Here is a 57,671-nt window from a genome sequence, read left to right on the forward strand (position 1 = left end):
TCTACACCGCGCTGAGCCAGCTCAACACCTCCGACGTGAAAATCATCACCGTCGAAGACCCGGTGGAATACCAGATCGAAGGCATCAACCAGATCCAGGCCAAGCCGCAGATCGGGCTGGATTTCGCCAATGCATTGCGCAGCATCGTGCGTCAGGACCCGGACATCATCATGATCGGCGAAATGCGCGATCTGGAAACCGCACGCATCGCGATCCAGTCCGCGCTCACCGGTCACCTGGTGCTGTCCACGCTGCACACCAACAACGCGGCCGGCGGCATCACCCGTCTGCTCGACATGGGGGTGGAGGATTATCTGCTCACCTCCACCATCAACGGCATTCTGGCGCAGCGGCTCGTACGCAAACTCGACCTGGCCAACGCCGAACGCTATGCCGCATCTCCGGAGGAGATCGAACGCTTCAACCTGCGCCGCCTGCAGCCCGATGGCGAGATATTCCTGTATCGGCCGCGTCCCTCGGCTGCCGCACCCACCGGCTATCTCGGCCGCACCACCATCGTCGAATTCCTGGTGATGAACGACGAATTGCGGCGCGCGGTGATGCGCCGCGCCGGCATGGGCGAGATCGAACAACTGGCCCGCCAGGCCGGCATGCGCACCATGTACGAGGATGGGTTGTCCAAGGCCTTGCGTGGGGAAACCACCATCGAAGAAGTCCTGCGCGTCACGGAGGATGCGTGATCGGTAGGGCCGCAGCAACGCGCGCAGCGCGCATCGGACCAACGACACGCCAGCACAGCAACCCGCTTGCTTCGCTGTGTGTGGACCTTGGCGCGTGCGCGGTGCGGGCATCGCGCTGCGATGTGCTGCTTCCGATTCCCGACTCCCGATTCCCGATTCCCGGCCTTCCAGCCTGATGCCCCTCTACCGCTACAAGGCCCTGGACGCCCACGGCGAAATGCTCGATGGCCAGATGGAAGCGGCCAGCGATGCCGAGGTGGCGCTGCGCCTGCAGGAACAGGGCCATCTGCCGGTAGAAACGCGGCTGGCCACTGGCGAAAACGATTCGCCGTCGCTGCGCATGCTGCTGCGCAAGAAGCCGTTCGACAACGCGGCGCTGGTGCAATTCACCCAACAGCTGGCCACCTTGATCGGGGCCGGGCAACCGCTGGATCGCGCGTTGTCGATCCTGATGGATCTGCCCGAAGACGAAAAAAGCCGGCGTGTCATCGGCGACATCCGCGACACCGTCCGCGGCGGTGCGCCGCTGTCGTCTGCGTTGGAGCGCCAGCACGGACTGTTTTCCAAGCTGTACATCAACATGGTGCGCGCGGGCGAAGCCGGCGGCAGCATGCAGGACACGCTGCAACGGCTTGCCGATTATCTGGAACGCAGCCGCGCGCTCAGGGGCAAGGTGATCAATGCGTTGATCTACCCGGCGATCCTGCTGGCGGTGGTGGGGTGTGCGTTGCTGTTTTTGCTCGGCTACGTGGTGCCGCAATTCGCGCAGATGTACGAAAGCCTGGATGTGGCACTGCCGTGGTTTACCCAGGCGGTGTTGAGCGTGGGCCTGCTGGTGCGCGATTGGTGGATCGTGCTGGTGGTAGTGCCGGGCGTGCTGGGCTTGTGGCTGGATCGCAAGCGACGCAATGCCGCGTTTCGTGCATCCCTGGACGAATGGCTGCTGCGTCAGAAAGTGGTCGGCAGCCTGATCGCGCGGCTGGAAACCGCACGGCTGACGCGCACCCTGGGCACCTTGTTGCGCAACGGCGTGCCGCTGCTGGCGGCGATCGGCATCGCGCGGAATGTGATGTCCAATCTGGCCTTGGTGGAAGATGTCGCCAATGCGGCCGACGACGTCAAGAACGGCCATGGCCTGTCGATGTCGCTGGCACGCGGCAAGCGCTTTCCGCGGCTGGCGCTGCAGATGATTCAGGTGGGCGAAGAATCCGGCGCCCTGGACACGATGCTGCTCAAGACCGCCGACACCTTCGAACTGGAAACCGCGCAGGCCATCGACCGCGCACTGGCCGCGCTGGTGCCGTTCATCACGCTGGTGCTGGCCTCGGTGGTGGGGCTTGTCATCATTTCGGTCCTGGTACCGCTGTACGACCTCACCAATGCAATCGGCTGAGAGCAGAGATCGACGCACCTGCACCGCGGTCCGGCGCGCGCAGCCAGCGCTCGGAATCGGCATGCACCGCCCGTACACTGCGCTTTCTACGCGCGCGCGGTGGCCAACTGCCAACCTCGTGCAACGCCGTGCCAGCCACGCTTTCGACCGGGTAGCGTCTTCACAATTACTTTCCGGTGACCGCACACCCCCCATGCGGGAACCATTGCAATGCCCGCCGTGTCAGCTATTGGCGGCAGCATCCTTCATCGACGTGCAAGGAAATCGTTCATGATCAAGCGTTCCATCACCCGCAGTCCGTCGCGCGCAGGCCAGGCCGGCATGAGCTTGCTGGAAATCATCATCGTCATCGTGCTGATCGGTGCGGTGCTCACGCTGGTGGGCAGTCGCGTGCTCGGCGGCGCCGATCGCGGCAAGGCCAATCTGGCCAAATCGCAGATCCAGACCCTGGCCGGCAAGATCGAGAATTTCCAGCTCGACACCGGCAAATTGCCGAGCAAGCTCGATGACCTGGTCACCCAGCCCGGCGAAAGCAGCGGTTGGCTGGGGCCGTACGCCAAGCCGGCCGAACTCAACGACCCGTGGGGCCACACCATCGAATACCGCGTGCCCGGCGATGGTCAGCCGTTCGAGTTGATGAGTCTGGGCAAGGACGGCAAGCCCGGTGGCAGCAGTTACGACGCGGACATCAAGTACCAATAAGTCCTCGCCATGCGCGTTGCGTGTCAGCCGTTGCGTCACCCGCGTGGAGTGGTCGGTCCTGGTCGGGCACGCACGCGTGGCACCTCGTTGCTGGAGATGCTGCTGGTCATCGCGTTGATCGCCATTGCCGGCGTGCTCGCCGCCGCGGCATTGAACGGCGGCATCGACGGCATGCGCCTGCGCACCGCCGGCAAGGCGATCGCCTCGCAGCTGCGCTATACGCGGACCCAGGCGATTGCCACCGGCACGCCGCAGCGGTTTTTGATCGACCCGCAGCAGCGTCGCTGGGAAGCACCCGGCGGCCATCACGGCGATCTGCCGCCTTCGCTGGAAGTGCGCTTCACCGGCGCGCGCCAAGTGCAATCGCGGCAGGACCAGGGGGCGATCCAGTTCTTTCCGGATGGCGCCTCCACCGGCGGGCGCATCGATCTGCAGGTCAAGGACGCCAGATGGCGTGTGGACGTAGGCTGGATCACCGGCGAGGTGCGTTCGGGCCCCTTGCGGACGCCACCGCCATGAGGCGCCAGCGCGGTTACACCTTGATCGAAGTGATCGTCGCCTTCGCGTTGCTGGCGTTGGCGCTGAGCCTGTTGCTGGGGTCGTTGTCCGGCGCCGCACGCCAGGTGCGCGCGGCAGACGAAAGCACGCGCGCCACGCTGCACGCGCAATCGCTGCTGGCCGTGCAAGGTATCGACAAGCCGCTGGAGCCCGACCAGCAGCAGGGTCGCTTCGAAGACGGCCACTTTCGCTGGTCGATGGATATCCGTCCGTACGACGAACCGCGGCGCAACCCGCAGGCGCCGATGTCGCCCGGCGCGCACCGCCTGCTGCAATTGACCCTGGTCGTGCGCTGGGGCGAGCAGCCCAATCAGGTGCTGCAATGGCGCACGTTACGACTGGTGGCCGCCAACAAGCAGGGTAGCCCGCCATGAACCGGTCGCGCAGCGCGGGCTTTACCCTGATCGAAGTGTTGCTGGCCACGATGTTGCTGGTCGGCGGGCTGGCATTGGCGTTCGCCACCTTGCGCTCGGCCAGTGCCGTGAGTCAGCGCGGCGAAGCGATCGCACAACGCAGCGAGCGTGTGCGTGCGGTGGAAGAATTCCTGCGGCGGCGCTTGGCCGCAGCGTTACCGATCACCATGGGCATCGATCAGCAAAGTCAGCAGCCGATCCTGTTCATCGGTGAGCCGCAGCGCCTGCGCTTTGCCGCGGACGTGCCGGATTACCTGGGCCGCGGCGGGCCCTATCTGCACGACCTGTCGGTGACCGGCGATGGCGATCAACGCAACCTGCTGATTGCGTTAACCATGCTGCAATCCGGCAAGTCGATCGAAGAGAGCAGCCCGCTGCCGCCGGAGACACTTGCCGCAGGCGTGCAGCAGGTGAGTTTTCGTTATCGCGGCATGGATCCGCAAAACGGCCGGCTGAGCGCGTGGCTGCCGCAGTGGGAATGGCACGACCGCCTGCCGTTGATGGTGCGGATCGAGATCCGCAGCGACGATGCTGCATGGCCGCCGATGGTGGTGGCATTGCCGCAATCCAGCAACCCCGGGGCAGGGCAATGAGCCGCTCGCGCGGCGCCGCGCTGGTGTTGGTGTTGTGGTTGATCGCGCTCCTCACCGCGATGATCGGCGCGTTTGCGCTGACCGCGCACGTGGAGGCCTTGCAGGGCAGCATGTTGCGCAACGGTGCGCAGGCGCAGGAATACGCGCGCGCTGGTCTGGAATACGCAGTATTTCGCCTGCAAGACGCCGACACCCAGGCACGCTGGCGCGCAGACGGCCGGCGCTATCGCTGGCAGATGGACGATGCCAGCGTGGAGATTCGTATCACCGATGAAAGCGGCAAGGTGGATCTGAACATGGCCGAGCCCACCCTGCTGGCCGGTCTGGTGCGGGCGGTGGGGGGCGAGCAGGCCAGTGCCGGGCGCATCGCCGGTGCCATCGTCGATTGGCGCGATGGCGATTCGTTGAGCCAGCCGGGCGGTGGCGCGGAAGATCGCGATTACGCCGATGCCGGGCTGCCGTATGGCGCAAAAGACAGCCCATTCGAAACGCTGGGCGAACTGCGCCTGGTGCTGGGTATCGATAGCGAGCTGTATCGCAAGCTGTTGCCCAATGTCACGCTGTATAGCGGTCGTTCGCGGCCTGAAGCGCGTTTTGCGCCCGCTCCGGTGCTCACCGCGATGGGGCTGGATGCGCAGCAATTGCTGGCCCAGCGTGACGCGCCGCTGGGTTTGCCGGGCAGCGAGGCGACGGTTGGTGGCTCGGGCACTTATAGTATCGAGAGCCGAGCGCGACTGAGTCAGGGACGCGAGGCTGTGTTGCGGGCGGTGGTGTCGACCAGCGCGTCTGCATTACCAGGGGCGGCCTATACCGTGTTGCGTTGGGAAGAGGGAGCAGCAGTGCAATGACCGCATGGCGGGATACCTTGGGTCGTATCGGCGTACGCGCCATGCCGGGAGCCGGAGGCTTCTGGCGTTGGTGGCAACAATCGCTGCTGGCCTGGCTGCCGCAGCGCTGGCAATGGCAGCTGGGTCTGTCGCAGGCACGCCTCTTGTTGCAACAGGACGGCGACACGCTGCAGTTGCTGCGCCAGCGCGATCACAGCTGCGACAACGTCGCCAGCCTGCCGTGGCCGGTGCATCCGCAGGAAGTGAATGGCCTGTTGCCGACCGCGCTGGAGGGCCTGCCGCGGCATTGGCTATTGCCGGCCGCGCACGCGCTGCGTCGGCCATTGCGGCTGCCTGCAGCGGCGGCGGCGCGCCTGCAGGATGTGGCGCGGTTCGAGATCGATCGGCAAACCCCGTTCACCGCCGACCAGGTGTATTTCGATGCGCGGGTGCTCGACGTGCGCGAAGACGGCCAGCTCGATGCCGAACTGGTGGTGGTGCCGCGACGCATGATCGATGGCGCCGTCGGCGTGCCGGACGCATGGAATAGCGTGCTGTCGGGCATCGATGTGGCCGACGCCAACGGCCTGCCGTTGGGCGTCAACCTGCTGCCGCCGGCGCGCCGCCTGCGCCGCAGCGACCCGATGCAGCGCTGGAATCTGTTGCTCACCGCCGCCGCGCTGGTGTTGCTGGCCGTGGCCGGCTGGCTGCTGCTCGATAATCGTCGGCAGGCCGCCGACGATCTGCGCGCCAAGGTGCAGGCCAATGCCGCGCGCGCGCGCCAGGTCGCTGCCGAACGCCAGCAATTGCTGGATCTGGTCGAAGGCGCGCGGTTCTTCCAGCAGCAACGCGCCACCCGCCCGACCTCGGTGGAGATCTGGGATGAGTTGAGCCGGCGTCTGCCCGGTGGCACCTATCTGGAAAAATTCTCGGTCGAAGGCGGGCAGCTGCAGTTGATCGGCTTGAGCAACGAAGCCTCCTCGCTGGTACGCCGTCTGGAAGGCTCGCCGCTGTGGCGCACGCCCTCGCTGACCGGCGTGCTGCAGAGCGATGCCGGCCGCAATGTCGACCGCTTCACCATCACCGCCGAGCTTGCCGGCCCCGACGCGAAGGAGGCGGCCGATGCCACGCAGCGTTAAGCGCGATCGCTGGATCGCTTTGGGTCTGCTGTTGCTGGTGATCGGCGTGGCCTATCTGGTGTTGGTGCACCCGTGGTTCACCCAACCGATGATCGCGGTGCAGGACGACCTGCAAGCGCTGCGCGAGCGCGAACTGCGCGTGCGCGTGCAATTGCAGCAGGCGCCGGAAGTCAGCAAACGGCTGCGGCAGGCGCGACAGACGCTGGAAAGCCGCCCGGGCTTCCTGCCGGAAACCTCGGCCGAACTCGCCTCTGCCGGCCTCGTGCAGCGGCTGGAGCGCGCGGTGGTGGAAGCCAGCCCCGGCAACCGCAGCTGCGCCATCAGCAACCGTTCGCCGTTGCAGCCGGAGAGCAAGAACCGCTTCACCCGCGTGGCGGTGCAGGTGCGCCTGCGCTGCGGCACGCCGGAGCTCGCCTCGGTGTTGTACAGCCTGGAAAACGGCACCCCGCGGCTGTTCGTGGACAACCTCAACGTGATGGCGCAGCGCTACCAGCTCTCGCCCACCGAGAGCGGCAACGGCCTGGATATCGCCTTCGAACTGGCCGGCTATCTGCGCCCGGGCGCCAGCGCCGCGCCGCTGAACACCGAGGCCGCACCTGCCGCCCCCAACGCCGCGGGGGCCAGCAATGCGCCTTGACATGATCGGCCTGCGCACCTGGTTGCTGGCCACCGTCGTCGGTTGGGCACTGCTGGTGTGCGTGCTGGCCATCGCCGGGTTGGGCAAGCGCGTCGAGCTGCTGCCCGACGACCCGGCGCTGGTGCAGCGCCTGCCCACATTGCCGGCACCGGCACCGGAGCGTCTGGGCGCGTTCGAAAAATATTCGGAAATTGCCGCGCATCCCGCATTTGCCGAAGACCGCCTGCCGCATCCGTTCTTCCTGTCCGGCAACGATGGCGGCAGCGCCGCTTCCACGGTGCGCCTGACCGGTGTGCTGCTGACCGATACCTTCAAGATGGCCACGCTGACCCTGGACCCGCAGGATTCGGTACGCGTGCAGCTGGGCGGCGACGCGGTCAAGGGCTGGCGCCTGCTCGCCTTGCAGCCGCGCAGCGCAACCATCGAAGGCCCCAGCGGCACGCAAACGCTGGAATTGCGCGTGTTCAACGGCCAGGGCGGGCAGCCGCCGACGGCCAATACCGCTGCGCGCGGTACGGCGGGCGCGCTCCCGTCAATGCCGTCGACCGATGCCGCGGCGGGCACGCAACCACAGCAACAGCAGCAACCTCAACCTCAACCGCAGCAACCGCAGCAACCACAAGTCGCCACGCCTGCGCAGCAATCCAGTGGACAAACCCCGCCGACGGTGGCACCGCAGCGCAGCGACGGCGCGCAGGAAGCCCCACGCCCCTCCGACGATCAGATGCGTGCCATCCGCGAACGCATCGAAGCCCGACGCCGCCAGCTGCAACAGCAGCGCCAGAGCGGCTCTACCCCCGGTCAGACCCAATGAGTGAACGCATGACGCCGCGCCTGTTCCCCGTTTCCCTGCTGATTGGCCTGCTGGCCGGTTGCGCCACCACTCCGCCACCGGACGTGCGCCGCGACGCGCGCCTGGATCCGCAAGTCGGCGCTGCCGGCGCCACCCAGACCACCGCCGAGCAACCCGCCGACGGCACTGCCAACGCCAAGCCCAGCCCGGTGATCCGCCGCGGCAGCGGCACCATGATCAACCAGAGCGCCGCGTCCGCGCCGGCGCCCACGCTAGGCATGGCCAGCAGCGGCAGCGCCACCTTCAACTTCGAAGGCGAATCGGTGCAGGCGGTGGTCAAGGCGATCCTGGGCGACATGCTCGGCCAGAACTACGTGATCGCGCCCGGCGTGCAGGGCACCGTGACCCTGGCCACGCCCAATCCGGTCTCGCCGGCGCAGGCCTTGAACCTGCTGGAAATGGTGCTGGGCTGGAACAACGCCCGCATGGTGTTCAGCGGTGGCCGCTACAACATCGTGCCGGCCGACCAGGCGCTGGCCGGCACCGTCGCGCCCAGCACGGCATCGCCGTCGGCTGCGCGTGGTTTCGAAGTGCGCGTGGTGCCCTTGAAGTACATCTCGGCCAGCGAGATGAAGAAGGTGCTCGAGCCCTACGCGCGCCCGAACGCTATCGTCGGCACCGACCCGGCGCGTAATGTCATCACCCTGGGCGGCACCCGTGCCGAGCTGGAAAACTACCTGCGCACCGTGCAGATCTTCGACGTGGACTGGTTGTCGGGCATGTCGGTGGGCGTGTTCCCGATCCAGTCCGGCAAGGCCGAAAAAGTCAGCGCGGACCTGGAAAAGGTGTTCGGCGAACAGAGCAAGACGCCCAGCGCCGGCATGTTCCGCTTCATGCCGCTGGAAAACGCCAACGCGGTGCTGGTGATCACCCCGCAGCCGCGCTATCTGGACCAGATCCAGCAGTGGCTGGACCGCATCGACAGCGCCGGCGGCGGCGTACGGCTGTTCTCGTACGAGTTGAAGTACATCAAGGCCAAGGACCTGGCTGACCGTCTTTCGGAAGTGTTCGGTGGCCGTAGCAACGGCGGCGATTCCAATGCCTCGCTGGCGCCGGGTTCGGAAACCACCGTGCTTGGGGGTACGATCGGCAATCGCGACAGCAGCATGGGCGGCAGCACCGGCATGACCGGCGGCAGCATCGGCGAAAGCGGCGATGGCAGTTCGTCGGGCAGCAGTTTCGGTGGCAGCAGTGGCAGCAGCAGTGGTGGCCTGGGGAATGGCAGCTTGCAACTGTCGCCGCGCAGCAATGGCAACGGCGCCGTGACGCTGGAAGTGGAAGGCGACAAGGTTGGCGTGTCGGCGGTGGCCGAAACCAACACCTTGCTGGTGCGTTCCACCCCGCAATCCTGGGCCTCGATCCGCGACGTCATCGAAAAGCTCGACGTGATGCCGATGCAGGTGCATATCGAGGCGCAGGTGGCTGAGGTGAATTTGACGGGCAAGCTGAGCTATGGTGTGAATTGGTATTTTGAGAATGCAGTAAATGCGGCTTCCGATTCGACCACCAATGGTTTCGGCGGCGCAGGGCTTCCCAGTGCAGCAGGGCGGAACATTTGGGGTGACATCGCTGGCAAAGTCGGCGAGGGCGGGCTTTCCTGGAGCTTCCTGGGCAAAAATGCAGCAGCCATCATCACCGCACTTGATGAAGTGACGAATGTTCGCTTGCTGCAGACTCCGTCTGTCTTCGTGCGAAACAATGCCGAAGCCACCTTGAATGTCGGCTCGCGCATCGCAATAAATTCCACGTCCATCAACACAGGCTTGGGAAGCGACAGCAGCTTCTCATCCGTGCAATACATCGATACCGGCGTGATCCTGAAAGTACGTCCACGCGTGACCAAGGACGGCATGGTGTTCTTGGATATCGTGCAGGAGGTCAGCAGTCCCGGCGACCGGCCGGCCGCATGTACATCGGCAACCGCAACGGTCAATGCCGCTGCATGTAACGTGGACATCAATACGCGTCGCGTCAAAACCGAAGCTGCTGTGCAAAGTGGCGACACCATCATGCTGGCCGGTCTGATCGACGACAACAGCAGCGATGGCAGTGCAGGCTTGCCATTTTTGAGCAAGTTGCCTGTCGTCGGCGCGCTCTTTGGCAGGAAAAGCCAAAACAACACCCGCCGCGAAGTCATCGTGCTGATCACTCCATCGATCGTGCGCAACCCGCAGGAAGCGCGCAATCTCACCGACGAATACGGCCAGAAGTTCAAGGCCATGGAGCCGCTGAAACCCACCCAGAAGCCGCAATGAGTTCAGCGCTGCCGGTCGTGCTGGTGCCGGTCGGCACCGACGACGAGGCGCTGGATGCGTGTCTGGGCGCGCTGGATGCCGCCACGCCGGCCGGCACGCGAGTGTGGCTGGCGGACGATGCGCAGGCTGGCCCGCGCGGGCAGGCGGTGATCGAACACTGGCTGGCGCGCACGCAGCTGCAGGCCCACCACACCCGCCGCCAGCGCATGCTCGGCGAGGTGGCGCATCTGGATGAAATGCTCAGCGCTTGCGGCGATGCGGACGTGGTGGTGCTGGGCGTGGATGCCTGCCCGTTGCCCGGGTGGTTGCGTCAACTCACCGCGTGTTTCGCGCGCGATGCCGCAATTGCCACCGCCACCCCATGGAGCAACGTGGGCGAAGCCTGTAGCTGGCCGCGGCTGGGCGAACTCAACCCGATGCCGGATGCACCCGAGCGGCTTGCGGCTGCCTGCGCCACCATGCCGCCGCTGCATCCGGAACTGCCATCGGCGATCGGGCATGCGGTGCTGTTGCGTGGTGTTGCGCGACGCAAGGCCGGTGGCCTGGATGCCAGCAGTTACGGCTCGTGGTACGCCGCGCTGGTGGATCTGAGCCTGCGCATGGGCGGCCTGGGCTGGCGCAATGTGTTGTGCGATACCGCCTTCGTCGCCTCCCCGCACGAGGGCCGGCCGGCCGGCGGCGACATGGATGCCTTGGCCACCCGCTGGCCGGCATGGCACGCGCGCCTGGCCAACTTCCTGATGCACGACCCGCTACGTGCGCAACGCGAACAATTGAGTCGGCTGCTGGCCGAACTGCCGCCACCCGATCCGCAACGCATGCTGTTCGACGCCTAGCCGACCGCAAACAGGCCGTCCACGCATGCCGGCGGTGGCGCAGCGACGTCGCGATGACGGAAGAAGATCCAAGGGCAAAACCATCGCGCAGTGGTCAACGCATGCTGCTGCTGCCCGTTACAGCAGACGGCGCAGCGATCCGCATTTGCGCCGCTCGCCGCGTGGTGTCAGCTGCAAGACCACAATGACCAAGACACATGCGACACCGCCGATAGCAGCGCATGCTTTTCCCGATTCCCGATTCCCGATTCCCGATTCCCGATTCCCGATTCCCGATTCCCGATTCCCGGCACTACTCCCCAGTGTGCGTCGGTGCCTCGGTCCGCACCACCACATCCAGTGCGTCGTGACGCCAGGATTCGATATCCAGTTCCACCGCGCGGCCGTCTTCGTCGAAGCTGATCCGCTGCAGCCGGAAACACGGCGTGCCGGGAGTGGACTGCAGCAGCATCGCCTGTGCCGCGTCCAAGCCGGCGGGATGCATCGAGAGTTGCGCACGACCGAGAAACAGGCCAAGCCGCTGGTTGAACATGCTCGACAGCGATCCGGCCAGATCGTGTTCGAGCAGGCCCGGCGCCCAGGCTGCGAGCACCACGTTGGTTTCCAGCAGCACGGCGCGGCGGTCGATCCAGCGCCGACGTTGCAGCACGAATACCTCGTCGTACGGGCTATCCAATCGCAATGCCGCAGCGTAGGCCGTGCCCGCGACCTGCCGGGTGGCGCTCAATAATTCGGTGCGCGGCTTGCGCCCTTGCGCTGCCACGTACTGCATGAAACCGGCGATGCTGGTGGGGTCGTAGCGCACGCGCGGTGCGCTGACGAACCAGCCGCGGCGGTTTTCGCGGTAGATGCGGCCTTCCGCTTCAAGCTGTTGCAACGCTTCGCGCAGCGTGATGCGGGTGCAGGCAAACCGCTCGGCCAGCGCGCGCTCCACTGGCAGGCGCTGGTCCGGGCCCCATTCGCCGGCGGCAATCTGTGCGGAGATCGCTTCGGTGATGGTGTGCTGGCGCGACACGCTCATGCGGCGAACCGTCGATGAAAGGCACAGGGTACAGGCAAGGCGATGAGGTGGAAGGCGCGCATGCTGCGATGGTAAAGAAGAACGCGCGCGCGAACTGCGCCTGGCTCAGCGTGCGCCAGCCAGGTTCGGGTCCTGTTGGGTTTTCCAGCTGTGCCAGCCGTACACCGCAAGCGCCACGAAGCCGGCGTAGAGCATGGCGGTGGGGTACAGGCCCTTGCTGATGAAGACGCCGACATAGATGCAGTCGAGCACGATCCACAACACCCAGTTTGCGATGCGCTTGCGCGCGGCCCACAGGGTGGCCACCAGGCTGAAACTGGCCAGCGCCGCATCCAGCCACGGCAGCGCCGCATCGGTGCGGTATTGCATGTAAGCGCCGAGTGCCGCAGCGAATGCCGCGCCGATGCACAGCGAGAGCCAGAGCTCCGCGGACGGCATCGGCAGCGGGCGGATGCGCGTGTCTGCAGCGAGTCCGCGCTGCCAGTGCCACCATCCGTACAGTTGAGTCAGGACATAGACGCCTTGCAACAGCATGTCCGAGTACAGCTTCCACTGATAGAACAGCAACGCGTATAACGCCACCGCCACGATGCCGACCGGCCAGCACCAGCGAATGCGCCGCGAAGTCAGCCACACGCCCAGCAGGTTGATCACGACAGCGATGGATTCGAGCAGCGACATGCGGTACCTGATGCGATGTGGATCAACGTGGAGGTGCGTAAGACACGTTAGGGCAGCCGGGATGCGCAGGGTGCAACGCAGCGTCGTCGACGGCGACACGCGGCTGGGCAGCACGTCCTGCGGGTAGGTTGGCTCTCGACGCCGCCAAGCACCGCATTCCGATTTCCTTCTGCTGCACTAGAGTGTGCGCACTGTCTGCCTGCAAGCAGGTTAGAAATCCACCTGCACGGTCAGCCGTGCTGTGCGTGGTGCGCCGGGGAATAGATACGCATCGCCCTGGTATTCGCCGGAATCGCGCCAGTCGCGTTTGTCGAACACGTTGTCTACGTTCAAACGCCAGGTGGTCGCCAGGCTGCCCAGCACAGTGGTGTAGCGCGCGCCCAGGTTCGCCACGGTGTAGGCCGGCACGCTGGCATTGCCGAGCCGGTCGGCGAACTTGCGCCCGCTGTATTGCACGCCTGCGAGCAGCGCCAAGCCATCGACGCCGGGTACGCGGTAGTCGGCCTGCACGCTGGCTCGCAGCTTTGGCACATTGATCGCCTGATGGCCTTCGTAGTCCGCAATGTCGGTGTCTTCGGCGTGCGCGCGGATGGCCACGACGCTGGCGAACAGGCGCAGTTGCCGTGTCGCTGCGCCGTCGGCAGACAGCTCCAGGCCACGATTGTGCAGGCGGCCCTGCTGCACATAGCGCAGGCCACCATCGGCCTGCGGTTGGGTGAACTGATAGGCCTGGCGGATGTCGAACAGTGCCGCCCCCAGGCGCACGCCCTGCAGGTCGATCTTTGCGCCGGTTTCCAGCTGGTACGCGTGGGTGGGCGGCAATATCTCGTCGGCGTTATCGGCAAACCACGGCGCAGTGCCGCCCGCCGCCAGACTCTTGGCGTAGCTGGCATACAGCGACACATTCTGCTGCGGCTTGAACAGCAGCGCGGCCTGCGGCAATACCGTGTCCTTGCGGGTGCGCCGTTCCAGCAAGCCGTCGCGGTCGAAGGCGCGCTCGTCCAGCCGCACGGCGCGTGCGCCCAGCGACAGTTCCCACCGTGCGCCCAGGCCGATGCGATCGGCCAGCACCAAGGCGCGTTGGCGGCTGTCCAGGCGGCGTTGCTTGGGGGCCAGTGCAACATCGGTCTGCGCGAAGACGTCCGGATCGCGATCGATGCTGCCGCTGCCGACGAATTCGTTGACCGAGCCAAAGCGGTCGATGGTGCGGCGCAGCCAGTCGCCACCGATGCTCAGGTGATGCTCCAGCGTGCCGGTGACCACATGGCCTTCGAGCATGGCGCGCAGTTGATCGTGCACGCGGATGTCGTCGGGGCTGCGGTAGTCGTAGACGTCGTACTCGCCCTGCGCGCTGAAGAAGTTCGGTGTGGCGATGTCGGCACAGCTTGCCGCGCCGTAGCAGCCCCAGGCGAACGCGGAGAAGTCGTTGATGGTCGAACGGCTGCGCGAGGCCTCGGCAGTGGCACGCCAATCGTCGTTGAACTGATAGGCATAACGCAGCTGGGCATTGAGCGAGTCCATTTCCACCGGCCGCGACCACGGCTGGTAGCCGAGCAGGCGGTGCACATCGATATCGCGCGGCACCTGCGTGCCACCGAGCAATTGGTAGCCGGGCACCGAGCGCTGTTGCCGATGCTGATATTCCACATCCAGCTCCAGCAGCGCCTGCGGGGTGATCTTCCAGTCGCCGGCCAGCGACAGGAAATTGCGGTAGCCGTTCGCGTGATCGACATAGCTGTTGATGTCTTCGCGCGCGGCATTCACCCGCAGGCCCAGCGTGCGTTCGGCACCGAACCAGTCGCCCAGGTCGGCGGCGGCATAACGCGAGCCTTGCTCATCGGTGCCCAGGGTCACGCTGCGCACGTGCTCGGGCCGCTTGGTGCGGTAGTCGATCAGCCCGGCGGGCTCGTTGACGCCCGATTGCAGCCCGGCCAGACCCTTGAGGAGTTGCACCTGCTGTTTGTTTTCCAGCGCGATCGATTGTTCGCCCACCGCGCTCATGCCATTGATGCGGTAGCTGTTGGCGGCATTGAGCGAATAGCCGCGCACCACGAAGTTTTCGTAATAGCCGATCGGCGCGTACGCATCGCCAGCGGAGGCATCGGCGCGCAATACCTCACTGAGCACGCGCGCCTGACGATCGAGCAATTGCTGACGATCGATGACCGCGATCGAGGCTGGCGTGTCCAGCAGCCGGGTTGCGCCGAATCCGCTCAATGCCGTGCTGGTCTCCATGCGCTCGCTACGCACGTTGACCGCATCCAGTTCGACTGCATCGGCGTCGGGTCGCTGCTGCGCCAGGGCAGGGCTGCAGCACAACGCCAGTGCGAGCGCGAGCGGACAGCGGGAGATCAAAGGGAAGGTCACAGGCATTGGCAAGACTCGACAAAAATTAAGAAAGGCGCTCACGGCAGCCGGCGCGCACGTGCGTGCAGATGCTCAAGCAGTTGCTGGCCGTCGGCGCTGGCAAACCAGTCCGCATGGCCGAGCAGATAGCGGTGATAGGCGATGTCGGCATTGGCAGACGACCGCGTGATGCCGGCGAAATATTCGATTTCGCTCAAGGCGAAGTCGGCATGCACGATCGGCAGCAGTGCGGCCAGGCGGTGCATGTCGTTGGCATCCAGTGGACGATGCTGCGCGTAGCCATCCAGCAGCGCGTCGAGCTGAGCCAGCTCGGCCTTGGCACGTGCGCCGGTATCCAGCCCCAGCCATGGGATGAGGTTGCGTTCGATGGCGGTTGCGAGGTCGAACAGCGCGCTGCTGCAATCGCTCAACCCGAAATCGAAGATGGCACTGACGCGGGTAGATCCGTCCTTGCTGTCCCACAGCAGGTTGGACGCGTGCCAGTCGCCATGCGTCCACAGCGGCCGCAGCGCGCCCGGTGCCGACAGCAGCGGCCACGCTTGCGCATGCCAGGGCAGCAGATGGGTGGCGAAATCGTGTTGCCAGGGGCGGTACTGCAGGGCTGCTGCCAGGTGCGGCCGCGTTGGCAAGGCAGCGCGCAACGCCTGCACGGGGTCTGCCTGCGCAAAGAGCCGCAGATTGGCAACCAGCAGGTTGGTGGAGCGCGCCGGCGCATCGAAGCCGTATGCTGCGCTGTGCAGTTGCGCCAACGCAGCGCCGGCAGCCTGTGCATGCGCAATGTCGGTGAATGGTGTCCACGACAATGCATCACGGTAGAGGTCGTCCCCGGCGCCGACACGCTGCACTTCGTACACCCAATCGTCGTGTGCCAGCGCGGTGCGGCCCTGCGCGTCGTGCAGCACCTCCACCACCGGCGCACCGGCCCAACGCAGGTGCGCCATGAAGCTATGTTCTTCGCGTAACGCGGCGACACTGCGCACGTTGCGGTGGTGGCGTTTGACGATGACCGGGCCGCTTGCCGTGTCCACACAGGCCGCCGCCGAGAACGGGCGCGCGCTATGCCAACGCACCGCAGCGAGGCGGCCCACGGCCGCAAACTGTTCCAGCACGCGTTGGATTTCATCGGCGGCCAGCACTGGCCAGTCCGGCAGCGCCAATTCCAGGCTCATGCCATGCACTTGGTGCGGCACGTTCATGGCCTGACTCCCGGCACGCGCAGGAGCCGTGCTGCGTCGATGAGTGGTATAGACCAGGAAATCGGGAGTGAGGCGGCGGATACGGCGCGCGCGCCGTCAAGGACAAGAACGGCGCTGCCAGGCCGTCGTCGCATCGCATCGGCCATCAGGCAGTCGCGATGCAGGTAATGAAAAGGCAGCGCGAAACCGCAAGGTCGCTAACCGTCATCTCAACAATCAGGTGTGGGAGTGCACCAAAAGCGACCGGCGAACGTCTGGCTGTCAGATGGACGCAGGCGGCGCGCGCTGTACCCGTGGTCCATGCATCGAGTACTGCCCGTGCTCGCCTGGTGGCTGCAGTCGTTTTGCTGGTCGCTCAAAAAGTAACAAACGGAGAACGCAGGGCGGCTCCGGGCCGGCAGTATGCGCTTTGCGACGATGGCTCGCCATGGCTGCAAGGCGCGTTTCGCGCGAGTGACTGCTGGCAAGTGGGGGGGCGTGGTGCAATTCCCACGCGGCGCGCGAACATCGAGGCAATGCAATCGCAACAGCGCCCGGCGTGCGGCGGCGAACCCGAGATGGCGCTGCGCCGCTCCGGCACCGGATAATGGCCGGATGACTCCCGTCCAGATCGCCGCCGTCGTCGTCACCTATCAGAGCAGCAGCACCATCGATGCGTGCCTGTCGCGATTGCGCGCGGCCGAGGGCATCAGCGAGATCCGGGTGGTCGACAACGCCTCCAGCGACGACACCCTGGAAGTGGTGCAACGCCATGCACTCGCCGATGTACGACTGCATTTCATCGCCAACCCCGATAACCCCGGTTTTGCCACCGCCTGCAATCAGGGCGCGCGCGACTCGCAGGCGCCCTGGCTGGTGTTCATCAACCCGGATCTGATGGTCGAACGCGACACCTTGCTGCAGCTGTGCGACCGCGCAGCGGGACATCCGGCGGTGCTGCTGGGAGTGGAACAGGTGGATGAGCAGGGGCGTCCGGATGCGGCAGTGCGCCGCCGCGACCCGGCATTTGCCGCGATGCTGCGCGCGCCGCGTGCCGCCGCCAATCTGGCGGTGCCGGCCGATCCGTCGCAGGCCTTGCAGCCGGTGGATGCCATCTCCGGGGCGTTGATGCTGATGCAGCGCAGCCTGTTCGACCGGCTGGACGGCTGGGACGGCAGTTACCGGCTGCATGCTGAAGACCTGGACCTGTGTCGGCGTGCCCGCCAGGCCGGCGCCCTGGTGGCGGTGGCCAACGACCTGCACGTGCTGCACGTGCGCGGCGTCTCCAGCCGCGCGCGGCCGTTCTTCGTGGAATGGCATAAACATCGCGGATTGTGGCGCTATTTTTGCAAGTTCGAGGCCGGCCAGCGTGGGCTGTTCACCCGGCTTGGTGTGTGGCTTGCGATCTGGGTCCACGCCGTTGCACAGGTGCCGCGTCTGTTGCAAAAGAAATGACCTCGCTTGCGTTAAATTTGTGATAAATCAGTGATGAGCCGCGGGCTGAAACTGTGATACGTTTTGCTCCGAAGTGTGATCAACCCTAGCTTCCTGTCCCTTCCGGGTCCCCCATCAGGAATCGTGCAATGTCTTTACAGAACGACCCGCAATCGCGGGTACGTCAGTCGTGCGCCAACCCGCTGCAGTCCAGCTTGGTTGGCTCGCCGTGTCACTCCGATCCAAGGCCACAGCGTGCGCCGTCCGTGCTCGCAGCGGCGCTTGCGCTGAGCTGCCTGCTGGCTGCGTTGCCGGGCACCGCCCTGGCCGGTGCCTGGACCCAGCCGCAGGGCGACACCTTGGTCATCGTCAAGGCGTTGCATAGCGATGGCCGTGGGTGGTTCGACGACAGTCATCACCGCACGACCTTTGGCGATGGCCAGCAGTTCGACGGCAACGGTCGCAGCCGTCAGGATCAGCTCAACGTATACGTCGAGCATGGTGTGACCGAGAAGCTCAGCTTCATCGGCAATTTCTATTTCAACGACGTGGGTTTCAGCAACCACGATGCGGTCAACGGCCGTCAGCAAACCACGACGACCGGTTTTGCCGATCAGGAAATTGGCTTGCGCTATGCGCTGCCGAGCGCGCAGAACGATGTGTGGCGCAGTTCAGTCCAGGCGCTGGTGAGCATCCCCGCGTATGGGCGTAGCAAGACCTACCACCCGAACAATCCTTCCGCCAATTCCGACCCTGCGCTCGGCCTCGGTGACTATGGTCTTGAGTTGCGCTACAGCCGCGGCCGCGGTTACACGCTGGGCGACCATAACGGTTACGTCGATCTGGGCGGGGCGGTCCGCCTGCGCGGCAGTGCGGCCTCGGACGAAGTGCGTGTGGACGCGTCTACAGGTCTGAGCCTGACCCCGAGTTGGTTGCTCTTGGGCGAACTGAACGTGATCCAAGGGTTGGGTAACGGGCGTGGCAACTTCGACGTTGCCGGTAGTGCTGGCGGCGTGGGCTTCGTCGCCACCGGCACCAACTACGACCTCACCAAGTTGCAGCTGTCCACGCTGTACACGGCGCCGGGTGGCAGCCAGTGGCAAGTGGGGTATCAGCAGCCGGTGATGGGCCGCAATACCGGTGCTGCGGGCGGGCCATTCGTGGCCGCCTGGTGGCGTTTCTGAGGACTCCCCCACATGACGGTCACCTGCGAAATGGAAGCGCTGGGACGCGCGCCGGACATCGGCCGCGAACGCGGTCTGCTGGGTCGTGCGCTGGTTTCGGCAGGCGTCATCACCGATGAACAGCTGCGCTCGGCGTTGGCCTTGCAGCAACGCTGGAACTCGCGCCTGGGGGATGTGATCCTGGCCCAGCGCGGCGTGCCGGCGCAGCGGTTCTACGCCATCGTTGCGGCGCACTTCGGGCTGCAATTCATCGATCTGATACAGCAGCCACCGGATCCCGCGTTGCTGACCCCCGGCGATCTGGATAGCTACGCGCAACGCCTGGTGTTGCCGTGGCGGGACGAGGGCGGCGTGCTGGTGCTGGCGGTGGCCGACCCGGATCCGGCGTTGTTCGCCTGGGCGCGGGCACATTACGGCGAAAACGTGCGCTTTGTCGGTACCGCCAAGTTCGACATCATCTGGAGCCTGCAGCGCTACGCCGAAGAGCAGCTCACCGACAATGCGCTGAACTTGCTTGCGGCACATGCGCCGACGTACTCGGCACGCCAGGTCGTCACGCGTGGGCAGAAGTACACGCTGTGGGCGATCGCCGCGCTGCTGCTGATTGCGCTGGTGCTGTTTCCGGTGCCGGCATTGATCGTCGTCAATGTGCTGGTGGCGCTGGGCTTTCTTGCCACCTTTGGGTTGAAGTTGCTGTTGGTGTGGTTCGGCTCGCGCCACCGCATCGACATCAAGGTCAACGAAGACGAAGTGGCTGCCTTGAACGACGACGACCTGCCGGTCTATACCGTGCTGGTGCCGATGTACAAGGAGCCGGAAGTCCTGCCGATCCTCGCCAATGCGCTGCGCAAGCTGGATTACCCGATCAGCAAGCTGGACGTAAAGCTGGTGCTGGAAGCCGACGACTTCGAAACCATCGAGGCGGCCAAGAAACTCGGCCTGGAAGCCTTCTTCGAAATCATCCGGGTGCCGCCGTCGCAGCCCAAGACCAAACCCAAGGCCTGCAATTACGCGTTGCACTTTGCGCGCGGCGAACTGCTCACCATCTACGACGCCGAAGACAAACCCGAGCCGGATCAGCTCAAGCGCGTGGTGGCGGCATTCCAGAAGGCCGAGAAGGATGTGGTGTGCATCCAGGCGCGGCTGAACTACTACAACGCCGACGAAAACTGGCTGACGCGGATGTTCACGCTGGAGTACACGCTCTGGTTCGACTTCTACCTGCCTGCGCTGGAATACCTGCGTATTCCCATTCCGTTGGGCGGCACCTCCAACCACTTCCGTCTGGATGTGTTGCGCCAGGTGCGCGCGTGGGACCCGTACAACGTCACCGAAGACGCCGACCTGGGCGTGCGGCTGATCCAGAACGGCTACCGCGTCAACGTGGTCAATTCCACCACATTCGAAGAAGCCAACGTCAGCGTTCCCAACTGGATCCGGCAGCGTTCGCGCTGGCTCAAGGGGTATATGCAGACCTGGCTGGTGCATATGCGCGACCCGGTGCATCTGTACCGCAGTACCGGGTTCAAGGGGTTCTGGGGTTTCCAGTTCTTCATCGGCGGCGGTTTCTTTACTGCACTGGGGGTGCCGGTGTTGTGGACGCTGTACGCCGTGTGGGCGCTCACCGGCACCGCGATGTTCGAACGCTTCTTCCCGCCGTGGCTTGCGGCGGTCTCGCTGGTCAATCTTCTGCTGGCCAATGGGTTCTTCATCTACATCACGTTGGTCGCGGCGTTCAAACGCGACTACTTCAAGCTGGCGCCGTACGCGCTGACGGTGCCGTTCTACTGGGCGTTGCAATCGATCGCCGCCTACAAGGGTCTCTGGCAGCTGATCCACAATCCGTTCTATTGGGAGAAGACCACGCATGGCATCAGCAAGCATTCGGAAAACGAGCGCCGCGCCGCACTCGAAGAGTGAGCCGGTTGCGCAGCGTCGCGAGAGCGGGCTATCGGCGTTCCTGGTGGCCGTGGTGGCGCTGTCGCTGCTGAGTCAGCCGTTGCTGGTGCAGTCGGTGGGCACGGGGGCGCCAGCGCTTGCGCCGGGTCTCGGGGTGCCGGCGGCCGGGTTGTTGGCGTGGGCAGTCGATCTTACCTTGCACAGCTGGAATCTGCCGGTCCAGGTCTGGCCGTGCGTGGCGGTGGCTGCGAATGCGCTGTTCCTGTCGCTGCTGTGGCGCGATCTGGCGGGTGTGTTCGGGCGTGGCTGGGCCAGCGGTCTGACGCTGCTGGTGGGCTGCAATCCGCTGTTTCTGCTGCCGATCGCTGCAGGCGGTAGCCAGGCGGTGGGGTTGCTGGCCTTCTACGGTCTGTGCCGCACCTTGCGCCGGCTGCAGGCGCCGGTGGAAGCCTTCACCTATCTGCGCATTGCCGGCTGGTTATGCATTCTGCTGTGCCTGGACCTGCAGACGCTGGCGCTGTCGACGATGGTCGCGCCGTGGCTGCTGCTGGTCATGCCGCCGCAGATGCTGCGCAAGGCGCCGTGTTCGTTTTACCTGGTGTGCTATCTGCCGGTCGTGTTCCTGGTCGGCATGTGGGCGTATGTGAATCTGGTCGTGTTCAATGCGCCGTGGCCGACGCTGTCCAGCGTTGCGCAGGTCTCACACCCGCTGCCGTTGCCGCTGGCCGCTCATGCCGAGGGCTGGTTGCCGGCGGTACGTTGGGGCGTCGCGGCAGTGGTGTGCTTCCCGATATTGGCGCTGGTGACGCGCGCGCGCAGCGGTGCGTTGACGCGTGGCGTGGTGGCCAGTGCCGGCACCGTGATCTGCGCGGCAGCGTTGTCGTTCGCGTTCGGCTGGGCCGGCTTCGATGCCCTGCTGCTGTTGTGGGTGCCGGCGGCGCTGTTGTTGCGCGCGTTACGCGCCGACCAACGCGGCCAGGCGGCCGGATTGTTGCTGCTGGGCCTGCTCGGCGCGGTCTGGATGCAGCCGCAGGGCTGGGGTGGCTGGATGCGTGCCGTAGCGACCGACGAACAATCCTCGATGCAAGACGGGGCCGTTGCCGTGACCTCGCCGGTGTCGCTGCCGGTGCGTGCATCGGTCGCGTCTGCTGCGCAGGATGCTGGTGGGGTGCAGCAGCCGGCGATGGCCGAGAACGGCGCCGTCGCGCCAACTGCCTCGGCGCCTGCCGACAGTGCCGAGGCGGTCAACCCGGCGGCCACGGTGGTGCCGTCTGACAAGAACAATGCATCCTTGCGTGCGAAGGCGTGCGCCCGACACGCGGTGCGGCCAACTGCCGAGGTGTCTGCTGCATGTTCAAGCGCGTTGTAGGCATCGCAGCATTGATCGGCGTGTGTCTGCTGGCAAATGGCTGCAATGTCGCCGCGCCCACCTGGATGGGCGCCAACGTCAAGGTGTCCGCGAACGCACCATGGGAAAGCCCGGCTGCAACGCAGTCGCTGGATGCATTAGCCAAGACCGGCGCCAGTAAGGCGCTGCTGGTCGCCTTCGTGTGGCAGGCCAACCCGCAGTCCAACGACCCGGTATTGGGCAGCGACAGCAGTGTGGAGGCCATGCGCGCTGGGTTGGCTGCAAGCCGCCAGGCCGGCTTGCAGCCGACGCTCAAGGTGCATCTCTGGATTCCGGGGCACTGGGCTGGCGATGCCGCGCCCACCGACCCGTCTGCCTGGTTCGCGGCGTACCAGACAGCATTGCTGCCGTTGGCCAAGTTGGCCCAGGACGAACACGCCGAAGCGCTGGTGATCGGTACCGAGTTACGCAAGTTGCAGGATGCGCCGCAATGGCCGGCACTGGTCGCGGCAGTGCGCAAGGTCTATACCGGCAAGCTCTTGTATGTGGCCGATGGCATGGAGCACGCAGAGAGTTTTCGCTACTGGTCGTTGTTCGACGCAGTGGGCACCAGTCTGTATCCGCGCCTGTCCGAAGCTGCCGATGCGCGTGCCGCCGAAATGACCGCTGCCGCGCAACGCCTGCAGCAACTGGGTCAGCGCGTGGGCAAGCCGGTGTGGGTGGCCGAGCTGGGACTGCGTTCGGCGCGTGGCAGTCTGGCGGCGCCGTGGGAAAGCCCGGAACAACGCACGGCCGCGGTCGATACGCGCCTGCAGCTGCAGGTGCTGCAGCAGTGGCGCAAGGTGCTGCAGGCGCACGGCGTGGAGGGTATCGCGCTGTGGTGCTGGTACACCGACCCCAAGGCCGGCGGCCCGGGCGACAGCGATTTCACCGTACAGGGCAAGCCGGCGGAGCAGGTGCTGGCCCGCTGATAGCGGCTAATGAAGTGACCGCGCTCGCCGCCACACTTAGGCGGGCGGTGCGCGGTATCGGCACGCATGACGCGCACATTGCGTTTGCCGGGCGCCGTCTCCATGCGCTGACGACTGCCCGCTACGGTGGTCCGCAACGTTAGATTCCGATGCACATCGCGCTGAGCTGAGCTGCGCGGCAGACGCGCAGCGGCGGCTGCGCGCTGGGATCGCACTGCACGCATCCCGTGTTGGATGCACCACTCGCAATTGTTGGAGCATCACTGGCGCCTCTGGCGAGCACCGCCGTTAGGCATCAGGCGTAACGGCGGTGCAGAGCGCTGTCACTTGGGTCATCAACAGTGCACGTGCGGTCATCGCTGCAGCGGGCATAATCGGGCGGCATGATCATCCATTCGCTGCTCGACACCGATCTGTACAAATTCACCATGATGCAGGCGGTGCTGCACCAGCATCCTGCAGCGCAGGTGGATTACCGCTTCAAATGCCGCACTCCCGGCGTGGACTTGGCGCAGTTCATCGATGAGATCTCACGCGAGATCGATGCGCTGTGCCTGTTGCGGCTGCGCGAAGACGAAGTGGATTACCTGCGTGGCCTGCGCTTCATCAAGCCGGATTTTGCTGACTTCCTGGCGCTGTTCCATCTGGATCGCAAGTATCTGAGCTTGACCGCATCGCAGACCCATCCCGGCGAGATCGAGCTGACCATCCGCGGCCCGTGGCTGCACACCATCCTGTTCGAGGTGCCGCTGCTGGCGATCATCAACGAGGTCTGGTTCCGCACTAACTCCGAACCGGATTTCGAAGAAGGCCGCAACCGCCTGCGCGAGAAGGTGCGCAGCCTGCGCAGCATGCCGGCCGGCTGCAAGATTGCCGATTACGGCACCCGGCGGCGTTACTCGCGGCAGTGGCATGGCGAGCTGCTGCCGCTGTTGCGCGATGGTCTGGGCGAGCAGTTCGTCGGCACCAGCAACGTGTATTTCGCCAAGCGGTATGGGCTGACCCCGCTGGGCACGATGGCGCACGAGTATCTGCAGGCGTTCCAGGCATTGGGGCCGCGGCTGCGCGATTCGCAGGTGGCTGCGCTGGAATCGTGGGCGCGCGAATACCGTGGCGACCTGGGCATTGCATTGTCGGACGTGGTCGGGCTGGATGCGTTCCTGCGCGACTTCGACCTGTATTTCTGCAAGCTGTTCGATGGCATGCGCCACGATTCGGGCGATCCGTTCGAATGGGGCGAGCGCGTTATCGCGCACCTGCAAGCGCACCGCATCGATCCACGCACCAAGGTGCTGGTGTTCAGCGACGGGCTCAATATCGACAAGGTGATGCGCCTGTACGCGCATTTCCACACCCGCTGCCGGCTGGCCTTCGGGGTGGGCACCAGCCTGACCAACGATCTGGGACCGACGCCGCTGCAGATCGTCATCAAGATGGTCCGCTGCAATGGCCAGCCGGTGGCCAAGCTCAGCGATTCGCCCGGCAAGAGCATGTGCGATGACAGTGGGTATCTGCGCTATCTGCGTGACGTGTTCGGGCTGCCGCCCGGTGCAGAGACGTAGCAGGACGGCGTCGTCACATGCGGCAGTTGTATGCAGTGGGGCGCGAGGCAGATGGCGGCATCGAGCATGGCGCTCTCGCGCTTATGGCTTGTGTTTTCTGAGGTGTTGCAACGCTGTATCGATCGGCTGGCATGCACTGAACAGCACGAGTACGGATAAACGAACGGCGCCTTTCGGCGCCGTTCGCATCACACCACGGCAGACATCACGGGTGTCGCTTACGGACGTACCTTGGTGGCGCAGACAAAGACCGCCGCCTGTTGCGCGCGGCTGATCACGCCCTGGCTCTGTAGCTCACGCACGTGCTCGTCCATGCAGGTCAGGTAACCCAGGCGGTTGCCGACGTTCTGCGTTTTGCACAGGCTGCTTTCGGCAGAGACGTTCGCACCCGGAATCAGGCCGCCGGTCTCCAGCGTCGGCACCTGCGTGCTGCAGCTGCCCAACTTGGCCGGCCCGCTGTTCAATGTCCACCCGATATCGGCAAACAGCGCCGGGGTGAGGTCGACGTTGACGTGCGCCTGCACTTCCGGTGTGTCGAACGGTTCCATCAACGCATTCGGCTGCAGATCGGTATCGAAGTGCGAGAACGTCGAGCCGCCGGCCACGACGCTGGGCGAATACAGCCGCGTGCGGCCGGCGCTGTCGGTGCCCTGTAGCAACTCCGGATCTTCGTACAGCGCTGCGACCACGGAGACGGTCTTCAGGCGGGCGCCATCGGCCTGCGAGACCATGATGGCGGGGATGGTGATGTCGGTGATCGGCGGTGCAGCATTGCCCATCGTCTGCACACCGGCCGCGTTGTTGGCGACGATCACGCCCACTGCGCCATTGAGCTGCGCGTTCTTCACCTTGATCGCGAACGCGCAGGTGCCGCGGTCGATCAGTGCGACCTTGCCAGCCACATCGGCAGCATTGACGAACGGTGTTTCGCAGCCATCGCTGGCCGATGCAGCTGCCACGCCATCGTTGACCGTCACCACCGCGCGTGCCGGGAAATTCGCTGCCGTGGCCAGCGGTCCGAAGCTGGCAAAGCCCACTTCGAATTTACCGGCAGCGCTGGCCGGTGCGGTCACGCGCAGCAGCGTGCGCGGATCCAGAATCAACGCCGCCTCGCGGTTCACGCGCGTCCCGGCCCATACCGTGCGACCGGGCGTGCGCATCGCTTCGGCGCGCAGGGCGTTGGTCATTGTCGGATCGTCGAAGCGCTTGTTCTGGACGTTGTCGTAGGCCTGCGAGGTGTAGACGTCGGTCAAGCCGCTGCCCGAACCCAGCACGCCGGTAGTCTTGTTGAGGAAGCCGGTCGCGCCCAGACCGTGGCCGAGCTCGTGCATCACCACGTTGAGGAAGTTGATCTGGCCTGCGGGCGTCTTGCCGTCCAGACCCAGATACCAGCCCGAACCGGCCAGGCAATCGTCCTTGCCCAGGTCGCCGTTGAACTGCGAAAACACGTCGGCCGGATCGGCCGGATCCGGCACCAGATCCTGCCCGGCGATCGCATCGCCCAGCGCGGACGGGTACAGCGTATTGGCCTTGGCGCCGGGGAAGTTGTTGACGATCCAGTTCGGGCCGGCCTGGCCCAGCGTGCCGCCGGTGGCGGTACAGGTGAGCCGTGCGAACGAGGCATAGACCTTGATCTCGACATTGCTCTGCAGCACCGCGCCCCACAGGTCCATGGCGTACTGGTACGCGATGCGGCGTTGCTCACCGATCGAGCGCCCCGGATTGCCGCCCAGCGGGGCAGCAGGGGTCGGGTCATTCAAACCGACCACAGTGCCGGCATCGCCATTGATCAGCGTGACAGTGGCCGCCGCTGCATGCAGCGGTGCCAATGCGGCGGCTAACGCCAGGGACAACAGCAACAAGGGCTTATTCATGCGGCAGCGCTCCGTGCTCGGCGTGGGCGGGTTGGGTGGCAGCGGCGTCATCGCTGTGTTCGATGACGATGCGTCCGTCGGCCTGGCGGGTTGCCGTCAGGGAACTCATCTGGGTGGCCGGCAGCTTGCGCGCCATGGTGCCGTTGGGCAGGCGACGCTCGGTAGCGCGTGCGGCCGCCTCGGTCTGCGGAACCGACGTGCGCGCGGCGCTGCTACGGGCTGCGGAGGTGGCCGCGGTGGCCTGCTGATCCAGCGCCGCGCTCTCGGCGTCGGTCAGCGGGCGCAACTTGCCGGTGGTGGGATCGATACCGACCTTGGAACTGCTGGCGGCTGTTTCCTGCGCTGCGGCGATCGCCGGCAGGCACACGAGACACAACACACCGGACAGCATCCATCCGGACTTGCGAAAGCTCATCATCGTTGGGGTTTCCTTGGGTCCAACAGGTAAAAAAACGCCGTGCTGCCACCGGCGCTCGGGAGAATCCTTGCATTTCAGTGTGTTCATGACTGAATCATGAATCCGTGACTGGCGTCAATCTTTTGGCACGGTTTTCGCCGAAGGCAAAACAGCACTTAAAAAGCGACCGATCGGCCTGTGGCCTGGGACTTTTTGGGAAGCAAGAGCGACACGTGACCTGGAGGCAGTCGGATTCTTGGCGCGGGAGAAGGTACAGACGCAGACACGTTCGTGGGCACTGTGCATTGCCGGCCGCACGCCTGCGCCGTTGCCGCGCGGAAAATCCAGGTCCTCGTAGAAGTAGGCTGCAACCCCATCTCCCGCTGGTAGATGGGGACTCGAAGGGGCGCATGAGCGACGCGCCGCCTCTCGAGGCGTGTGCGCCAGCCAGCTTTGCCGGGTGCCATCACCCACTCGCTAACGCACACATGCGCTCAGCGCTCGGCATACCGATATGCCTCTCCTACACTGGCCGCTCGGCGTTGTCGGACAGCAGTTGCCCGCAGCCCATCAACCATCAACCAACCCTGCGCCAGGCCACCCATGCACGCCGTCATCTACCACAATCCCGGCTGCGGAACCTCCCGCAACACCCTTGCGCTGATTCGCCACACCGGCGTCGAACCGCAGATTGTCGACTACCTGCAACACCCGCCAAGCCGCGAGACGCTGCAGTCGCTGATTGCCGCTGCCGGCATCACGGTTCGCGACGCCATTCGCCAGAAAGGCACGCCGTATCTGGAACTGGGACTCGACGATCCCACTCTGGACGACGCGGCATTGTTGAATGCAATGCTCGCGCATCCAATCCTGATCAACCGCCCATTCGTACAGACCCCGCGCGGCACGCGCTTGTGCCGCCCTTGCGAAGTGGTGCTCGACCTGTTGCCGCCAGCCACGCACGGCTTCGTCAAGGAAGACGGCGAGCGTCTGCTGGACGAGGCCGGTCAATGCATCCGCCGCTGACATGTTCAACCGGCGCGCAACACCGGCGTCGCGTGGCCACCTTGGCTGCAACGTTGACGATCAAACGCAGCACACTCATCCACAGTGTCACGATGAACAAGCTGCTGCACACGTACTCCGCTAAGCAACTTCAGGAGCGGTAACAGAACGACTGCGCTGATCGTCAGCCCGGGCGGTCGTGCCCGGTGCAGCACGTATCGCTGGTAAGCGACGGTTTCTGTGCTCCGCTCACACCAGTCGGAAGACAGCTCGCGAGCGGCTGTCAGCCGCTCTAAAATCCACGCCACGATCTTCAGGAGCACACGCATGATTCGAGACATTATCCGCATGGGCGACAAGCGCTTGTTGCGTGTGGCGCCGCCGGTCACCCACCTGGGCAGCGCCGAGTTGCACACGCTGGTGGCCGATATGTTCGACACCATGGACGATGCGCGTGGCGTCGGTCTGGCAGCGCCACAGATCGCGGTGGATCTGCAATTGATGGTGTTCGGTTTCGAAGCCAGCGAACGCTATCCGGAAGCACCCGCAGTCCCGCGTACGGCGTTGGCCAACGTGCAGATCGAACCGCTGTCGGAAGAGATGGAAAATGGCTGGGAAGGCTGCCTGTCGATCCCCGGCCTGCGCGCCGTCATTCCACGCTATCGCTACATTCGTTACCGCGGCGTTGCACCCGACGGCAGCCCGATCGAGCGCGAGGCCGAAGGCTTCCATGCACGCGTGGTGCAACACGAATACGATCACCTGGTCGGTCGCCTGTATCCCTCGCGCATCGAAAATTTCGACACATTCGGTTTCGAAGACGTGCTGTCTTACGATCTCTAGTACGTCGCCCACTCCATCGATTCGACGCGTTGCCGCCGCAATGGAAGGTGGCCGTCTGCCCGTGAGTCCGCTCCGTTTTCAAGACGACCAGCAGCAAGCTGCCTGATGCGGTGCCTTAGCCGATTGCGGGGTTGTTGGCTGCGTGGGGGCCGTCATCGAGCCCCCCACAAATGCGTGCGCCGCGTGCTCCGCGTGCGGCGAGGGCATCCGCGCCCTTGACCATGTGTCAGGCCGAAAACCTGTGTGGCTCGGCAGCAAATGCGACCGCCAGAGCGCCTTTGCCGACATTGACCATGCCGGTCAGGCTCATCACGCTTTCGAACACTTCCACGCCATGGGTTTGGCAGGCATTCTGCAGTGCGGCGTAGCCGGGCAGGGCATGCAGCTCGGCGATCTCGCCGCCGTAACCCACGCACACCGTCGGTGTCATCAGGCCTTCGCGGATCTTGCGCACGGTGAAGCCGAACAGCTTCTCCGCTGAGGACTCGAACCCCTTGAGCTTGGCCACCGGCTCGGTGACGCCGCGGTAGGCGCGCAGTACCGGTTTGATGTCCAGCGCGCTACCCAGCGCGGTGCCGATCAGGCCGACGCTGCGATCGCCCTTGGTGCGCGCGCGTGCGCGCAGGTAGTAGAGATCGCGTGGGATCATGTAGCCATAGGTATGCTCGGCCAGATGTTCCAGGCGCGTGCGGATGGCTGCCACGCCCTGGCCCTGATCGCGCAGGCGCACTGCTTCGACGGCGGTGATGCCCTGGCCGGCGAACAGGTTGAGCGTGTCGATCACCCGTAGCGCGAACGGCGAGGTGTGGCCTGCAGTCTGTCGGATCGGCTTGTAGTCGTTGAGGATCGCGAAGCTGGCCTGCATCGCGTTGTCGAAGATCTGGCTGCCCAAGGCGTTGGAGAGTCACTGCTTGAGCAGGTGATGCCGTGTCGGCATGCCAGGGCGGGGTCGATGCATGTGGCTGTGCACCATTTGCCGCCTGGACGCCCCGGAGTCTTGGTGCAAGACCTGTCGCTGCCCATCTATCCTGGTACCCAAGTGCTAGCCAGCGCACGCTCGGAGTGCAAGGCCGCTATAGCGCTTGGATGGCTAGGGCTGCCGGAATCGCTATAGCTCCCCGCGCAACGCTACTGCTAGGGTCCAACCCCGAGCGTCGCATCGCGAATCTCGACCCACAAGATGAAGGTGATCGTATGCGTGGCGCCTGCAGCGTCGGCGTCGCACATCGGATGAGGCTACGATGACCTCGGTGACCGGTCTGCAGGGATGGCCGCGTCTGCGCCCCGTCAGTGCGCAGACATCTGGTCGGTGACGCGCAGGCGCCATTGCGCCGGATGCGCAAGGTTCGTTCGCCCCCGCCTCGGCGTCATGCCGAGACCGGTCGGCGTGGTTGGTCCATCCATTTGCGGAGTACACACATGCACATGCACACCCGTTCCTCTTCGCTACTGTTTGCCCGTTGTGGTCGGTTGCCGCGCGCCGTTGCGCTGGCGTTGGTGCTGGTCGCTACCGGTGCCAGTGCCTACACCGGCCAGACCAAGGTCTATGGCACGCAGTACGCATTCAACAACAATTTCAACGACAGCAGTAACAACATCCAGGCCACCTTCGGCACCGGCCGCACGCCGAGCCTGACCATCTCCTACAACCTGCCTGGCGGCAACTTGTATGGCTACCCGGCGATCTGCCGCGGTTGGCATTACACGATGAATCCTGCCCCCGATAGTTACTTTCCACATCAGGTATCCAAGATCGCCCGCCTCGGCGGTGCGTTGGCATTCGCCACCAAGGGCAGCGGGCAGACTGGCGATTTTGCCTACGACCTGTTCTTTCGTAAGGACGCCAGCAAAGGCAACCCGCAGCTGGAAGTGATGATCTGGGGCGCCAACAATTCGTATCCGCTGGGTACCTTGGGCACCGCCAACGCCATCACCTCGGGCGGCGTCACCTACGATTTGTGGGAGGGCAATAATTCGGCTGCCGGCTACTACGTGTACACCTTCATTCCGCATGGCACTGCGGGCAATAGCAATGCGCTGCCGGCCAAGGGAAATGTCAATGTCGACCTCAAAGCTTTCTTGACCAGGTTGCAGGCGTTGCGCAGTGGCGATGGCCGCTACAGCAGCGATCTGTATCTGCAGGTGGTGGAGGGTGGCTTCGAAATCACAGGTGGTATGGGCACGGTGTCGCTGACCGGGTCGATCGCAGCCAATTGAGAGCGGCCTTGGTCATCTCGTCAGTGGCGAGCGGTCGTGTTGTCGGTCGCTGTTACAAGGCCACCAGCTGGATGCTATCGAACACGATTGCCGGGCTGAGGTAGCCGTTGTCCGGTGAGCCGGAGGCGATTCCGATCTCGATGCGGTTGTTGCCGGCCTGCAAGGCAGCGGCGGGAATGTCCACCTCGTACACGGTGTTGTTGCCGCGCGCGGTGCCCCGCGTCATGCCGCGTGTCTTCGGTTGCGTGGGAGCGGCAGGCACCGGGCCGTTCCAGCGCGCATTCACGCTGATCTGCGGGCGTGCGCTGCCCTGTGCTAACGGCACGAAGATGCGCAGGCGATAACCGCGTACCTCCTTGGGGGCCAGGCTGAAGTCGATCCGGCTTGGGGTGTTGATGCCGCGCCACTGCACTGCGGGAAAGCTGCTCAGGCTGCTCGACCCGACGGTGTAGGTCGTCGCAGACCAGCGCATGCGCGCATCGGAAGGGTGCGCATGCGGTAATAGATCCGCATATCCAAACCCAGCCGGCGTGCCGTCGGCAATGCCGATCTGCCACTTCAGCGTGCCCGGTAAGGAAGCCGCCTGCAGTGTGGCGTGCGCGGTGGCGTTGGCGGAAACCTCGATGTCGCGTTGTGCCACTTCCAGTTCGTTCTGGTAGAGCGTCATGCGATAGCGCCCCGGACGCACACCGGCAACCTGATAATCGCCGCTGCCGTCGGCGGCAGCCCAGTATTGCGCCTGCGCGTTGTGCAAACCGATGACGGCTGGCTGGCCGGGCAGTACGCCACTGACGTGCCCGCTCAGCTCGCCGCGCCCGCTCACCGGCAGATAGCCGCTCAGCCCCAGCGTGGCATCGACGAACTCGGTGTTGCATTGCGCACTGGACGGCGCGCCGCCATCGGTGAACAACAGCCCGTACACACCATGAAGGCCGCCGCGAAACGCTTCGGTCTGGGTGTGATCGGAATACATGTAGTTGTAGAGCTCATGCGTTTCGCGCGTCTTTTGCGTGGCGATGTCCTTGAAGAAGGGACCGCCCGCGCTGCGCTCGCGGTTGCCCATCAGCATGAACACTGCAACCCCGGAGCCGCTAACGCCATGCATCTGGTCGTCCATCATGCGACGGGCGGAATAGAACTTGGAACTGGTGCGCCCATCCGGCAGGAGAAATACATCCTTGCCTTCGATCGGCGTGCCGACATTGGAATCGGGCTCCTGCTGCGCATTCGGCAACCTGGACACATTCAAGCGGGCGACGAAGCGCAATTCGCCCACGGGTAGCAAGGTTGGCGCATAGGTGGCCATGTAGATCGCGTTGCGGCCCTTGCGCGCGATGTAGTACTGGATCAGATCGCCGGCCTTGGCCGACACCACGATCGTCTCATCCACGACGCGTGCATCCACGCTGGCGCTGCCTAGTCCCGAAGCGATGTGCGAGCCCTTCGATTCGGTGGTCTGCAGTTCGGTGTCGCGGTAGCGCATCGACACGATATCGCCGTTGTGTGCATCGACCGAAAACACCAGCTCGGCGCCACTGTCGACGATGACGCGGTCGCCGCTGCGGCTGACACCGAATTCGGCCAGCGCAGGTGCGCTGACGCCGGCATAGAGCAACAGCGCGCAGGCGAAGGTGGTCAGGCAATTGCGGGGCATGGTGGTTACCTTGCGGATGTAGAGCGCGATGCTAGGCGAGCGCCGGAGACGAAAGAACGTGCGCACGCTTCGTTATTCCAGCAATCAAGCTTGGAGTGGGTAATGCGAGGCATCGCAGACCGTCGGCACAGTGGGCAACTGCAATCGATAGTAATTGGCAGGAAGGGCGCGCGCATCCACACAGGCCAGCAAAACGTAGCGAGCCGTTATCAGGTGGGCGTGCACAGCGCATATCAACCGCAGTGCACGAGCGGTGCATGCCGCACCGATCACCGGCCGCTGCCTGCTGGCGGCGGGCGCAGTCGCGTTGCTAGCTGCTCTATGGCTGAGCGGCTTCATTGCAGGGGCTCAGCGCAACGCATCCCGTGTCGAGGCGATGTCGGCCATCCATTGTTCGCGCTTGCCGATCATGAAGCGATGTTCGTTTCCGTCGCTCGACCGTAGCGCCAGCGATGTGGGTGCGATCGGCAGCAGGCCGAACAGGCGCGTCCAGCAGGGCTGAATCGCCATGATTTTCCGAAGAGGCACGCTCAGCGACCGGGTCTGCACATTGAACGCATGCGGCTGGAACAGCAGCGCATCGGCGGTGAGAATCAGGGGCCCGCCCACCGCTTCCATCCCGCGTTGAAGATTGGCGGGTGCCTGACGCAACACGTCGCGCTCGATCGAACGCCAGCCGCCACCTTGGAAGAGCGTACTCACGGTCGTGCAGCGCCAATGCAGGCACGTGGCATCGGCCAGGGCGAAACGCCAAGGTTGCCGGGCATTTCCAGGAACGAAACCGAAAACATGCGATAGGCCTGATGGGCTGCATCACTGCAGCGAACGCCGCCGGCAAGACGCGGCAGCACGCTATGACAGCACATCGCCCTTATACGCCAGACCACCGCCGATCAAGTACATCGGCAGATCGTGCAGCGTGGCGATATGCCCAGCGTGATGTAGGCGGCGCTGCCAGGCCGCAGCCCCAGGCGATCGGCCAGGTGGATCGCCGCAGGCCTTCGATCAAGTACCCGGTACCGACGGCCAGCACGCAGGCTCAGCGTGGCGCGAGTGTAAGCATGCCACGCAGCCCGCAGTAGACCAGAATCACCGCCAGCACATCGCCCAGGCTGCCGCGCCGAAATGATCCACTTCGTTGAAGTGCGGCATGGTGTCGCTGTGCGTGTTCCACGTTGCCGCCCAGCCGCATCGGAGGTCAGCAGCCGGCTGGCGCCGAGGTCCTGAACCATCTTGCGGCTGGGCGAATCAGGAATTAGCTTGCCCTGCCGGTCGATTCATCCCGATTGGGCCAAGGCCGACAGCGGCAGCAACAGCAGAGATAACGCGAACAGCGATGCCAGCAAGGCACCTGTCCGGCGCGTGCGCCATCCTTGGCGAGCGCATTGCGCCTGCAGAGCAGCGGAGCGGTAAAGCAGTGCGCCGGCACACGCTGCCCCGACACACCGGTGTGAGCAAAGATGCTGCTCACGCAGCGCTTCAACGAAACACGGCGCGCTTACTTCAGATAGGCACGCGGCAGCGGGCCGGCCTGCTTGCATGTAGCGGTCGCGCAGCTCGCTCTGGCGTGATCGCATCGGCATATCGCGGCCGCCCAGCCAGACCTGCTCGGCATAGTGCGCAACATCCAGCGGGTCGCCTTCCCACAGCACCAAGTCGGCTTGCTTGCCCACCGCAATGCTGCCGATGCGATCGCCCACGCCAAAGATTTCCGCCGGCACCCGGGTCAGGCCGGCCAGGCCGGATTCCCATGGCAGGCCATTGGCGGGTCAGCTGGCGCAGCTTGCGTGCGTTATGCGAGGCGTCGCCGTTCTGGGTAAAGCTGACCTCCACACCGGCAGCGCGCAGCCGTGCGGCATTTTCCAGCGTCGCGCCGATCTGATCGAAGGTCGATGGCAGATCCGCCAATGCGTCCACCAGCACCGGTACCTTGGCCTGCGCCAGTTGCGGCGCGAGCTTCCATGCTTCGGCACCGCCGGCAATGGCAATGCGCACCTTCTCGCGCTGCGCCCAGCGCAACAGCTGGCGGATGTCGGCTGCCCGTTCTACCTGCACCACGATACGGCCCTGGCCGGCCAGATAGTTGGCCAGCACGCCGCGTCCAACCGGGGTCAGCAAGGCATGCGGCGAATCGGCCGGGATGCGTCCGCGCGCTTCGGCAACCAGTTGATCGAGCAACATCCATTGCGCCGCGCGCGAGCTGCCGGTGAGATCGGACGCCGCTGCACCAATCCGCAGAAACAGCGCATGTGGGCCTAGCGGATCCGGGCTGCCATCCAGCCGCACGATGCCGCCCTGGCCTGCGATGAAGGCGCCGCTGGTGGTCGCCCCCAACGCGGTGAAGCCGATGCCTTCCACGCGCGCGACCGGCACCAGCACCGAGTCCGGGTTATAGGCCAGGGTGACGTCGAATTCCGGGCGCATCGGCTGGTCGGCCAGCTTGACCCCGCTGTCCACCGTACTCTCTTCGCCGGACACTTCTTCGATGCCGATTTCGGTGATGCCGCCGAACAAGGCCGGCGTCAACGGCCGGCCTTTCGCCTCGACCACGCGGCCATCGCTAGGTGCCGCCAGATTGCGGCCGATGGCGCGGATCACGCCGCCCTGCACCAGCACGTCGGTGTTCTGCAGCGTGCCTTGCGCGGTGGCGGTGTGCACGGTGGCGCCGCGAATCAACACCTGCTGGGCGGCGGCCTGCAATGCAAGCATGGCCATGGCTAGCGCCGCGATCGCGCGCAAACACGGGCGCACCACGGTGGCGCGGCTCATCGTGCCACCTCCTGGCCAAGCATGAAGTCCGACACCGGCTGCAGGGCGCGGTTGTGCCGGTCGTAAACCTGCGCACCGTCGATGTACACCTGTTCTGCCAGCGCATACGAACTGAAAGGATTGCCGTTCCACACCACGACATCGCCCATCTTGCCCGGCTCCAATGCACCGGTCTGCTGCTCGATGCCGAGCGCTTTGGCGGCATTGCTGGTGAGCCAGCGGATGGCGCGTTCGGGCGGAATTTCCATGCCGCTGCGGCGTGCGTTGGCGATCACCTTGGCGGCCTCCTGGTTGAGCCGCTGAATGCCTTCTTCCGAATCCGAATGCACGATGGCGCAACTGTTGGCCGGGCGATCGACCAGTGCGATGTTTTCCTGGATGCCGTCGAAAGCCTCCATCTTGAAGCCCCACCAATCGGCCCATAGCGCGCCGCAGACGTTTTCCTGCGCCAGGCGGTCGGCCAGCTTGTAGGCCTCCACGCCGTGATGGAACGCGGCGATGTGGAAGCCGAATTCTTTTGACAGATCCAGCATGGTGGCCATTTCATCGGCGCGATAGCAGTGGATGTGCACGCGGATATCGCCGTTGATGGCGCCGGCCAGCGTGTCGAGCTTCAGGTCACGCTTGCCGCCGGCATCGCCGCTGCTGTCGTTGTCGCCGCCGCTGCTCCACCAATGGCGCTTCTTGGCTGTCTTCTTTTTGGTGCATTTTTCTGCAGGTACTCCGCGGCGTCGATGAACGCAGCGCGGTAACCGGCCACGTTGCCCATGCGTGTGCCGGGACCACCTTTCTGGCCGTACACGCGTTTTGGGTTTTCGCCACAGGCCATCTTCAGGCCCCAAGGCGCACCGGGAAACTTCATTCCCTGATAGGTGGTGGAGGCCACATTCTTGAGCGTGACGCCACGCCCGCCGATCAGGTTGGCCGAGCCCGGCAGAATCTGCAGCGAGGTGATGCCGCCAGCCAGCGCGGTGCCGAAGCCGGGGTCCTGCGGCCAGATCGAATGCTCGGCCCACACGTTGGGCGTGACCGGTGCGGTCATCTCGTTGCCATCGCTGTGCGCGCTGACCCCGGGGCTGGGATACACGCCCAGATGCGAGTGCACATCGATGATGCCGGGCGTGACCCACTTGCCGGTGCCGTCGATGCGGCGCGCATCTGCGGGCGCCTCGAGTGCCTTGCCCACCGCAGCCACCTTGCCGTCGCGCAGCAGTACGTCGGCATCGTCCAACCGCTGACCTGTGCCGGTGAGCACGGTGGCGTGCTGGATCAGGACCGGACCGGACGCAAGCGCTCGGTAGGTGCTGGGGTAGGGGTCTTGCACGAAACGCGATGCCGTCGATGCCGCAGATGCAGGCCCGCACAGCATCGCCGCGCCTAGCGCGGCGAACAGGACGGAACGCATGGATTTCCCCGATAAAACGAAAGCCTCAGCCGCAAACCTAGCCGTCGGCGGCGTGCTTGCCAAGTGCTGGCGGCCGGGAGCGGCGGCCTCATCACACGTGCCAGTGCATGCTATGCCGCATTCGTCAGGGGAGATGTCGGTGATTGCCAAGACAGAGCGCAACAAGCAGGCCGATGTGGTGTTGGCTTTTTGGGAACTGGCCGGCTCGCCCCGCTGGTTCACGCACAACGATGCGTTCGATGCCAATTTTCGCCAGCATTTCAGCGAGCAGCATTTCGCCGCCGCGCGTGGCGACTACACGCAGTGGAAGGCGCGCGCCGAAGATGCGCTGGCCTTGCTGATCCTGCTCGATCAATTTCCGCGCAATGCCTTTCGCGGCAGCGCGCATGCCTATGCCACCGACGGCTTGGCACTGCGGCACGCCAAGCAGGCGCTTGTCAGTGGATTCGATCAACAGGTGTCGGCGCAACTGCGCCTGTTTTTCTATTTGCCGTTCGGGCATGCCGAAGATGCCGATGAGCAGGCGCGTGCGGTGCAGCTGATCACTGCACTGGACGATGCGGAGAGTACCAATTCTGCGCTGGAGCATCAGCGCATCATTCAGCGCTTTGGCCGGTTCCCGCACCGTAATGCAGTGCTGGGACGTGAGACCACGGCAGAAGAACAGCTGTTTCTGGATGAAGGCGGGTTTGCTGGTTGATCTTGAGCATCAGTGAGCGGCATGACGCTGGTTGACCTCTGCCGTACAGCGGCTGCAACGCATGCGTCAGCGCTGAACTGATGCCGGTTTGCAGAGCGTGGAGGCATACCATGCGCGATGCCGCATCAGGCATCGCGCATGCAATAAGATCGATCAGCCGTCGCCCGGCAATGCCTCCGAACGCCACGTGGTGCCTTCGCCCGGCAGTCAATAGAGCCCGTAACTTTCGTAGCCGCTTTCCGACAGCACCAAATCGAGCGTGCCGTTGCCGTCGATATCGCCGAACTGCAGCAGATGCGTGCGCAGCGGCAAGTCTTCGCAATCGTCGCAGCCGCTGGCGGCCTGGCCCTTGCGGAACTGCCAGCGGCGGCCGTCATGTTCGAAGATCGCACGCAGAACGAGCACGCAGGTGGGGTTCTCCGCGTTGCCGGTGTTGATCGGGTGGTTGGAGGTCAACACGGCCACGCGCCGCTGCGGCTGTTGCGTATCGGTGACGATCTGCAGCGTCGCCAGATCCTGCGCGCGGTCGGTCTTGAACGCGGCCAGCGCCCGCAACAGGGCCGCCGGCGTGACGTGCTGGCGCAACTGCGCGGTCTCGCCCACCTGGCGAAACGGGTCGGCCTGTTCGCTGGCGGTCGCCGCCCGGCCGGCGAAGCGCTTGCCGGGGTTTATATCCATTGTCGACAGCAGCGGTGAATCGGACAGCGTGGGGTTGCCCTTGAGACACAGCTTCGCAGTGCCGCCGCACATGCTGTTGTCGTCCAAGCCGCACGTTGCCGGTCGATACGCCTGCATTGAAGACCTGCAGCGGCTGGCTGAGCAGCGCCTTGGGCTGGGTCGATTCCTTCGCCACGCCCTTGCCGAGCCACACCGGGATGTACTCCAGCGGATCTGCGGTCGGCTGGCTGTCGTAGGTCTGGACCAGCAGCACGGCACGCGACGGCTCGGCGGCATGGCTGACCAGCGGCAGCAGCGCGGACAGGGCGAGAGAGCGGCGGGTGTGTATTACAGCGCTGTCCTTGTGCAGGTTGATCCATGAAAAAACGGACGCTCCAAGGAGCGCCCGTTTCGGTGTGCGGTGTGCCGAAGCAGCCTGCATCTGTGCAAGCCGTGGACACACGGGTAAGGCGAGCGCCGCACTCTACAGGTGCGACATGACGCCTGCGCGGCAGCCGCGACCGGGTGGCGACCGCTCGCTGTCGCTCAGTATTTCGCTACCCCGTTGTCCACCTCGTCCGACCACGCATCGATGCCGCCGGTGACGTTGTAGACGTTGGTGAAGCCCAGGCCACGGAAATGTTCGGCCGCCTGCAGGCTGCGGCCGCCACGGTGGCACAGGAATGCCAGCGGAGTGTCCTTGGGCAGCTGTTCGATGGCGGCGCGCTCGTGCGCGTCCAGCGTGCGGAACGATGCGGCGATGGTGGCCAACGCACGCTCGTCGGCCGGGCGCACGTCCACCAGGGCCAGGCTGCCGGCCTTGAGGCGGTCGTCGGCATCGCGCACCGACAGCTCCTGCACCGGCTTGGGCGCGTTGGGATTGTCGATGGCCAGGCCGCGGCCACGGATGTCGTCCACCCAGTCGATGGTGATGCCATCGGCGCGGCGTGCGCTGGCCAGGTCGAACTGCACGCGCAGGCCGTTGGATTCGGCTGCGATCGCGTTCGGGTTGGTCGGGGCCAGCTGGAAGTTGGGCTGGAAATGCGCATCGATGGACAGCGTCAGCGAGGCATCCGGTGCATCGGCCAACGCGCCCTTGAGCATCTCCACCGCGGCCGGGGTGATGGTGATCTTCGGCGGGCTACGATCCGGTGCCTGCAGGCCGAGCATGGTGCTCAGCTCGCCGCTGTCGGCCATCTGCACGATGATGTCGCTACCGCCGATCAGCTCGCCATCCACGTAGAGCTGCGGAATGGTCGGCCAGTCGCCGTAGGCCTTGATGCCCTCGCGGATGTCCTGGTCGGCCAGCACGTTGACGTGGGCATAGTCGATGCCCAGCCCGTCCAGCACGCCGACCGCCTTGGCCGAAAAACCGCACTGCGGCATGCCGGGCTGGCCTTTCATGAAGAGCACCACGCGGCTGGATTGCAGCAGCGTATCGATACGGGAACGCAGGGCGGGATCGAGGGACATGGCAGCACTTCGGTGAGAGCGTGGAGACCGGTGATTCTACGCCGCGTGGCATCATGCGGCATGACCACGCCGGAAACGCTATATCGCATCCCCTCCCACCCCTACCGCTGGGTGGGGTTGTTCGCCCTCTCGCAGGGCGCGGTGGCGGTGCTGTGGTGGCATCTGGGCTGGGCCTGGGGCCTGCCGGCGCTGCTGGTCTCGCATGCGTTGTTCGTGGTGCCGGTGTTCCTGCCGCGCGCACGCCTGTATGCGCCGGTGCTGGCGCGGTTGCCCGGTCGCGCGCCGCAGGTCTGGCTGACCATCGACGATGGCCCCTCCGATGACACCCCGGCCATTCTCGAACTGCTCGATGCCTACGACGCCAAGGCCACCTTCTTTGTGGTCGGTGCGCGTGCCGAACAGCGGCCGGAGCTGGTGCGCGAGATCGTGCGGCGCGGGCATGGCATCGGCAACCACAGCCATACCCATCCGCAGGCATGGTTCTGGGCGTTGGGGCCGCGCCGCATGGCGCAGGAAATCGGCTTGGCGCAGCGCACCCTGGCCAGCATCACCGGGCGGGCGCCGCGGCTTTACCGCTCGGTGGTCGGCATGACAAACCCCTTCGTTGCCTCGCCGCTGCGCGCCCACGGACTCACCCGCGTGGCCTGGAGCGCGCGCGGCTTCGACGGCGTGCGCTGCGAACCGGACACCACCGTGGCACGCATCGTGCGCGACCTGCGCCCCGGCGCGATCGTGCTGCTGCACGAAGGCGCCGCGCACGGCCATAACCTCACGATCCTGCGCGGCGTGCTTGAAGCGATGCAGGCGCGCGGATTGGTGGGGCAACGGCCGGATTGAGCGCGACCAACAGCACGACTGCGCTCACCGCCAGGCGGGCGCAGCAGTGCTCGGTACGGCATGTGCGCCCGTGCACGTCGGTTCCCTCGCGCCTTCTATGTCCATTCCACGACTGCGCGTTACGTGTGGCTCGTCGTTTGTCGTGCAGTGCTCAGCGCGGCTCGGCCACGATCAACCAGTTGTTGAACGGCGTGTTGCCGTACAGGGGCGCAAAGCTCGCGCGCAGACCGGCCGCATCCAGATGCGCCTGCAGGCTGTCGCGGGTGGGGTAGCTGCATGGCATGCGCTGCATCCAGCCGCTCAGATGCGCCAGCACGTCGGTGACGCGGCTGGTACGGCCACGGCCGCTGGCATCGCCCAATGCGCTGCGAATCACCAGTTTTGCGCCAGGGGTGAGCATCTGCGCCACGCTGCGCAACAGGCTGGCCTGCATGTCCGACTGCAGATACTGCAGCACGTCCAGAATGGTGACGCTGCCCTGATGCTGCGGCCACGCGATGCTCAGGTCGACCACGTCGAACTTGGTAGTGCCCAACTGCGAGCGTTGCGCGATGTGCTGCGCGCGGCGGATCTTGGATGCATCCACATCCACGCCGTGATATGCCAGTGCCTGGCCATCGGCGCGTAATGCATGTGCCAGCAAGCCTAGCCCGCAGCCCAGATCCAGGACCGGCGCAGTGGTGCTGCGCAGCTCGGCCAGTACACCGGGATACAGCGGATCGGTGCGCAGCTTGGCCTGCGTGTAGTAGTAATCGTAGCGGTTGCCGAGCGGATGCTTGGGTAAAAAAGCGCGTGCGATCGCCATCGCCTGTGCGCGGCTCATCGGTTGGGTGGCGGTGCTGTGCAATGTCGTTCCTTGGCAATCAGGCCTGCTGCGCGGCTAGCTTAGAGCCACTCGCACCGATTGCGGTAGGACTGGTTGGCGTTTTCGCGATGCATGGCCAAGGCGAGTGGCGCTTGCTGTTGGAATTGCGCTTGCGAAGTGCGGCGCGTCATGCCCTTACGATGCGAGAGCGCGGCTCGCAGCGGCACATCAAAATATGCAAGCAAAGAGCACACGGTAGCCGGCTTGCGCAGCTGCGGCAGAGCCACGGCACACACGACGCGAGCAACGAGGAGCAAAACAGCACGCCCGCGGTTTAGAGCGCCTCAAAAACCGTAGCGAACACTCGTCAAGTGTGTGTGGACGGCGTTCTGGGAACAGAAGTGTACGACTGTGCCATGCCGTACCGAGTACCGGCCGCGATCGCCACGCAATGAGCGCTGTCGTGGTGTTAGCCGCGTCTAGGCAATCGTGTCCACAGACCCGGCAGCGCCCAGTGCATCGCGCGCAGCAGGCAGCGCGGCAGCTGTCCAACGTGCGTACATCGCACCTGAGGGGTGCAGGCCATCATCGATCAGCATGTCGACGGCGTCACCGCCATCGCGGCTGATGGCAGTAATGTCGACAAACCGCACGGCGCGCGCTGTGCAACGGTCTCCCGCCACGCTGTTGAAGGCGTCGATCTGTGCAGCGATCTGCGCTGCATCGCCATCTTGCGCGCGCGCAAATGGTGTCAGCCCCCAATCCGGAATCGACAGCGCCAGCACGCACGCGGCATGACCGCCGGCAAACGCGATCGCGCGCTGCAACACCGTATCGAACTGGGCGCCGTACTCGTCCAGCGAGCGCCCGCGGTACTGGTTGTTGACGCCGATCAGCAGGCTCACCAGCGCGAACGGGCCCTGCGGTGCGGCCGTGTCGATACCGGCCTGCAATTCGTCGGTCGTCCAGCCAGTGGTGGCGATGATCTGCGGCGGCGCCACGTTCCAACCGTGGGCACGCAGTCCATCGACCAACTGCATCGGCCAGCGCTGCTCTGGGGCAACGCCTTCGCCGATGGTGTAGGAATCACCGAGCGCCAGATAGCGCAGCGGCGTGCCGGGCGCCGCCATCAAGCGACGCTGCGCGACTTGAGTGGCACCACCTTGGTCACGGCTTCCGCACGACGTGCCAGTGCGCGGTCGATGCGCGCGAACACATCGCGCATGACGTCCTCCTCCGGCATCAGGGTCACGCGGAAGTGGTGGCGATACGGCACGTTGAAGCTGGAACCGGGCACCACCAGCACCCCTTCTTCGTTCATCAGATCCAGCGCGAACGCGTGATCGTCGAAATTGCGCGCGGCCGCACCCACCACCGCCGGGAATGCGTACAGCGCCCCGGCCGGTGCCACCAGTTGCAGATGCTCGCTGGCCGCACACGCCTCGATCACCGCACGCCGGGTTTCGTACAGACGGCCACCGGGCGCGCACAACGCGGAAATGGTGTCCGGCCCATTGACTGCCGCATCGATGGCGTACTGGCCCGGCACGTTGGCGCACAGGCGCAGCGCGCCCAGCAGGTCCATCGCGTTACGCAGGTCGTTGATGCGCGATTGCTCACCGGACAGCAGCGCCCAGCCTACCCGCCAGCCGCAGGCGCGATGCACCTTGCTCAGGCCGCTGAAGGTGATGCACGGCTGCGCACCGGCCAGCGGTGCGACCGGCACGAACGCCGCGCCGTCGTACAGCACCTGGTCGTAGATTTCATCGACCATCAGCAACAGGTTGTGCTTGGTCGCAATCGCCACGATGCGCTCCAGCAGCTCGCGCGAATAACTGGCGCCGCTGGGATTGTTCGGATTGATCAGCACGATGGCGCGGGTGCGCGAGGAGACCAGTGTCTCGATCTCCACCGGGTCCGGCTGGAAGCCGTTTTCCGGCGCGCAGCGGTAATACACCGGGCGTCCGTCGTTGAGGATGGTCGCCGCCGACCACAGCGGGTAGTCGGGCGAGGGCACCAGCACTTCGTCGCCGGGATTGAGCAGCGCACGCAGCGACAGATCGATCAACTCGCTGACGCCGTTGCCGATGAAGATCCGGTCCGGATGCGCGTCCGGATGGTGGCGCCGCGAATACGCCTTGGCGACCGCTTCGCGCGCTTCCGGCAGGCCTTGCTGATGGGTGTACGGATCGGTGCGGCCCATGTCGTCGGCGATGGCGCGCTGCAGATGTTCCGGCGCACGGAACCCGAACGCCCCGGGGTTGCCGATGTTGAGTTTGATCAGTTTGCGGCCCTGCGCCTCCAACTCCCGCGCTCGCCGCGCGAGTTCGCCCCGGATTTCGTAGCGGACTTCGGACAGACGCTCACGAATCGCGAGCGGCTTTTGCGGGGCAGTGGACATGCGACGGGCCGGTTGTAGGCGTGAGGCTTGGCATGGTATCGAAAATATGAAAAGCGGACATGCTTGCATCGGTAACGATGTCAAGGGGCACGTGAGCCGCCCGGCAGGACCCCATTGCACAAGCCGCTGCGGCCAGCCAGCTAGAATCGCCCCATGAGCGACATCACCCCCGATTACCCCACCCTCCAATCCATCGGCTGGCCCTGGCCTGGGCCGCCGGAAGAGGCGGCCTGGCAGGCGATCTTCGCCGCGCATCCGCAGGCGTTGCCGGCGCGGGTGGTGGAGCAGCATCGCACCGGCTATGTGGTGGCCGATACGCCGGAGGCCAGTCTCAAGGCCGAGTCGTTGCCGGAGTGGCAGCGGCCGCGCTTTCCCAGCCATGAGCGGGCTGCGGTGGGCGATTGGGTGTTGATGGAGGGCAAGCGCATTGTGGCGCTGCTGCCACGGCGCACCTCGATCAAGCGCGGAGCGGCCGGCGAGCATTACCACCAGCAGGTGATCGCGGCCAATATCGATACGGTGTTCATCGTGTGCGGGCTGGATGCGGACTTCAATCCGCGTCGCATCGAGCGCTATCTATTGCTGGTCGGTGGCGGCGGTGCGCAGCCGGTGGTGGTGTTGACCAAGGCCGATCAGACCGAATACGCCGAGGATGCATTGGCGGTGCTGGAAGAGCTGGAGGCGCAGAACATTCCGTTGCGCGCGGTCAACGCCAAGGATCCGGCCAGCGTGGCCGCGCTGCGGCCGTGGCTGGGCGATGGCCGCACGGCGGTGCTGGTGGGATCGTCCGGTGCGGGCAAATCGACGCTGACCAATACGCTGCTCGGTACGCAGAAGATGAAGACCAATGCGGTGCGCGAAAACGATTCGCGCGGTCGCCACACCACCACGCATCGCGCGTTGATCCCGTTGCCGTCCGGTGCGTGTCTGATCGACACGCCCGGCATGCGCGAGCTCAAGCCCACCGGCGAAGAGGATCTGGCCGAAGGCGGTTTTTCGGATGTGGAAGCTTTGGCGGCACAGTGTCGCTTCAACGATTGCGCGCATCTCGCCGAGCCGGGATGCGCGGTGCGGGCGGCAATCGAGGCCGACACGCTGGACCCGGAGCGGGTAGCCAACTACATGAAGCTGAGGGTGGAAGTGGCAAGTGCTGCCGAAAAGCTTGCCACCCGTGTTGCGCAGAACAATCGCGGAAAGGGCTCGGGCAAGCGTCCGGCCAGCGTCGATCGTCCCGGACGGCGCTGATGCCATCGCGCAAGGGGCTGCCGGACATCGTCCATCACTCGGCGCTGGATGCGCGTCTGGTCAAGGCCGTGCGCGGGGTACGCTTGCTCGCCCTGGCGAGCTGGCCGCGCTCGCTGCAGGAGCCGTTTCTGCAGAGCGTGGCGCGCGGGCAGCCGGAGCTGCCGCAGGTGGACTACCCGGTGCTGGATTTTGGCGACACTCGGCGCGAGCTGGCGGCGATTGCGAAGGCCGCCGACCCGCATCATCCGCTGGGCGCGTACCTGATCGATTCGGCGCATAGCTGGAGTCTGGCGGCCGGCTTGCTGGAATCGCTGGGCACAAGCGCGGTCAGCGACTACTCGGCGCAGTTGTTCGGCGTGCCCGACGACCCGATGCCGGGCAATGGCCCGACGACACGCGAAGCCGCGCGCCATTTCATCCAGATTGCGCAGGAGCTGGATCGCGAACTGATGGCGCCGGAAGAGCAGGTGCCTGTCTCGGCGACGGCGTTGCGCATGCAATTGCAGAACGACCTCGACGCGTTTTTCGAAGGGCGCGTCATCACCGTCACGCTCGACCCGGATCTGCTCGCCAAGGCGGCCGCCGGCGCGCACCGCATTCGTTTGCGCACCGGTGCCACGTTCAGCGATTACGACCGCGCGCAGCTGTTCCATCATGAAGCGCTGGTGCATTCGCTGACGGCGCTCAACGGGCGCGCGCAGGTGCATTTGCCCAGCCTGGGTATTTCTTCCCCGCGCACGACCGCTACGCAAGAAGGCCTGGCTACGTTCGCCGAGCAGATCACCGGCAGCATCGATATCGAACGCATGAAGCGCATCAGCCTGCGCATCGAAGCGATTGCGAGGGCGCGCTCGGGCGCGGATTTCATCGAGGTCTTTCGTTACTTCACCGCAGGCGGGCAGAGCGCTGCGGAAAGCTTTTCGTCGGCGCAGCGCGTGTTTCGCGGCGTGCCCACGAGTGGGGGCGGTGCCTTCACCAAGGACACCGTGTATCTGCGTGGCCTGGTGGCGGTGCACACCTTCTTCCGCCATTCGTTGCAGCGCGACCAGCTGCAACTCTGCCGCTACCTGTTCGCCGGCAAGATGGCGCTTGGCGATGTAGCGCGCTTTGCGCCATTGTTCGACAGCGGGGTGCTGGTCGCTCCACGCTGGCTACCGCCGTGGGTGAGCCGCGTCAGCGGGCTGGCCGGCATGTTGGCGTTCTCGTTGTTCGCCAACCGCATCCGCATGGATCAGCTGCAGCCGCCTGCAATGAATGTGTGAGGCAAGACGCAGCCCGCAGCTGGGGCGCACTGCAATGCAATCAATACATGTATGAATAAATTCAGTGCATGCCACGCGCTCTACACGAGGCTGCAACGGGCTGAATTGCACACTGGCTGCCTTGCCCGATTGGGCCATGACACGAGGCAATGCGATGAAAATCTTGATGGTGCTCACGTCCCACGACCAGCTCGGCGACACCGGCAAGAAGACCGGCTTTTGGCTGGAAGAATTCGCCGCGCCGTATTACGTGTTCAAGGATGCGGGTGAAGAAATCACGCTGATTTCGCCCAAGGGTGGACAGCCGCCGTTGGACCCGAAGAGCGACGAGCCCGATGCGCAAACCGAGGCGACCAAGCGCTTCAAGCAGGATCCCGAGGCGCAGAAGGCGCTGGCAAGCACACATCGTCTGGCTGACATCAAGGCCGATGACTTCGATGTGTTGTTCTACCCGGGTGGCCACGGCCCGTTGTGGGATCTGGCTGAAGATGCCGATTCCATCGCGCTGATCGAAGCATTCGCCAAGGCCAACAAGCCGCACGGTCTGGTCTGTCATGCGCCGGGCGCCCTGCGTCGGGTCAAGGGCGGCGACGGCAAGCCGCTGGTCAATGGACGCCGCGTCACCGGCTTCACTAATGGCGAGGAAGAGGGCGTGGGCCTGACCAAGATCGTGCCGTTCCTGGTCGAAGACGTACTGACCGAACTCGGTGGCAAGTACGAAAAGGGCGCGGATTGGGGCGTGCATGTGGTCATCGATGGCACCCTGGTCACCGGCCAGAACCCGGCGTCGTCGGAGAAGACCGCAGAGACCTTGCTTGGATTGGCGAAGCGCTGATCTTGCCGGTTTCTGATCCTGCAAAACGCTTTTCCCGCTAGGGAACAAGCCAGGCACGCACGTCACTGGCGCGCGCGCCTGGGAGCGGAGCGGGGATTGGGATAAGGCTGCGATTGTCCCGAAACCCCGCAAAATCAGCGCTCACCCATCACCACCTGCACGCGTTAGGCACCGCGCTGCAGCCAACGCACGCCGTAAGCCGGAAGCACAAGCGATACGCTCTCGCTCGGCGCGGCAGCATCTGCATCGTCGCCAATTGCCAACAGCTTCCAGCCATCATTACCGATCGCCGCAAGCTCCACCTCCAGCGACTGATCGCTGAAGTTATGCAATGCGAGAAAGCTGTCGCCACGCGTCAACGCGAACACGCGAGGATCAGTCAGCGCGATGCTGTCCAGTGCCTGGTCTGCTGCCAACGCGCCTAACCTGGCACGCTGCTGGATCAATCCACGCAAACGGCGGTACACCGTGCCGCTCAGGCTCTGTGCATCGTGCCGCTGCGCGGCAAGCTGCCAATCCATCGCCGGCCGATGCAGCCAACGGCCTTCATGCCGGCGCTGCGGGTCGTCGCGGTAGCCGGGGTCATTGACCATTGCCAATTCGTCGCCCATGTAGATCAACGGTACACCTGGCATGGCAAGCGCAATGGCATACAGCAGCAGCAGCCGATCCACTGCAACCGTCAACGCAGCAGCATCGCCTGCCTCCTGAGCGGCTTGGATGCCTGCCAACGCAGCTGCCATGCCGTTGGTGCCATGCACGCCGTCGCCGCTGCTCTGGAAACTCTCGCCGCGCGCATAACTGCCCGGCACGTCGTTGGCATAGAAGCGAGCGACATCGCGCAGCGAAAACGGCGGTTGCGCCACACTGCCTGCCGCTTCGTGCTGCAATACGTTCCAACCGATATCGTCGTGACAACGCACATAACTCAGCCACGCGCAGTTGGCCGGCAGCGGTGGGCTGTTGCTGATGACGTGATGCAGGATATCGCCGCGTTGCAGTGCCAACGCCGACCAGCCGGCGGCCATCAGCGTGCTGTGGTACGCCAGATGGCATTCGTAGCCCTGGTCCACGCCGCTGCCGAAATACGGCGGCAGTTGCGTCATCGGCACGATGGCTTCGGCCTTCATCACCACGGCCGGCGCGACGATATCGGTGGCCGCGCGCAAGGCCACGAGCAAGGTGTGCGCCTCGGGCTGGTTCATGCAATCGGTGCCGGTGCGTTTCCACAGATAGGCGGTGGAATCCAGGCGAAATGCTTCCACGCCCAGATTGGCCAGCCGCAGCATCGCCAACGCCATGTCGCCGAACACGGCAGGATTGCTCCAGTTCAAATCCCATTGATACGGATAGAAGGTGGTCCACATCCAGTGCGCGGTGTCGTCCACCCAGGTGAAGTTGCCAGGTGCAGTGTGCGGAAACACCTGCCCTAATGTGCTTTCGTACTGGTCGGGCAGGGTGCGGTCGGCAAAGTGATGGTAGTAACCCAGATAGCGTGCATCGCCGGCGCGCGCGGCCTGGGCCCAGGCATGATCGTCGGCGGTGTGGTTGAGGACGAAGTCCGCGCACAGGCTGATGTCAGCCTCGCGCAGGCGGTTGGTGAGTGCGACCAGATCGTCGTTGGTGCCGAGACTGGGCTCCACCTGGCCGTAATCGCTGACCGCAAAACCGCCATCGTTATCGCCACTACGTGCGCGCAGGAAGGGCAGCAGGTGCAGGTAACGCACACCCAGCTCCTGCAGGTACGGCACGCGTTCGGCCACGCCCTGCAGTGTGCCGGCAAAGCGGTCTGCGTAAGCGCTGTAGCCTAGCATGCGCTGTTCGCCGAACCAGCCGGCGTGCCGCGTGCTGTCGAGGGTTTGCAACGCTTGCGAACGCTGCCGGGCGATGTTGCCCAGTTCGCCCAGCCACTGCGTCACCCACATCGCATAGTCGGCACGCTGTCCGTATAGCGTCTGCAAGGCATCCAGCAAACGCGGTGCGTGCGTGTCGTAGCGCGACATCAGAATGGCGGCGCGTTGCGGATCCAGCGGCGCGGCGAAGGCCGCGCGCAGTGCAGTGGAATCGATCGGGGAGGTGCTCATTAGAAGCCGCCGGGCAGGACCCGGCGCGGGGTCCTTAAAAGTCGTAACGCAGGCTGATGCTGGTGGTGCGGCCGGCAATCGAGCGCGCGCGGATGATGCCATTGGCCGGAATGGTCGCTTCTTCGGCTTCGGTCAGGCCAAAGGTGTTGAACAGGTTGTTGACGTTGAGCGCCACGGTGAGCGCATCGGTCACGCGGTAGTCGCCGAACAGGTTCACCTGCGTGTAGCCGGGCATCTTCAACTGATTGGAGTCCTGCGTGTAGGCATCGGTGGTGCCGATCAGGTTCACCCCAAACTGGTAGTTATCGCCGCGGTAGCTGGGTGTGAGCTGCCACACCACGTCGGCCTGGCGACGCGGCACATGACCGGTATTTTCCGGGGTGATCTGGTCACGCGAGATTTCCGCATCGGTCCAGGTCAGGCCGCCGTTGACGGTGAAGCCCTCGTAGCGGTAGCTGGCTTCCAGCTCCACGCCGTGCGCTGCGTAGCTGCGGTTGAAGAAGCGTTGGCTGGTGACTTCGAAGTTCTGTTCCTGGGTGCGTGCGGAGAACGCCGTGGCGAACAGGCTCAGCCCGTCGCGACGCCACTTCAGGCCGGCTTCTGCCTGGCGCACCACGTTGACGCCTTCATCGGACGACACCGAGCCGTCGTCGCGCACCACGCCAAACAACAAGCGATCTGCGTTGGCGCGTGCGCCGCGGCTGATGCGTGCAAACGCGCCCAGGTCGTCGTTGATCAGGTAATTGGTGCCCAACGAATACGACAGGTAGTTCCAGTCGTAATCCACCGGGCGCGCGTTGGCGGTGTCCACGGTGGCCACGCGTTGTTCCACCGGTTGGATCACGCCGTCGCCGTTGACGTCCAGGTTCTGCGCAATCGCGGTGCCATTGTAGCTGCCGCGCGCATCGCCCATGTCGTAACGCAGGCTGCCGTCGATGCTGAACTTGCCGCTGTCGAAGGTGAGCGCCACGTAAGGTGCATTGACGTCGTAGCGCACGTCGTAGCTGCGGGTGATGCAGCAATCGCCCCAGAACGGCGTGCCATAGGCGTACAGGCCGTTCTGCGAGCGCGACACGCCAGTGGCGTCGATTACGTTGAGCAGGCGCGAGTCGCGGCCCAGGCTCTGCACATAGGAGTTCCAGGTCCAGTCCATGTCGATGGTCTGGCGCGAGGTGTAGTAGCCCATACGCAGGTTGAGGGTGCGGCCGTCGCCACCGAACTCGCGCGAGACGCTGAGGTCGTTGGTGACATTGCCCAGATCGTTGACGGCGACATTGAACAGATGGGTGCGGATGGCATTGCCGGTGTAGGCCTGTCCAGCATTCGGGCCGTCGGCCTGCACCAGCTGCGCGCCGGCACCGCCGATGGACGAGGCCAGCGAGGCGGCATCGGTGACTTCGGCCGGGAACGGGCTGACGAAGCGCCCGCTGTTGTCGGCGACGCGGAATTTATCGCTCAGGTTCCAGCCGTTGCCCAGGTCGAACCAGGCTTCGGCACCGATGGTGCGCGAGATCGGGTGCATGCCGTCCCCCAGGTCGGTGCGGCGCGGCTGGTTGTTGCCGTCCAGGCCGACATCGGTGCGGAAATTGCGGCTGTACAAGGTGTCGTTGCCGGGATCGAAACCGGGGAAGCCGCCCAGGTCCGGCGAGCCATCGCGGCCACGCACGGAGGTGGGGACCGGCAGATAGCCGGCGGCGCGGTCGTTGAGGTATTTGCCGTATACCCGCACGTAGCCGTTCTCGAACAGGCGGGTGAGGTTGGCCTTGAGTTGGCCGCCCTTGTCGGTGGTGTAGCCGGCATCGCGCACGCCATCGCCCTGGCGGAAGAAGCCGCCGATGTTGAACTGCCAGTGCTCGGCAAACGGCGCGCCGTAGTTGAAGTCGATGCGGGTGTTGTCGTAGTCCAGGCCGCGACTGACGCCGACGCTGCCGCCTTCAGTGTCGCCGGTCTTGCTGATGAAGTTGATGATGCCGCCCGGCGCGTTGCTGGTAAACGTCGAGGCGGAGCCGCCGCGGATCGCTTCGATGCGATCCATCGTGAAATCCGAGCGCAGGAAGATATCGGCGTTGCCGAAGGCGATATCGCCGAACTCCATCACCGGCAAGCCGTCTTCCTGCAGCTGCAGGAACTTGGCGCCACCGGAGGCCACTGGCAGACCGCGCACGGCGATGTTGGCGTTGCCTTCGCCGCCGCTGGATTCGGAGCGGATGCCGGGGATGTTGCGGAAGATTTCCGCAGTGCTGCGCGGCGCCGACTGCTCGATCGCCTCGGCACCGACGGTGCTGACCGACACGCTGGATTTCAACTTGGTGGTGGCGGTGGAGGTGCCGGTGACGAACACCGAATCCAGATTGACCGCGGCGCTGTCGGCAGCCGGCGGAGTGGCGGGTGCGGCGGCGGTGTCCTGGGCCAGCGCGGCGGGCGCGCACAGGCAGGAAACGACCGCACAGGCCAGGGCATGCAGGCGCAGGGTGTGCAAGGTGGACATTGCGATTCTCTCTCTCTCACGGATGATGGTGTGCCGACGCCTGCATCGTCCCCTCCCAGGGAATGGCCGTATGGCCTGCAGTGCGAGTGCAGTAATACGCGGCAATGCAATCGATTGCAATCTTGCGGTGCAGCATCAATGTGCTAATTTTTCTCGCTCGGAATTCCCTGTAAAATCTGTTGCAGCGCAGCGTTACAATCGATTGTATCGATGGCAGGGTACACTGCGCTGCGGCCACTGGGAGCCGCGCCGATGCCCAGGGCCCTGCATGTCGTCGACCGCTCCTCCGCTCTCTTTCGCGCGCATCCTGGCGCTCAACGCCGGTTTCTTCGGTGTGCAGTACAGCTTCGGGTTGCAGCAGAGCAACATGAGCCCGATCTACAACTACCTGGGCGCCGACCACGCCAGCCTGCCGTATCTGTGGCTGGCCGGGCCGATCACCGGGCTGGTGCTGCAGCCATTCGTGGGTGCGTGGAGCGACCGCTCGGTGACCCGCTGGGGCCGCCGCATGCCGTACATGGTGCTGGGCGCGCTGGTGTGCAGTCTGTGCCTGCTGGCGATGCCATTCAGCACCGCGCTGTGGATGGCGGTGTGCCTGCTGTGGGTGCTGGATGCGGCCAATAACGTGGCGATGGAACCGTACCGTGCGTTGGTCAGCGATGTGCTGGCGCCGCCGCAGCGGCCGTTGGGCTATCTCACCCAGAGTGCGTTCACCGGTTTGGCGCAGACACTGGCCTATCTCACTCCGCCGTTGCTGGTGTGGTTCGGCATGAATCAGGATGCCGCCAATGCGCACCATATTCCGTACGTCACCATCGCTGCGTTCGTGATTGGCGCAGGCTTTTCTGCAGCATCCATTCTGCTCACTGCGCGCAGTGTGCGCGAGCCGGTGATCGGGCCGGAAGAGATCGCGCGCATGCGCCAGCGCGGTGCCGGCCTGGGCGCAGTGGTGCGCGAGATCGGCGGCGCGTTGCGCGACATGCCGCCGACCATGCGCCAGCTGGCGCCGGTGATGCTGTTTCAGTGGTATGGAATCTTCTGCTACTGGCAATACATCGTGCTGTCGCTGTCGACCACCTTGTTCGGCACCACCGACGCTACCTCGCACGGGTTTCGTGAGGCGGGCCTGGTCAACGGGCAGATCGGCGGCTTCTACAATTTCATCGCGTTTCTGGCGGCTTTTGCGATGGTGCCGGTGGTCCGCCGCTTCGGCCCCAAATACACGCATGCGGCCTGCCTGCTGGCGGCCGGCGTCGGCATGTGGGTATTGCCGGGCATCGAGAACCGCTGGTTGCTGCTGTTGCCGATGATCGGGATTGGACTGGCCTGGGCCAGCATGATGGGCAACCCGTATCTGATGCTCGCCGACAGCATTCCACCCGAACGCACCGGCGTGTACATGGGGCTGTTCAATCTGTTTATCGTGCTGCCGATGCTGATCCAGATCGTCACCCTGCCGCTCTACTACGAGCGATGGCTGCACGGCGATCCGCGCAACGTGATCCAACTGGCCGGCGCGCTGATGCTCGCTGCGGCAGTGGCGATGCTGTGCGTGCGTGTCCGCAAGCCGACGCCGGTTACCGCGTAATCACAACCAGCGGAGGCGCATCACGACACAAGACGCACAGCCTCCGCGCGATAGATCTGCAAGCAAAAAACATGCGCGTTTGCCACCGCTAAGAGCGCGCCGCGTGCACGCTCTTCCGATTCCCGATTCCCGATTCCCGATTCCCGATTCCCGATTCCCGATTCCGGGCCTCACGCCTCACGCCGACTCGCGCACCACCAGCTTCACCGGCATTTCAACCGATTCCACGGTTTCGCCCGCGATCAGTGCCAGCAGCCGGTCCACCAGCAAACGCGCGGCCAGCCCTAGATCCTGCCGCACCGTGGTCAGCGGCGGCTGGCTGTAGGCGGCCAGCGGGATATCGTCGAAGCCCACCAGCGAGATGTCCTGCGGCACCCGGTGGCCGGCCTCGACCAGGGCGCGGATCGCGCCCACGGCAATCACGTCGGAAGCGGCGAACAGACCATCCGGAGGATCGGTCTTCTTGAGCATGGCGCGGGTGAGGCGATAAGCATCTTCGCTGACGAAATGGCTGCGTGCATGCAGCCGGGTGTCGAACTCCAGCCCGTGCTGTTCGAGCGCATGACGGTAGCCGGCAAACCGCGGCGCCACCTCGGGAAGCTGGTCATCGCCGAGGAAGGCGATGCGCTGGCGGCCGCTGGCGATCAGGTGTTCGGTGGCAAGCGCGCCGCCCTGGAAATTGTCGCTGCCCACGCTGATGTACGACTGTCCGTCGATGCGGCTGCCCCATACCGCCATCGGCAGGCCGTCGCGTGCGGCCTGGTCCAGCGCGGCGTGTTCGGAACTTTGCCCCAGCACGATCACCCCGTCGGAGCGGCTGCCGCGTGCGAGCTGTTCCACCCAGCCATCCTGATGCCGGTTCAGCTTGGACAGCAGCATGCTGTAGCCACGGCCGGTGAGTTCTTCGGCCAGCAGCGCCAGCATGGTCATCAGGAACGGGTCGGACAGCGGTTGATCCAGCGCATGCATCATCGGCACCGCCACGCTCACCGTGTTGGAGCGTTTGGCGCGCAGGCTGCGCGCGACCGGGTCGACCTGGTAGCCGGCATCGGCGGCGATCTGCTTGATGTAGGCGCGGGTACGTTCGGCAACCAACGGGCTTCCGGCCAATGCGCGCGACACGGTGGACTCGGACACACCCGCCATGCGGGCGATGTCGGCCATCTGCGGGCGGGCATTAGGCGGGGTGCGTTCTGAAGGTTTGGCCATGGCAGCGCACTGCGGAAAAGACCAGAGTGTAATCAGTTCGCATTGCAGGCGGGTCGTTCGCGCAGTGGCGGCTGCTTGTGCACGCGGGCAGGGCGCACACGCGTACGGATCTCCTAGCCTTGTGGGCGCTCCCGCAGATCGAGCGCCGGGCGTACAGAGCAGGCGGGCAGCGGGACATGCAGCGGTGCGCCCGCTCAACCCATGTAGAGGCCGCCGTTCACCGCGTAGTCGGCACCGGTGACGTAGGCGGCATCGTCAGACGCTAGCCAGGCGCACAGGCCGGCCACTTCCGAGGGCTTGCCCAGGCGGCGTACCGGCACCGAGGTGGCCAGGCGGTCGAGCACATCCGGTGGAAAGCTGCTGATCGAGGCGCTGGCGATATAGCCGGGCGAAATGGTGTTGACGGTGACCCCGCGCGAGGCGACTTCTTGCGCCAGTGCACGGCTGAAGCCATGCATCGCAGCCTTGGCGGTGGCAAAATTGATCTGCCCGATCTGGCCCTTGTGCGCGCTGACCGAACCGATGTTGACGATGCGCCCCCAGCCGCGCGAGGTCATGCCATCGACCACCTGCTTGGTGATGTTGAACAACGAATGCAGGTTGCTGGCGATCACCGCATTCCAATCGTCGCGGCTCATCTGCCGAAACAAGGTGTCGCGGCTGCCGCCGGCGTTATTGACCAGCACATCGATCTCGCCGACTTCGGCCTTGACCTTGGCGAACGCCGCCACGGTGGAATCCCAGTCGGCGGCATTGCCTTCGGAGGCGACGAAATCGAAGCCTTGCTCGCGCTGCTCACGCAGCCAGGCCGACTTGCGCGGCGAATTGGGGCCGCAGCCGGCCACCACGGTATGCCCGCTACGTGCCAGCTTCTGGCAAATCGCGGTACCGACACTGCCCATGCCGCTGGTGACGTATGCAATGCGGAGAGTCATTGGGTGAACTCCTTCGGAGTTGGGGAATGGGGAATCGGGAGTGGGGAATCGGTAGGGCAGGAGCCACTATTGCGGTTTCTGTCTTTGCACGTGGAAGTCAAGAATCGAAACGGCCGCACGGCGCAGTTCTTACGATTCCCGATTCCCGACTCCGCATTCCCGGCGGCGATCAGCGCGCCAACGGAAACAAGCCAAACAACAACCCGCCGCCCAGCATCAGTAGCGAGATCAGCACTGCCCACTTCAGCGTGAAGCGTTGGTGGTCGGCGAAGTCGACCTTGGCCAGGCCCACCAGCAGGTAGGTCGAGGGCACCAGGGGACTGAGCAGATGCACCGGCTGGCCGGCCAGCGAGGCGCGCGCCATTTCCACCGGGGTGATGCCGTAGTGGCCGGCCGCTTCGGACAGGATCGGCAGCACGCCGAAATAGAACGCGTCGTTGGACATGAAAAATGTAAACGGCATGCTGACGATGCCCGTGATCACCGCAAGGTATGGGCCCCAGCTGTCGGGAATGATGGCGAGAAAACTGCGCGACATCGCTTCGACCATGCCGGTGTTGGACAGAATGCCGGTGAAGATGCCCGCGGCAAAGATCAGCGACACCACCGACAACACATTGCCGGCGTGGTTGACCAGACGGCGGCGCTGCTCGGCCAGATTCGGGTAGTTGATCATCAGCGCCAGCGCGAAGCCGATCATGAACAACACCGGCATCGGCATCACGCCCACCACCAGTGCGCCCATCAAGGCCAGGGTCAGCACCAGGTTCACCCACAGCAGCTTGGGACGCTTCATGTCCTCGGTGTCTTCCACGCGCGGCAGGGCGTCGTTGTCGTCGGGAATGCTGGTGTCCAGCCAGTTGCCGTCGGCCGGCAGGCGCACCACGCCCAGGCGGCGGCGCTCGCGCATGCCCAGGTACCATGCCAGCGCGATGATGCCGGCAATCGCCAGCAGCATCGCCGGCACCAGCGGCACGAACACATCGGCCGGATCCACATGCAAGGCGGTGGCGGCGCGTGCGGTCGGGCCGCCCCACGGGGTCAGGTTCATCACGCCGCTGGCCAGGATGGTGACGCAGGTGAGGTTGAGCGCGTTCATGCCCAGGCGCTGGTACAGCGGCAGCATTGCCGACACGGCAATCATGTAGGTGGTGGAGCCGTCGCCATCGAGCGAGATCAGCATCGCCAGGATCGCGGTGCCCATGACGATCTTCAGCGGGTCGCCCTTGACCAGCCGCAGGATGCGCCCGACCAGCGGATCGAACAGGCCGGCATCAATCATCACCCCGAAGTAGAGGATGGCGAACATCAGCATCACGCCGGTGGGCGCGATCTTCTTGATGCCCTCGAGCATCATGTCGTTGATGCCGGTGCCGAAGCCGCCCAGCAACGCGAACACGATCGGCACCGTGATCAGAGCCACCAGCGGCGACAGCCGCTTGCTCATGATCAGGTACATGAAGGTGATCACCATTCCGAAACCGAGCGCGGTCAGCATGCGGGCAAATCCTTTGAGGCGTACAGCAGGGGGAGAGTGGAGCACAGCGCCGCGCAGGGCATGCAGCGATGACGAGGCAGGCGTACGGATGCGGCTGCGCGCATGGCACGCAGCGCAAACAAGGCATTGCGCTTGGAAGTACCGACCTTGCGGCGCGTTGCACCAACGCGCACGCACGACCTGCGCACTTCAATCTTGCCGAGTGCCGGCGCACTGCAGCGACGCATCAGAAGTCGTATTGAAAGCGGCCGGTCACTGCCATCGTGTGGTCGACTAATGCATCGGCGATGCGGTTCCGATTGTGGCTGTCGATCACGTTGAGCATCACGCGCAGATTCGGCTTGAAATACCAGTTGCCGCCCAGCGTCCACGATTGCGTGCTGGCATTGATGAAGTCCGGTTGCCCGTCCAGATGCTGGTCGCCACGCATGTAGTCGTAACGCAATGCCAGCTCGAACGCACCGGATGGGCGATTGGGCGTGGCGATACGGCTGAAACGGCCGGTCTTACGGTCGTAACCGCGCGACTCGCCGGTCACGAACCAGCTGACCAGCCCGTAGCTGGCCAGCACCTTGGCTTGCTGCCCGCCATCGTCGAGCAGGCCGCCACTGAATTCGCTCTGCCACGACCATGGACCGAGCACTTCGGCATATTCCAGCGACCACTTATCGAAATCGGTATCGCGACCATCGGCAAACCGCGCCAGCGTGATGCGGCTGTTGTTGGCCAGATCGTTTTCCGGGCGTGGGCGGATCAGCAGCGGTGAGGCGCCGCCACTGCCGGGATGCGAATAGCGTTCGTGCGCCAGCGAGATGCCGAGGTGACGCAGGCGCGCCTCGCCCATTTCCGGTGCGTAGGTCAGGCGCGTGCCGAGCGCACCTCCCTTTGTCGACGAATTGTCGATGCTTTCCAGGCTATAGGCGGACGTGGACCAGGTCGCG

At 64.9% G+C, this 57,671-nt stretch carries 45 protein-coding genes, 1 other RNA gene and 5 pseudogenes (1 of these 51 running past the window's edge); 27 read left to right on the plus strand and 24 right to left on the minus strand.

Annotated features, from left to right (window positions below; translation table 11 throughout):
• The 12 genes from XBLMG947_RS02660 to XBLMG947_RS02715 form a co-directional block, all read left to right on the plus strand.
• On the plus strand, positions 1-701 hold a 701-nt coding region (locus tag XBLMG947_RS02660), incomplete at its 5' end, for a GspE/PulE family protein (protein ID WP_167351995.1).
• A gap of 175 nt (positions 702-876) precedes the next feature.
• Positions 877-2,094: a type II secretion system protein XpsF gene (gene xpsF / locus XBLMG947_RS02665; protein WP_065466259.1), complete on the plus strand. Its 1,218-nt coding sequence runs from the start codon at positions 877-879 to the stop codon at positions 2,092-2,094.
• A gap of 270 nt (positions 2,095-2,364) precedes the next feature.
• Positions 2,365-2,796, plus strand: coding sequence for a type II secretion system major pseudopilin GspG (gene gspG, locus XBLMG947_RS02670; RefSeq protein WP_065466260.1), 432 nt, complete (start codon positions 2,365-2,367; stop codon positions 2,794-2,796).
• 9 nt (positions 2,797-2,805) lie between these two features.
• Entirely contained in the window at positions 2,806-3,315 is a 510-nt protein-coding gene (xpsH, locus tag XBLMG947_RS02675) for a type II secretion system protein XpsH (RefSeq protein WP_065466261.1), read from the plus strand.
• Positions 3,312-3,728, plus strand: a complete 417-nt coding sequence (gene xpsI, locus XBLMG947_RS02680) for a type II secretion system protein XpsI (protein ID WP_065466262.1) — start codon at positions 3,312-3,314, stop codon at positions 3,726-3,728. The genes xpsH and xpsI overlap by 4 nt, the downstream gene beginning before the upstream one ends.
• On the plus strand, positions 3,725-4,360 hold the full coding sequence (locus XBLMG947_RS02685) for a type II secretion system protein J (protein WP_065466263.1): 636 nt from the start codon (positions 3,725-3,727) through the stop codon (positions 4,358-4,360). The genes xpsI and XBLMG947_RS02685 overlap by 4 nt, the downstream gene beginning before the upstream one ends.
• Positions 4,357-5,208 carry a type II secretion system minor pseudopilin gene (locus tag XBLMG947_RS02690; protein WP_065466264.1) on the plus strand — a complete coding sequence of 284 codons (852 nt, stop codon included), beginning with the start codon at positions 4,357-4,359 and terminating at the stop codon, positions 5,206-5,208. Before XBLMG947_RS02685 ends, XBLMG947_RS02690 begins: the two co-directional genes overlap by 4 nt.
• Positions 5,205-6,326 (plus strand): PilN domain-containing protein, encoded by a 1,122-nt coding sequence (locus XBLMG947_RS02695; RefSeq protein ID WP_065466265.1) that lies wholly within the window; start codon positions 5,205-5,207, stop codon positions 6,324-6,326. The genes XBLMG947_RS02690 and XBLMG947_RS02695 overlap by 4 nt, the downstream gene beginning before the upstream one ends.
• Positions 6,310-6,963: a type II secretion system protein GspM gene (gene gspM, locus XBLMG947_RS02700; protein WP_065466266.1), complete on the plus strand. Its 654-nt coding sequence runs from the start codon at positions 6,310-6,312 to the stop codon at positions 6,961-6,963. Before XBLMG947_RS02695 ends, gspM begins: the two co-directional genes overlap by 17 nt.
• On the plus strand, positions 6,953-7,777 hold the full coding sequence (gene xpsN, locus XBLMG947_RS02705; RefSeq protein ID WP_065466267.1) for a type II secretion system protein XpsN: 825 nt from the start codon (positions 6,953-6,955) through the stop codon (positions 7,775-7,777). Before gspM ends, xpsN begins: the two co-directional genes overlap by 11 nt.
• On the plus strand, positions 7,774-10,071 hold the full coding sequence (gene gspD / locus XBLMG947_RS02710) for a type II secretion system secretin GspD (RefSeq protein WP_065466268.1): 2,298 nt from the start codon (positions 7,774-7,776) through the stop codon (positions 10,069-10,071). The genes xpsN and gspD overlap by 4 nt, the downstream gene beginning before the upstream one ends.
• Complete coding sequence (locus tag XBLMG947_RS02715) at positions 10,068-10,907, plus strand: glycosyltransferase family 2 protein (RefSeq protein ID WP_065466269.1); 840 nt, start codon at positions 10,068-10,070, stop codon at positions 10,905-10,907. The genes gspD and XBLMG947_RS02715 overlap by 4 nt, the downstream gene beginning before the upstream one ends.
• Positions 10,908-11,199: 292 nt before the next feature.
• Here the strand turns inward: XBLMG947_RS02715 and XBLMG947_RS02720 are convergent, their stop codons facing one another.
• The 4 genes from XBLMG947_RS02720 to XBLMG947_RS02735 form a co-directional block, all read right to left on the minus strand.
• A complete protein-coding gene (locus tag XBLMG947_RS02720; protein WP_065466270.1) occupies positions 11,200-11,928 on the minus strand; it encodes a UTRA domain-containing protein in 729 nt (242 codons plus the stop codon).
• Positions 11,929-12,033: 105 nt separating this feature from the next.
• Positions 12,034-12,609 (minus strand): nicotinamide riboside transporter PnuC, encoded by a 576-nt coding sequence (gene pnuC, locus XBLMG947_RS02725; protein ID WP_065466271.1) that lies wholly within the window; start codon positions 12,607-12,609, stop codon positions 12,034-12,036.
• Between the two features lie 210 nt (positions 12,610-12,819).
• Complete coding sequence (locus XBLMG947_RS02730; RefSeq protein ID WP_065466272.1) at positions 12,820-14,982, minus strand: TonB-dependent receptor; 2,163 nt, start codon at positions 14,980-14,982, stop codon at positions 12,820-12,822.
• A 32-nt stretch (positions 14,983-15,014) separates the two neighbouring features.
• Positions 15,015-16,172: a phosphotransferase enzyme family protein gene (locus XBLMG947_RS02735; RefSeq protein ID WP_065466273.1), complete on the minus strand. Its 1,158-nt coding sequence runs from the start codon at positions 16,170-16,172 to the stop codon at positions 15,015-15,017.
• A gap of 594 nt (positions 16,173-16,766) precedes the next feature.
• Between XBLMG947_RS02735 and XBLMG947_RS02740 the strand changes: the two genes are divergently transcribed.
• From XBLMG947_RS02740 to pncB, 6 genes are all read left to right on the plus strand, one after another.
• Positions 16,767-17,606 carry a glycosyltransferase family 2 protein gene (locus XBLMG947_RS02740; RefSeq protein WP_065466274.1) on the plus strand — a complete coding sequence of 280 codons (840 nt, stop codon included), beginning with the start codon at positions 16,767-16,769 and terminating at the stop codon, positions 17,604-17,606.
• Positions 17,607-17,734: 128 nt separating this feature from the next.
• Positions 17,735-18,769, plus strand: a complete 1,035-nt coding sequence (locus XBLMG947_RS02745) for a hypothetical protein (protein ID WP_065466275.1) — start codon at positions 17,735-17,737, stop codon at positions 18,767-18,769.
• A gap of 12 nt (positions 18,770-18,781) precedes the next feature.
• Positions 18,782-20,689: a glycosyltransferase family 2 protein gene (locus XBLMG947_RS02750; RefSeq protein ID WP_065466276.1), complete on the plus strand. Its 1,908-nt coding sequence runs from the start codon at positions 18,782-18,784 to the stop codon at positions 20,687-20,689.
• A gap of 49 nt (positions 20,690-20,738) precedes the next feature.
• Positions 20,739-22,037 (plus strand): hypothetical protein, encoded by a 1,299-nt coding sequence (locus XBLMG947_RS02755; RefSeq protein WP_065466418.1) that lies wholly within the window; start codon positions 20,739-20,741, stop codon positions 22,035-22,037.
• Positions 22,019-22,987, plus strand: coding sequence for a glycoside hydrolase family 113 (locus XBLMG947_RS02760; RefSeq protein WP_065466277.1), 969 nt, complete (start codon positions 22,019-22,021; stop codon positions 22,985-22,987). Before XBLMG947_RS02755 ends, XBLMG947_RS02760 begins: the two co-directional genes overlap by 19 nt.
• A 383-nt stretch (positions 22,988-23,370) precedes the next feature.
• Entirely contained in the window at positions 23,371-24,549 is a 1,179-nt protein-coding gene (pncB, locus tag XBLMG947_RS02765; RefSeq protein ID WP_065466278.1) for a nicotinate phosphoribosyltransferase, read from the plus strand.
• 218 nt (positions 24,550-24,767) lie between these two features.
• Here pncB and XBLMG947_RS02770 read toward each other — a convergent pair whose 3' ends face one another.
• Entirely contained in the window at positions 24,768-26,423 is a 1,656-nt protein-coding gene (locus XBLMG947_RS02770; protein ID WP_065466279.1) for a PA domain-containing protein, read from the minus strand.
• Positions 26,416-26,841 carry a post-PEP-CTERM-1 domain-containing protein gene (locus XBLMG947_RS02775; protein WP_065466280.1) on the minus strand — a complete coding sequence of 142 codons (426 nt, stop codon included), beginning with the start codon at positions 26,839-26,841 and terminating at the stop codon, positions 26,416-26,418. Before XBLMG947_RS02775 ends, XBLMG947_RS02770 begins: the two co-directional genes overlap by 8 nt.
• A gap of 582 nt (positions 26,842-27,423) precedes the next feature.
• Here XBLMG947_RS02775 and arsC point away from each other — a divergent pair.
• Together arsC and def are read left to right on the plus strand one after the other, a co-directional pair.
• Positions 27,424-27,846: an arsenate reductase (glutaredoxin) gene (gene arsC / locus XBLMG947_RS02780; RefSeq protein ID WP_065466281.1), complete on the plus strand. Its 423-nt coding sequence runs from the start codon at positions 27,424-27,426 to the stop codon at positions 27,844-27,846.
• A 306-nt stretch (positions 27,847-28,152) separates the two neighbouring features.
• Positions 28,153-28,668, plus strand: coding sequence for a peptide deformylase (gene def / locus XBLMG947_RS02785; RefSeq protein WP_065466282.1), 516 nt, complete (start codon positions 28,153-28,155; stop codon positions 28,666-28,668).
• 226 nt (positions 28,669-28,894) lie between these two features.
• Here def and XBLMG947_RS02790 read toward each other — a convergent pair.
• Positions 28,895-29,560 (minus strand): annotated as a pseudogene (locus XBLMG947_RS02790) (DegV family protein); the annotation flags it as partial.
• Positions 29,561-30,093: 533 nt separating this feature from the next.
• Here XBLMG947_RS02790 and XBLMG947_RS02795 point away from each other — a divergent pair.
• Positions 30,094-30,885, plus strand: a complete 792-nt coding sequence (locus XBLMG947_RS02795) for a GH12 family glycosyl hydrolase domain-containing protein (RefSeq protein WP_104536797.1) — start codon at positions 30,094-30,096, stop codon at positions 30,883-30,885.
• 52 nt (positions 30,886-30,937) lie between these two features.
• On the opposite strand, the gene XBLMG947_RS02800 is transcribed toward XBLMG947_RS02795, so the two are convergent.
• From XBLMG947_RS02800 to XBLMG947_RS02820, 6 genes and pseudogenes are all read right to left on the minus strand, one after another.
• Entirely contained in the window at positions 30,938-32,539 is a 1,602-nt protein-coding gene (locus XBLMG947_RS02800) for a rhamnogalacturonan lyase B N-terminal domain-containing protein (RefSeq protein WP_065466284.1), read from the minus strand.
• A gap of 183 nt (positions 32,540-32,722) precedes the next feature.
• Positions 32,723-32,798: non-coding RNA, sX9 sRNA (locus XBLMG947_RS02805), on the minus strand.
• An 89-nt stretch (positions 32,799-32,887) separates the two neighbouring features.
• Positions 32,888-33,157 carry a hypothetical protein gene (locus tag XBLMG947_RS02810; protein WP_181093061.1) on the minus strand — a complete coding sequence of 90 codons (270 nt, stop codon included), beginning with the start codon at positions 33,155-33,157 and terminating at the stop codon, positions 32,888-32,890.
• Between the two features lie 234 nt (positions 33,158-33,391).
• Positions 33,392-33,671: pseudogene (locus XBLMG947_RS24005) on the minus strand (ribosomal maturation YjgA family protein); the annotation flags it as partial.
• A 366-nt stretch (positions 33,672-34,037) separates the two neighbouring features.
• A pseudogene (locus tag XBLMG947_RS02815) lies at positions 34,038-35,308 on the minus strand (amidohydrolase family protein).
• Positions 35,305-36,713 (minus strand): annotated as a pseudogene (locus XBLMG947_RS02820) (amidohydrolase). The pseudogenes XBLMG947_RS02815 and XBLMG947_RS02820 overlap by 4 nt, the downstream one beginning before the upstream one ends.
• A 133-nt stretch (positions 36,714-36,846) precedes the next feature.
• Between XBLMG947_RS02820 and XBLMG947_RS02825 the strand changes: the two are divergent.
• Complete coding sequence (locus XBLMG947_RS02825; RefSeq protein WP_065466286.1) at positions 36,847-37,413, plus strand: DUF924 family protein; 567 nt, start codon at positions 36,847-36,849, stop codon at positions 37,411-37,413.
• 207 nt (positions 37,414-37,620) lie between these two features.
• On the opposite strand, the pseudogene XBLMG947_RS02830 reads toward XBLMG947_RS02825, so the two are convergent.
• Positions 37,621-38,419 (minus strand): annotated as a pseudogene (locus XBLMG947_RS02830) (hypothetical protein).
• A gap of 197 nt (positions 38,420-38,616) precedes the next feature.
• Positions 38,617-39,543, minus strand: a complete 927-nt coding sequence (gene grxD, locus XBLMG947_RS02835) for a Grx4 family monothiol glutaredoxin (protein WP_065466287.1) — start codon at positions 39,541-39,543, stop codon at positions 38,617-38,619.
• 60 nt (positions 39,544-39,603) lie between these two features.
• On the opposite strand from grxD, the gene XBLMG947_RS02840 reads away from it, so the two are divergent.
• A complete protein-coding gene (locus tag XBLMG947_RS02840; RefSeq protein WP_065466288.1) occupies positions 39,604-40,380 on the plus strand; it encodes a polysaccharide deacetylase family protein in 777 nt (258 codons plus the stop codon).
• 151 nt (positions 40,381-40,531) lie between these two features.
• On the opposite strand, the gene XBLMG947_RS02845 is transcribed toward XBLMG947_RS02840, so the two are convergent.
• The 3 genes from XBLMG947_RS02845 to XBLMG947_RS02860 all read right to left on the minus strand — a co-directional run bounded on the left by XBLMG947_RS02845 (position 40,532) and on the right by XBLMG947_RS02860 (position 43,586).
• Positions 40,532-41,203 (minus strand): class I SAM-dependent methyltransferase, encoded by a 672-nt coding sequence (locus tag XBLMG947_RS02845; RefSeq protein ID WP_065466419.1) that lies wholly within the window; start codon positions 41,201-41,203, stop codon positions 40,532-40,534.
• Positions 41,204-41,664: 461 nt separating this feature from the next.
• Positions 41,665-42,315: an SGNH/GDSL hydrolase family protein gene (locus tag XBLMG947_RS02855; protein ID WP_065466290.1), complete on the minus strand. Its 651-nt coding sequence runs from the start codon at positions 42,313-42,315 to the stop codon at positions 41,665-41,667.
• On the minus strand, positions 42,315-43,586 hold the full coding sequence (locus XBLMG947_RS02860) for a pyridoxal phosphate-dependent aminotransferase (RefSeq protein WP_065466291.1): 1,272 nt from the start codon (positions 43,584-43,586) through the stop codon (positions 42,315-42,317). The genes XBLMG947_RS02855 and XBLMG947_RS02860 overlap by 1 nt, the downstream gene beginning before the upstream one ends.
• Positions 43,587-43,739: 153 nt before the next feature.
• Here XBLMG947_RS02860 and rsgA point away from each other — a divergent pair, with 153 nt between their 5' ends.
• From rsgA to XBLMG947_RS02875, 3 genes are all read left to right on the plus strand, one after another.
• Positions 43,740-44,831 carry a ribosome small subunit-dependent GTPase A gene (rsgA, locus tag XBLMG947_RS02865; protein ID WP_065466292.1) on the plus strand — a complete coding sequence of 364 codons (1,092 nt, stop codon included), beginning with the start codon at positions 43,740-43,742 and terminating at the stop codon, positions 44,829-44,831.
• Entirely contained in the window at positions 44,831-46,093 is a 1,263-nt protein-coding gene (locus tag XBLMG947_RS02870; RefSeq protein ID WP_065466293.1) for a flavohemoglobin expression-modulating QEGLA motif protein, read from the plus strand. Before rsgA ends, XBLMG947_RS02870 begins: the two co-directional genes overlap by 1 nt.
• 154 nt (positions 46,094-46,247) lie before the next feature.
• Positions 46,248-46,928: a type 1 glutamine amidotransferase domain-containing protein gene (locus tag XBLMG947_RS02875; protein ID WP_065466294.1), complete on the plus strand. Its 681-nt coding sequence runs from the start codon at positions 46,248-46,250 to the stop codon at positions 46,926-46,928.
• A gap of 164 nt (positions 46,929-47,092) precedes the next feature.
• Here XBLMG947_RS02875 and XBLMG947_RS02880 read toward each other — a convergent pair whose 3' ends face one another.
• Both XBLMG947_RS02880 and XBLMG947_RS02885 read right to left on the minus strand, forming a co-directional pair.
• Positions 47,093-49,012 carry an alpha-amylase family glycosyl hydrolase gene (locus tag XBLMG947_RS02880; RefSeq protein ID WP_065466295.1) on the minus strand — a complete coding sequence of 640 codons (1,920 nt, stop codon included), beginning with the start codon at positions 49,010-49,012 and terminating at the stop codon, positions 47,093-47,095.
• Positions 49,013-49,046: 34 nt separating this feature from the next.
• A complete protein-coding gene (locus XBLMG947_RS02885) occupies positions 49,047-51,500 on the minus strand; it encodes a TonB-dependent receptor (protein ID WP_065466296.1) in 2,454 nt (817 codons plus the stop codon).
• Between the two features lie 268 nt (positions 51,501-51,768).
• On the opposite strand from XBLMG947_RS02885, the gene XBLMG947_RS02890 reads away from it, so the two are divergent.
• Positions 51,769-53,088: an MFS transporter gene (locus XBLMG947_RS02890; protein WP_065466297.1), complete on the plus strand. Its 1,320-nt coding sequence runs from the start codon at positions 51,769-51,771 to the stop codon at positions 53,086-53,088.
• Positions 53,089-53,265: 177 nt separating this feature from the next.
• On the opposite strand, the gene XBLMG947_RS02895 is transcribed toward XBLMG947_RS02890, so the two are convergent.
• From XBLMG947_RS02895 to XBLMG947_RS02915, 4 genes are all read right to left on the minus strand, one after another.
• On the minus strand, positions 53,266-54,297 hold the full coding sequence (locus tag XBLMG947_RS02895) for a LacI family DNA-binding transcriptional regulator (protein ID WP_065466298.1): 1,032 nt from the start codon (positions 54,295-54,297) through the stop codon (positions 53,266-53,268).
• A 194-nt stretch (positions 54,298-54,491) separates the two neighbouring features.
• Entirely contained in the window at positions 54,492-55,232 is a 741-nt protein-coding gene (gene phbB / locus XBLMG947_RS02900) for an acetoacetyl-CoA reductase (RefSeq protein WP_064510408.1), read from the minus strand.
• Between the two features lie 169 nt (positions 55,233-55,401).
• On the minus strand, positions 55,402-56,730 hold the full coding sequence (locus XBLMG947_RS02905; protein WP_065466299.1) for a CitMHS family transporter: 1,329 nt from the start codon (positions 56,728-56,730) through the stop codon (positions 55,402-55,404).
• A 226-nt stretch (positions 56,731-56,956) separates the two neighbouring features.
• Positions 56,957-57,671: the 3' portion of an OprO/OprP family phosphate-selective porin gene (locus XBLMG947_RS02915; protein ID WP_065466301.1), read on the minus strand. It continues 479 nt past the right edge of the window; the window shows 715 of its 1,194 coding nt (coding positions 480-1,194); its start codon lies off the right edge, out of view — the gene reads right to left on this strand; the stop codon is at positions 56,957-56,959.

The sequence above is a fragment of the Xanthomonas bromi genome (assembly GCF_900092025.1).
Lineage (GTDB): Bacteria > Pseudomonadota > Gammaproteobacteria > Xanthomonadales > Xanthomonadaceae > Xanthomonas > Xanthomonas bromi.

Bases quoted from the DNA above. Each gene is read 5' to 3' on its own strand.
- xpsF (WP_065466259.1), top strand. From the start codon at position 877: ATGCCCCTCTACCGCTACAAGGCCCTGGACGCCCACGGCGAAATGCTC.
- gspG (WP_065466260.1), top strand. From the start codon at position 2,365: ATGATCAAGCGTTCCATCACCCGCAGTCCGTCGCGCGCAGGCCAGGCC.
- xpsH (WP_065466261.1), top strand. From the start codon at position 2,806: ATGCGCGTTGCGTGTCAGCCGTTGCGTCACCCGCGTGGAGTGGTCGGT.
- xpsI (WP_065466262.1), top strand. From the start codon at position 3,312: ATGAGGCGCCAGCGCGGTTACACCTTGATCGAAGTGATCGTCGCCTTC.
- XBLMG947_RS02685 (WP_065466263.1), top strand. From the start codon at position 3,725: ATGAACCGGTCGCGCAGCGCGGGCTTTACCCTGATCGAAGTGTTGCTG.
- XBLMG947_RS02690 (WP_065466264.1), top strand. From the start codon at position 4,357: ATGAGCCGCTCGCGCGGCGCCGCGCTGGTGTTGGTGTTGTGGTTGATC.
- XBLMG947_RS02695 (WP_065466265.1), top strand. From the start codon at position 5,205: ATGACCGCATGGCGGGATACCTTGGGTCGTATCGGCGTACGCGCCATG.
- gspM (WP_065466266.1), top strand. From the start codon at position 6,310: ATGCCACGCAGCGTTAAGCGCGATCGCTGGATCGCTTTGGGTCTGCTG.
- xpsN (WP_065466267.1), top strand. From the start codon at position 6,953: ATGCGCCTTGACATGATCGGCCTGCGCACCTGGTTGCTGGCCACCGTC.
- gspD (WP_065466268.1), top strand. From the start codon at position 7,774: ATGAGTGAACGCATGACGCCGCGCCTGTTCCCCGTTTCCCTGCTGATT.
- XBLMG947_RS02715 (WP_065466269.1), top strand. From the start codon at position 10,068: ATGAGTTCAGCGCTGCCGGTCGTGCTGGTGCCGGTCGGCACCGACGAC.
- XBLMG947_RS02720 (WP_065466270.1), bottom strand. From the start codon at position 11,928: ATGAGCGTGTCGCGCCAGCACACCATCACCGAAGCGATCTCCGCACAG.
- pnuC (WP_065466271.1), bottom strand. From the start codon at position 12,609: ATGTCGCTGCTCGAATCCATCGCTGTCGTGATCAACCTGCTGGGCGTG.
- XBLMG947_RS02730 (WP_065466272.1), bottom strand. From the start codon at position 14,982: ATGCCTGTGACCTTCCCTTTGATCTCCCGCTGTCCGCTCGCGCTCGCA.
- XBLMG947_RS02735 (WP_065466273.1), bottom strand. From the start codon at position 16,172: ATGAACGTGCCGCACCAAGTGCATGGCATGAGCCTGGAATTGGCGCTG.
- XBLMG947_RS02740 (WP_065466274.1), top strand. From the start codon at position 16,767: ATGACTCCCGTCCAGATCGCCGCCGTCGTCGTCACCTATCAGAGCAGC.
- XBLMG947_RS02745 (WP_065466275.1), top strand. From the start codon at position 17,735: ATGTCTTTACAGAACGACCCGCAATCGCGGGTACGTCAGTCGTGCGCC.
- XBLMG947_RS02750 (WP_065466276.1), top strand. From the start codon at position 18,782: ATGACGGTCACCTGCGAAATGGAAGCGCTGGGACGCGCGCCGGACATC.
- XBLMG947_RS02760 (WP_065466277.1), top strand. From the start codon at position 22,019: ATGTTCAAGCGCGTTGTAGGCATCGCAGCATTGATCGGCGTGTGTCTG.
- pncB (WP_065466278.1), top strand. From the start codon at position 23,371: ATGATCATCCATTCGCTGCTCGACACCGATCTGTACAAATTCACCATG.
- XBLMG947_RS02770 (WP_065466279.1), bottom strand. From the start codon at position 26,423: ATGAATAAGCCCTTGTTGCTGTTGTCCCTGGCGTTAGCCGCCGCATTG.
- XBLMG947_RS02775 (WP_065466280.1), bottom strand. From the start codon at position 26,841: ATGATGAGCTTTCGCAAGTCCGGATGGATGCTGTCCGGTGTGTTGTGT.
- arsC (WP_065466281.1), top strand. From the start codon at position 27,424: ATGCACGCCGTCATCTACCACAATCCCGGCTGCGGAACCTCCCGCAAC.
- def (WP_065466282.1), top strand. From the start codon at position 28,153: ATGATTCGAGACATTATCCGCATGGGCGACAAGCGCTTGTTGCGTGTG.
- XBLMG947_RS02795 (WP_104536797.1), top strand. From the start codon at position 30,094: ATGCACACCCGTTCCTCTTCGCTACTGTTTGCCCGTTGTGGTCGGTTG.
- XBLMG947_RS02800 (WP_065466284.1), bottom strand. From the start codon at position 32,539: ATGCCCCGCAATTGCCTGACCACCTTCGCCTGCGCGCTGTTGCTCTAT.
- XBLMG947_RS02810 (WP_181093061.1), bottom strand. From the start codon at position 33,157: ATGGAAGCGGTGGGCGGGCCCCTGATTCTCACCGCCGATGCGCTGCTG.
- XBLMG947_RS02825 (WP_065466286.1), top strand. From the start codon at position 36,847: ATGTCGGTGATTGCCAAGACAGAGCGCAACAAGCAGGCCGATGTGGTG.
- grxD (WP_065466287.1), bottom strand. From the start codon at position 39,543: ATGTCCCTCGATCCCGCCCTGCGTTCCCGTATCGATACGCTGCTGCAA.
- XBLMG947_RS02840 (WP_065466288.1), top strand. From the start codon at position 39,604: ATGACCACGCCGGAAACGCTATATCGCATCCCCTCCCACCCCTACCGC.
- XBLMG947_RS02845 (WP_065466419.1), bottom strand. From the start codon at position 41,203: ATGAGCCGCGCACAGGCGATGGCGATCGCACGCGCTTTTTTACCCAAG.
- XBLMG947_RS02855 (WP_065466290.1), bottom strand. From the start codon at position 42,315: ATGGCGGCGCCCGGCACGCCGCTGCGCTATCTGGCGCTCGGTGATTCC.
- XBLMG947_RS02860 (WP_065466291.1), bottom strand. From the start codon at position 43,586: ATGTCCACTGCCCCGCAAAAGCCGCTCGCGATTCGTGAGCGTCTGTCC.
- rsgA (WP_065466292.1), top strand. From the start codon at position 43,740: ATGAGCGACATCACCCCCGATTACCCCACCCTCCAATCCATCGGCTGG.
- XBLMG947_RS02870 (WP_065466293.1), top strand. From the start codon at position 44,831: ATGCCATCGCGCAAGGGGCTGCCGGACATCGTCCATCACTCGGCGCTG.
- XBLMG947_RS02875 (WP_065466294.1), top strand. From the start codon at position 46,248: ATGAAAATCTTGATGGTGCTCACGTCCCACGACCAGCTCGGCGACACC.
- XBLMG947_RS02880 (WP_065466295.1), bottom strand. From the start codon at position 49,012: ATGAGCACCTCCCCGATCGATTCCACTGCACTGCGCGCGGCCTTCGCC.
- XBLMG947_RS02885 (WP_065466296.1), bottom strand. From the start codon at position 51,500: ATGTCCACCTTGCACACCCTGCGCCTGCATGCCCTGGCCTGTGCGGTC.
- XBLMG947_RS02890 (WP_065466297.1), top strand. From the start codon at position 51,769: ATGTCGTCGACCGCTCCTCCGCTCTCTTTCGCGCGCATCCTGGCGCTC.
- XBLMG947_RS02895 (WP_065466298.1), bottom strand. From the start codon at position 54,297: ATGGCCAAACCTTCAGAACGCACCCCGCCTAATGCCCGCCCGCAGATG.
- phbB (WP_064510408.1), bottom strand. From the start codon at position 55,232: ATGACTCTCCGCATTGCATACGTCACCAGCGGCATGGGCAGTGTCGGT.
- XBLMG947_RS02905 (WP_065466299.1), bottom strand. From the start codon at position 56,730: ATGCTGACCGCGCTCGGTTTCGGAATGGTGATCACCTTCATGTACCTG.